The following is a 56,468-nucleotide window of genomic DNA, read 5'->3' as shown; positions in this document are numbered from 1 at the left end:
AAGGCCGGGATCGCGGTGGTCACCGTCCCGGCCCGGGGCACCTCCAAGCTGTGCCCCGGCTGCCTCGGCAAGCTCACCCACCACCCCGCCCCCGACCGGCTTCACGAGCGCGGCTGGAAGTGGGCGCACTGCGCGGGCTGCGGACTGTCCATGGACCGGGATCACGCCGCCGCCCGCCGGATCCTCTCCCGCGGCCTGCTCGCCCAGAGCCACACCACCGCCGAACGCGCCACCGGTGCCCGGAGTATCCGCACCACGGTGGAGGGCACGGTGGCTCTGGTCCGGCGTCCGAAGAAGACCACCCGCCGTCTGCGCCGACAGCGCCGCGCGGAGCAGGCCCCGCCCCGCCCGCGCAGGCCCAAGGCCACCGAGAGCAAGGGACACCCCACCCCCGGCAGGCCGAGCAGCACCCGGCACCGAAGTGCCCGGCGCGCCGCCCCGGCACAGGCCCCGGGCCACAAGACTTCCCGCCGTATGCCCGATGTGCGTACGGTCCCCGCCACCACCCCCACCACGGGGACAGTCCAGCGTCCGGCGGGGCATGACACCACGACACCAGCCGCCGTATCCGGGCCGGTGCCAGGTCATGGAGTACCCGCACCCCACCGACCCGAAGATCTTCTTCCGGCCGGCCGGAGACGGCTCTCACACAGAACCTGCCGGCAGCGCACCCGCGCCGCCAAGCGGACCGGCTTCCACCACCTGCACGCCACCGAGGTCCACCCCCTCACCCCAAGGTTCGGACCACCGGACGGCAACCGCACACGGCCACGCCGCGCCCGAAAAGCCTGGAAACCACAGGCACACACAGAGTTCTAGAGACGCTTCCTATATGACGAGGCTCAGCGCGCCGGCCATGCCGAAGCCGACGACCGACAGCACCGTCTCCAGGACGGTCCAGGTCTTCAAGGTGTCCCGCTCGCTGATGCCGAAGTACTTGGCGACCATCCAGAAGCCCCCGTCGTTGACGTGCGAGGCGAAGATCGATCCGGCCGAGATGGCCATTTGCAACGACGGCGAGAAAGGCAGCCCTATGGACCTGGTCTTCCGCGATGCCCGCGTCATCGACGGCACCGGAGGTGCCTCGTACCGGGCGGATGTCGGCATCGAGGAGGGCAGGATCACCGGGATCCACCGCCCCGGCACCGGGCGGCGTCCGAGCGGCCGCCGGGTCATCGATGCCGAGGGGCTCGCCCTGGCACCCGGGTTCATCGACATGCACGCGCACAGTGACCTCGCGCTGCTCACCGATCCGTCGCACGAGGCGAAGGCCGCCCAGGGCGTGACCCTGGAAGTGATCGGCCAGGACGGCCTGTCGTACGCGCCCGTCGACGACCACACCCTCGGCTCCGTCCGCGCCCAGATCGCCGGCTGGAACGGCGACCCGCCCGGCCTCGTCTGGGACTGGCGGACGGTCGGGGAGTACCTGGACCGCCTGGACCGGGGCATCGCCGTCAACGCCGCGTATCTCGTGCCGCAGGGGACGGTCCGGGCACTGGTGGTCGGCTGGGAGGACCGTCCGGCGACCCCGGCGGAGCTCACGGCCATGCGGCGGCTGGTCGCGGAGGGCATGGAACAGGGCGCCGTGGGCCTCTCCTCCGGGCTGACCTACACACCCGGAATGTATGCATCCGATGGAGAACTGACCGAGCTGTGCCGCGTCGTGGCCGAATACGGCGGGTACTACTGCCCGCACCACCGCTCCTACGGCGCCGGAGCACTCCAGGCGTACGAAGAGATGATCGCGGTCACCCGGCAGGCCGGCTGCGCCCTGCATCTAGCCCACGCCACGATGAACTTCGGCGTGAACGAGAACCGCGCCCCCGAGCTCATCGCGCTGCTGGACGAGGCGCTCGCCGCGGGCGCCGACATCACCCTCGACAGCTATCCCTACCTGCCTGGCTGCACCACCCTCGCCGCGATGCTGCCCAGCTGGGCGGCCGAGGGCGGCCCCGAGGCCACCCTCCACCGCCTCCGGGACGACGCCACGGCGGAGCGCATCCGCCACGCGATGGAGGTCGAGGGTGCCGACGGCCACCACGGCGTCCCGATCGACTGGTCGGCGATCGAGATCTCCGGAGTAGGCGACCCGTCGCTGGCCGGTCACATCGGTCGCAGGCTCGACGGCTTCGCCACCGCCCGGCGCCTGCTGCTCCAGGACCGGCTGCGGCCGGCGATCCTGATGCACGTCGGCCACGAGGCCAATCTGCGTACGATCATGCGCCACCGCGTCCACACCGGCGGCAGCGACGGCCTTCTCACCGGCGCCAAGCCGCACCCCCGCGCGTACGGCACCTTCCCGCACTACCTGGGCCACTACGCCCGTGACCTGGGCGTTCTCAGCCTGGATGAATGCGTGGCCCACCTCACCGGCCGCCCCGCCGCCCGCCTCCGGCTGCCCGACCGGGGCCTGGTGCGCACCGGCTACCGCGCCGATCTCGTCCTCTTCGACCCGGATACGGTCGCGGCGGGCGCCACCTTCGACCAGCCGCGCACGCCGCCGCGGGGCATCCCGCATGTGCTGATCGACGGCCGTTTCGTCATCGAGAACGGCCGCCGTACGGACGTTCTGGCGGGCCGGTCGGTACGTCGCCCGATGGGCGGGCGTGGCCAAGAACACGGAGCGAGGAACGTTACGCCCCCGTAAGCTCAACGACATGCAGGTGATCCAGTCCAGGAAGCTCGCCAATGTCTGCTACGACATCCGGGGGCCGGTGCTCGAGGAGGCCATGCGGCTGGAGGCGGCGGGCCACCGCATCCTGAAGCTGAACACCGGCAATCCGGCGGCGTTCGGCTTCGAGTGCCCGCCGGAGATCCTGGAGGACATGCTGCGCAGCCTCGGCGACGCGCACGGCTATGGCGACTCCAAGGGCATCCTCCCGGCCCGGCGCGCGGTGATGCAGCACTACCAGACCAAGGGCATCGACCTGGATGTCGAGGACATCTTCCTCGGCAACGGCGTGTCCGAGCTGATCCAGATGTCGATGCAGGCCCTCCTGGACGACGGCGACGAGGTGCTGATCCCGTCGCCGGACTACCCGCTGTGGACGGCGTCGGTGTCGCTGTCCGGCGGGACAGCGGTGCACTACCGGTGTGACGAGCAGGCGGACTGGTATCCGGACCTGGCGGACATCGAGCGGAAGATCACCGACCGCACGAAGGCCATCGTCATAATCAACCCGAACAACCCCACGGGTGCGGTCTACGACGACCAGCTGCTGCGCGAGCTCACGGACATCGCGCGCCGCCACAATCTGGTCGTCTGCTCCGACGAGATCTACGACAAGATCCTCTACGACGACGCCACCCACACCCCCACCGCCGCGATCGCGCCGGATCTGCTCACGCTCACCTTCAACGGACTGTCCAAGGCCTACCGGGTGGCCGGTTACCGCAGCGGCTGGCTCGCGGTGTGCGGGCCGAAGGCGCACGCGACCAGTTACCTGGAGGGGCTCACGATCCTCGCCAATATGCGGCTGTGCGCGAATGTGCCGGCGCAGCACGCGGTGGCGACGGCGCTGGGCGGGCGGCAGTCCATCAAGGACCTGGTACTGCCGGGCGGACGGCTGACGGAGCAGCGGGACACCGCATATGAGCTGCTGACGCAGATCCCGGGCGTGTCGTGCGTCCGGCCGAAGGGCGCGCTGTACGCGTTCCCGAAGCTGGACCCGAAGGTGTATCCGATCAAGGACGACCAGCAGATGGTCCTGGACCTGCTGCGGACCGAGCGCATCCTGGTGGTGCAGGGCACCGGTTTCAACTGGCCGGAGCCGGATCACTTCCGGTTGGTGACGCTGCCGCCGAAGGAGGACCTGACGATGGCGGTGGAGCGGATCGCGAAGTTCCTGGACGGCTACACCCAGCCGTAAATCGACCGCGATGCATTCGCTTTTTAGACAGAGTCCAAGATAGGATGTACTCCTGAAGGCCAGAGGAGTGCATCCATGTACGAACCGATTCGCACCAATTCGGTCCATACAGTGGCGGCGCCGACGATCCCACGCCGCACCCGCGACGAAGAGCTGGAATTCCAGCTCGCCGGGCACCTCGCCGCCCTGCTGACCGTCACCGACGAACTGCTCGCTGTCGCACCCAGCAGCGACCTCGGCCACGCGGCCGAACTGCTTTCCGCGCACATCGAGCGTCTCCGGCACGGAAAGGCGCCCCTGCGCATTCAGCCCGCCGCCGTGACCGGCGATACCGCGGAGGACCGCGTCACCGCCCTCCACCGCCGCGCCCACGCCCTCGCCGGACGGGCCCTCGTGGTCGCCGCCTCCCGCCAGGACACCACCGGCGCGGTGCTTTCCGCTCAGCGTATGGACGCCCACCAGGCGGCGCTGACCGCGGCCTGAGAAATCCGCGGCGAACCCCCGGGGGCGGCCGCGGGCGGGCCGGGCCGCTGGGCCCGCCCCGCCCGCGTCGCACAACGCGGGCGGGGCGGGCCCAAGCCTTGCGGCTGGCGGCCGCGGCTGGCTGCGGCGGCGGGAAGGTGCTGCCTCAGCCGAGCCGCGACACCAGCGCGCGGTACTCGTCCCAGAGCTCCTTCGGGGTGTGGTCGCCGAAGGTCTCCAGGTGGGCCGGGATGAGGCCGGCCTCGTCGCGCCATACATCAACGTCGACGGAGAGCAGCAGGTCGAGGTCGGCCTGGCTGATGTCGAGCCCCTCGGTGTCGAGGGCGCCTTCGGCCGGGAGGATGCCGATGGGGGTCTCGACGCCCTTGGCGGTGCCCTCCAGGCGCTCGACGATCCACTTCAGGACGCGGCTGTTCTCGCCGAAGCCGGGCCAGACGAAGCGGCCGGCGGCGTCCTTGCGGAACCAGTTGACGTAGTAGATCTTGGGGAGCTTCTCGGGGTCGTGCTCCTTGCCGAGCTTGACCCAGTGACCGAAGTAGTCGCCCATGTTGTAGCCGCAGAACGGCAGCATGGCGAAGGGGTCGCGGCGCAGCTCGCCGACCTTGCCCTCGGCGGCGGCGGTCTTCTCGCTGGCGACGTTGGCACCGATGAAGACGCCGTGCTGCCAGTCGAAGGACTCGGTCACCAGCGGTACGGCCGAGGCGCGGCGCCCGCCGAAGAGGATGGCGGAGATCGGCACGCCCCGGGGGTCCTCCCACTCGGGCGCGATGATCGGGCACTGGCCCGCCGGGGTGGTGAAGCGGGCGTTGGGGTGGGCGGCCGGGGTGCCGGACTCCGGCGTCCAGTCGTTGCCCTTCCAGTCGGTGAGGTGGGCCGGGGGCTCCTCGGTCAGGCCCTCCCACCACACGTCGCCGTCGTCGGTGAGGGCGACGTTGGTGAAGACGGAGTTGCCCCACAGGGTCTTGATGGCGTTGGCGTTGGTCGCCTCGCCGGTGCCCGGGGCGACGCCGAAGAAGCCGGCCTCGGGGTTGATGGCGTAGAGCCGGCCGTCCTCGCCGAAGCGCATCCAGGCGATGTCGTCGCCGACGGTCTCCACCGTCCAGCCGCGGGTGGTCGGCTCCAGCATCGCCAGGTTGGTCTTGCCGCAGGCGCTGGGGAACGCGGCCGCCACATACTTCGACTCACCGCGCGGCGGGGTGAGCTTGAGGATGAGCATGTGCTCGGCGAGCCAGCCCTCGTCGCGCGCCATGACGGAGGCGATGCGCAGGGCGTAGCACTTCTTGCCCAGGAGGGCGTTGCCGCCGTAGCCGGAGCCGTAGGACCAGATCTCGCGGCTCTCGGGGAAGTGCGAGATGTACTTGGTGGTGCTGCACGGCCACGGGACGTCCGCCTCGCCGTCGGCCAGCGGGGCGCCGACGCTGTGCACGGCGTGCACGAAGCTGCCGTCCTCGCCGAGCTCCTCCAGCACCTCGGTGCCCATCCGGGTCATGGTGCGCATCGAGACGGCGACGTACGCGGAGTCGGTGATCTCGACGCCGAGCGCGGAGAGCGGGGAGCCGATCGGCCCCATGCAGAACGGGACGACGTACATGGTGCGGCCGCGCATGGAGCCGTGGAAGAGGCCCTTCTCGCCTGTGCCCTCCTGTCCCGTGAAGATGGCGCGCATCTCGTCGGGGTGCTTCCAGTGGTTGGTCGGGCCGGCGTCCTCCTCCTTCTCGGAGCAGATGAAGGTCCGGTCCTCTACGCGGGCGACGTCCGTGGGGTCGGAGGCCGCGTAGTAGGAATTGGGGCGCTTGATGGGGTCGAGTTTGGTGAAGGTGCCCTTGGTCACGAGTTCGTCGGCGAGGCGTTGGTACTCGGCCTCGGAGCCGTCGCACCACACGATCTCGTCGGGCTGGGTGAGGCCGGCTATCTCGTCGACCCAGGCGATGAGTTCCTGATGTTTGGTGGGAGCCGAAATTCCCTGCGCCACGATCGCTCCATCCCGCCGGGTGTGCACTCACCCGGCGTCAGAAATTGAGGGTGTGAGGTTCTGCTGTTGGCCCCTTGGGGGCTGCGACCCGGATGCTTCGTGGTTGGGCTCTGCTCATCCGGTATCGACCGCACTCATATGAGTATCAGGACACCACGCCCGATCTGTCCAGGGGACGCCGGGTGAGCAGCACCACTCCGCCCCCGAAATGCTACGCACAGGTAACCTACGGCTACGTAAGTAGTAATTGACGGGCGTGACCACCGTCCACGACACTGCGGAGGTGACCGAGGCCGTTGAAGAACTCATCCCCGCGCCGCTCAAGCCGAAGCTCCGAGGATGGATCCACGCCGGCATGTTCCCAGCGGTCCTGGTCGCCGGGGTCATCCTGACCGCGTTCGCGGAGAGCACCCGGGGCCGGATCGCCTGCGCGGTCTTCACCATCAGCGCGTGCGCGCTCTTCGGGGTCAGCGCGCTCTACCACCGGGGCACCTGGGGCCCGCGCGGCGAGGCGATCCTGCGGCGGCTGGACCACGCCAACATCTTCCTGATCATCGCGGGCTCGTACACACCACTGACAATCCTGCTGCTGCCACACGGCAAGCAGCAGGCACTGCTGTGGTTCGTGTGGGCCGGCGCCCTGGCCGGAATAGCGTTCCGGGTCTTCTGGGTCGGTGCGCCTCGCTGGCTCTACACCCCGTGCTACATCGCCCTGGGCTGGGCGGCGGTCTTCTTCCTGCCGGACTTCATGCGCACCGGCGGCATCGCGGTGCTGGTACTGGTCGTCACCGGCGGCCTGCTCTACAGCGCGGGCGCGGTGATCTACGGGACCAAGCGCCCGAACCCGTGGCCCCGGTGGTTCGGCTTCCACGAGGTGTTCCACTCACTGACGCTGGCGGCGTTCATCGTGCACTACGTCGGGATCTCCCTGGTGGCCTACACGCACTCCTGAGCCCCTCCGAGGGCTACGCCACCCGTGCCGCCCTGCTGGTGACATTCCAGCCCGTCCGGCGTTCGAGGACCTGGGGGTCCAGGGGGCGGCCCCCCACGGCGCCAGCCGCATATCGGACGCAGCCGGGAAGGGGAGGGTCAGAGGAGAGGGCCTGCGGCCACGCCCAACCGCACCGCCAGCCCCGCAGGGTCCGCGGTCGGCGCGTCACAGACGAAGCGCCGGCAGACATACGCCGCCGGGCGCCCGTCGACCAGCGGGCGGTGCGCCAGGATCGCGTACTCCTCACTGTCCGGCTCGCCGACGGCCACCACCGCGCCCGGCGCGGTGCCGAGCAGGGCGGTGCGGTGCAGCTCGCCCGTCGCCGGGTCGTCGGCCGGGCCGGCCACGGCGACCTCGCGCGGGCCGTCCAGGGCCGCCTCGGCCACCGCGAGCCCCCAGCCGATGAAGCGGGGAGCGCGCCCGGCGAGGGCGCCCACGACGCCCAGGGCCTTCTCGGCGGCGTCGCGGTGGACCTCCGAGCCGGTGTAGGCGGCATACGACAGGAGGGCCCCGGCGGCGGCCGTCCAGCCCGAGGGCGCGGCGTTGTCGGTGGGGTCCTGGGGGCGGCGGATAAGCGCTTCCGCGTCGTCCGCGGTGTCGTACAGCATGCCGTCCTGCGCCGTGAAGTGACGCAGTACGGAGTCGAGCAGCAGCCCGGCGAAGTCCACCCAGACCCCCTCCCCCGTCACCGCGCTCAGCGCCAGAAAGCCCTCGGCCACATCCGCGTAGTCCTCCAGCACCCCCACGTGCCCGCCCGTGACACCGTCCCGCGAAGTGCGGGCCAGCCTCCCGGCCTCGTCCATGTGCACCCGCACCAGCAGATCCGCGGCCCCCACCGCCGCCTCCACCAGGTCCGGCCGGCCGAAGTACGCGCCCGTCTCCGCGAGGGCCGCCACAACCAGCCCGTTCCAGGCGGCGACCACCTTGTCGTCCCGTCCCGGGCGCGGCCGCCCTTCGCGTGCGGCCAGCAGCCGTTCCCGTACGGACCCGATCCGCGCGGCATCGGCCACCCCGTCGCCCGGCAGCTGGAGCACCGACGCGCCCTCCTCGAAGGTGCCGGCCTCCGTCACCCCGAAGTATCCGGCCGCGAGCGCCGCGTCCTGCTCCCCCAGCACCGCCCGCAGTTCGTCCGGCGTCCACACATAGAACGCTCCCTCGGCGTGGCCGCCGTCGGGGCGGTCGCTGTCCGCGTCGAGGGCCGAGGCGAAGCCGCCCTCGGCCGTGCGCAGCTCCCGCACCAAGAAGTCGCAGGTCTCCAGGGCGACCCGGCGCGCCAGATCCGAACCCGTGGCCCGCCACAGGTGCGCGTACACCCGGGCCAGCAGCGCATTGTCATAGAGCATCTTCTCGAAGTGCGGCACGGTGAACGTCCGGTCCACCGCATAGCGCGCGAAGCCGCCGCCCAGCTGGTCATAGATACCGCCGCGTGCCATCGACTCGCAGGTGTCCTGCGCCATCTGCAGCGCCGCCTCCGACCCGGTCCGCGCGTGGTGCCGCAGCAGGAACTCCAGCACCATGGACGGCGGGAACTTCGGCGCCCCGCCGAATCCGCCGTGCCGGTCGTCGTACTCCCTGGTCAGCGCGAGCAGCGCGGCATGCAGCTCGTCCTTGCCCGGCGCTGCCGTGCCGCCGAAGTCCATCTGCCGGCCCGCCAGGTCCCGTACGATCCGGGCCGCGGCCTCGCCCACCTCGTCCCGCCTGTCGCGCCACGCCGCCCGTACGCCCTCCAGCACCTGCCGGAAGGACGGCATGCCGTGCCGGGGCGCGGGCGGGAAGTACGTCCCGAAGTAGAACGGCTCGGCGTCCGGCGTGAGAAAGACGGTCATCGGCCAGCCGCCCTGGCCCGTCGCGGCCTGGACCGCCTCCATATAGACGGCGTCGACATCCGGGCGCTCCTCACGGTCCACCTTGACGGACACGAAGTGCTCGTTGAGGTACGCCGCCGTGTCCTCGTCCTCGAAGGACTCATGGGCCATGACGTGGCACCAGTGACACGCCGAGTACCCGACGCTCAGCAGCACCGGCACTCCGCGTTCACGCGCGGCCGCGAAGGCGTCCTCGCCCCAGGGCCACCAGTCGACCGGGTTGTCGGCGTGCTGGCGGAGATAGGGAGAGGTGGAACGGCTGAGTCGGTTTGCCATGTCCCCAGCCTCACACACGGTGCCGCCTCGTGGCGCCGGCCGCTTGCGGGGAAAGGCCCAGGGCAAAGCCGACGACCGTATCGGACGTGAAGGGCGAAAAGCGAATTACGTCCACGGGCGGGTGAAAAGGGCCAACTTGGCTGGCTCAGGGCAGGTCCGGCGGAGCACGCTGCTAGTTCCGGCCTCCCGACCCTCCGACCCGGCCCTCCGACGACAGATGAGTTAGAGCCTTGCTGAATACCCCGACCCTGGACGCCCGCAGGGACTCCCGCAGCGCGGCCGGTCTCGTACGACGGTGGCGCCAGGCCTCGGACCCGCAGGAGCTCGCCGGTGTGTACGACGAGCTGCACGTCGCCGGACCGCTGGTCCCCACCCCCTGGAATGCGCTGCTCGTCACCGGCTACGAGGACTGCCGGCAGGTGTTCGCCGACCGGACCTGGCTCACTCTGAGCGCCCGCTGGCGCGACGCCCACCGCCCCGGCTGGCGGGCCAGCGCGAGCACTGTCGCGCTCTGCGAGACGCCGCTCCAGCAGGACCCGCCCGAGCACACAAAGCGGCGGAGCCCGCTGACAGCGGCCCTGGCACCCCGGGCGGTGCGTGCGGCGGCGGAGCTCGTGGGGCCGCTGGCCGCGGAGCATGTAAGGGCCTTCGCGGACCGGGTCCGCCGGGACGGCGCGGCCGATCTCGTGCCCGCGCTCTGCCACCCGCTCCCCACCGCCGTGCTGGCCGGGCTCCTGGGACTGCCGCCGGAGGTCGACCGGGCGTGGCTCGCCGCCGAGAGCGTCGCCATGGTCCGGGTCGAGGAACTCGGCAGCCCGCCGAGTGTCGTACGCCGCGCCGACGAGGCCGCTGCCGCCCAGCTGGCCTGCTACGACCGGGTGCTGGCCGAACGCGCCGGGCGGCCCGCCGGGGACCTGCTGTCCCGCTGGGCGGCCGAGGACCCTGCCGGGGCGCGCCATCTGCTGCTGACGCTGTTCTCGGCCGGGGTGCCCACCACCGCCGCGCTGCTGGCCAGCCTCGCCCTGGCGCTCTCGACACGCCCGGGACTTGGCGAAAGGACCCGCCAGGAGCCGGATTTCGCCGACCGGCTCACCGACGAGGTGCTGCGCTGGGACCCGCCCGGGCGTGTCGTGACCCGGGTCGCCGCCGCCGACACCGAGCTCGGCGGCCGGGCGCTGCCCGCCGGCCAGGTCGTCCATGCCCTCCTCGGCGCCGCGCACCGCGATCCGCGGTTGTTCAAGGACCCGCACACCTTCGACCCGTACCGCGACCCGCATCGCCTGCTGGCGTTCGGAGCGGGGCTGCACTACTGCCTGGGCGCGCATCTGGCCCGTACCCAGGCAACGGCTTTTCTACGGCTCTTCGCCCGCGAGCTGCCGGGCGCACGGCTCGCCGGCGCACCGGTACGGCAGCCGGGACCGAGCATGACCGACATCACCCGCCTGCCCATCACTCTTTCGTGAAGGGGCGCGCGGGAGGGGACATGAGGAGACAACCAATGGCGGACAGCCCAGTGCCAGCGGCGGACATCTTCGACAAGCATCTGTCGTCGTTCGCCCGGGCCTTGACGGACACCGGCCCACGGCCGTTCTACCGCCCCATGGCGGCCAGCGGCGGGGAGGCGCTGGTCGACGGCGTACGCGTGGTCATGACGGCCTGCAACGACTATCTGGGCCTGTCCGGCGACCCCCGGGTAACGGCGGCTGCCGCAAAGGCGCTGGTCGAGTACGGCGCCTCGTGTTCCGGCAGCCGGCTGGTCTGCGGGACTCTGCCGCTGCACGAGGAGCTGGAGGCCAGGCTGGCCGCCTTCCTCGGCTGCCCGGCGGCGATCGTGACCACCACCGGTTTCCAGGCGAACCTGGCGATCACTCCGCTGCTCGGCAAAGGTGACCTCGTCTTCAGCGACATGGCCAACCACGCCTCTCTGGTGGACGCCATCCGGCTCGGTTCGGCCGACAAGCGTCTGTACCGCCACTCCGACATGGCCGACCTGGAGCGACAGCTCGCCACCGCCGATCCCGGCGCCGCCAAACTGATCGTCACGGACGGGCTGTTCTCCATGGAGGGCGACCTGTGCCGGCTGCCCGAACTCACCGCCCTCGCCCGGCGCCACGGCGCCAGGCTCGTGGTCGACGGCGCCCACGACATCGGGCTGATGGGAGCAGGCGGACACGGCGTGGCCGAGTACTTCGGCCTCCCGGACGCCGTCGACCTCTACACCGGCACCCTCTCGAAGTGCTTCGGCTCCATCGGCGGCGTACTCGCCGGCCCGACCGACATCATCGGCTACCTGCGCTACACCGCACGGCCGGTCATCTTCACCGCGTCGATGCCGCCTGCCGCCGTCGGCGCCGCGCTCGCCGCGCTGGACATCATCGAGTCGGAACCCGAGCGTCGTACGCGGGTGCTCAACCTGGCCGAGCGGCTGGACAGCGGGCTGCGGGCGCTCGGCTACGACACCGGCGGCCCGGCGCCGCGGACAGGACCGGCAACGGTCACCCCGATTGTCCCGGTGCACGTCGGCGACGCCGAGCTGTGCGCGCGGCTGTGGAAGGAGATCCTCGACGAAGGGGTCTTCACCCACGCGGTGGTCGCGCCCGCCGTGCCGGTGGGCCGGGCGCTGATCCGGCTGTCCCTCCAGGCCACCCACACCGACGGCCATCTCGACCGGATCCTCGACGCCTTCACCGCCGCCGGCCGCCGCCTCCGCCTGATCGCCGGAACCGCCGCCACGCCACAGCCCCGGCAGGCGTCGGACGGGGCTACGGCTGCGGCGCCGAGTGCGGGTGCGGCTGTGAGTCAGGGTGCGGCTGTGACGCCGGTTGCGGCTCCGATCCCGGCCCCGGATGCAGTCCCGGCCTCGGTCCCGTCCCTGGTGACGCCCCTGATCCCGGCCCCGGCCCCGGCCCCGGTGAGCGCCCGGTGACCGCCCTCGCCGTCACCCCCGTACGAGGCCGTGCCGATGTCACCGCCTTCATCCGCCTCCCGTACGCCGTCTACCGCGACGACCCGTACTGGGTCGCCCCCCTCGAACGGGAGCGGCGCGCCTTCCTCGACCCGCGCCGCAGCCCCTTCCACGGCATCGGCACGGTCCAGCTCTTCCTCGCCCGGCGCGGCGGCCAGGTCGTCGGCAGGATCGCCGCCATCGTCGACCCCCGCTACAACGAACGGCACGACCCCAAGTGCGGCCAGTTCGGCCTCTTCGAGTGCGCCGACGACCCCGAAGCCGCGGCGGAGCTCTTCGACGCCGCCGCCGACTGGCTCGGCGAGCGGGGCCTCAGCCGGATGCTCGGCCCGTTCAGCTTCTCCACCAACGACGAGTGCGGGGTGCTGGTCGACGGCTTCGACGGGCCGCCCACCATGCTGATGCCGCACAACCCCGCGTACTATCCGGAGCTCTTCACCGGCTGCGGCTTCAGCAAGGCCAAAGACCTGCTGTCCTGGCGGATCCCCATGCCGCCCGACGGCGAGCCCCCCGCCATCGTCCGGCGCGCCGCCGACCGCGCCCTCAGTGCCCCGGGCGTCCGGGTCCGGCCGCTCGACCCGAAGCGTTTCGACGCCGATCTCGCCGCCGTCAAGGACATCTACAACGACGCCTGGGCCGAGAACTACGCCTCTGTCCCCATGACCGACCGCGAATTCGAGCACACGGTAAGGCAGCTGAAGCCGATCATCCGGCCCGAACTGCTCCAGCTCGTCGAGGTGCACGGCGAGCCCGCCGCCTTCAGCCTCTGGCTGCCCGACACCAACCAGGCCCTCCGCGCCGCCCACGGCCGCCTCACCACCTGCGGCGTACCCACCGGCCTCATCCGCATCAGCCGGGCGGGCCGCCGGATCAACCGCACCCGGGCCGTCACCTCCGGCATCAAGAAGGAGCACCGCAACCGCGGCCTCGCCGCCGCCATGTTCACCCAGGCGCAGCGTGCCGCCTTCCGCCTCGGCTACGCCGAGAGCGAGCTCTCCTGGATCCTGGAGGACAACCACCACGCCAACCGCTACGCCAAGGCCGTCGGCGGCATCCTCTTCCGCACCCACCGGCTCTACGAACGCGACCCGGGCGCACTCCGGAGGGCCTTGCCCGCCCAGGCCTCGTCGGCGACAGCGGCTGATGCCGGCCCGGAACCCGCACACGTCACCGCCCACCCCACAACCCCGGCACCACGCCCCGCCGGCACCCTTCCCCGGCCGGAGACCCGCGGCGAGCGCACGGCGACAGAGGCAGCGGACGGTGTCGCGGGCGGTGCCCAGCGCCCGCAGAGCTCGGCCGGAGGCGCCGCCGGGGGCGGCCTCGGCGGCGAGCCGTGAGGTACCTCGTCACCGGGGCCACCGGATTCATCGGGCGGCGGCTGCTGCGCCATCTCGCGGAGGGCGGACATGAGATCACCGCCCTGGTGCGTGACGGCCGGCGAGTGCCCGGGGCGCGGGCGGCACACGGGGACCTCGCCACCGGCGCCGGACTGCTGACGGCCGTGCGGGACGCCGACCGGGTCATCCATCTGGCCGGGGTGACCCGGGCCGCCGACCCGCGCGTGTATGCCGAGATCAACGCCGAGGGCACCCGGCGGCTGCGTGCGGCCGTCGCCGCGCAGCCGGAGCCGCCGCGCCTGGTCTACTGCTCGTCGCTCGCGGCCTCCGGCCCCGGTCGGCAGCGCCGCGAGGAGGACGTACCGGCGCCGGTCTCCGCGTATGGCCGCAGCAAGCTCGGCGGTGAGCTCGCACTGCGTGAGGAAGGCGGTGCCGACGGCGTCGGCAGCCGGGTCCGCGCGGTCGTCGTCCGGCCGCCGATCGTCTACGGCCCCGGGGACCCGGCGTTTCTGCCGGGCCTGGTGGGGGCGGTGCGCATTGGGGTGCTCCCGGCGGTCGGCCGGCCAGGGCCGCGCCATTACTCCCTGATCCATGTGGACGACCTGTGCCGCGCGCTGCTCACGGCGGGGGAGGCCGGGGCGGCGGGCGGGATCTACCACGTCAGCGATGGTGCCGAGCATCTCTGGGACGACATCGGCGCGGCTGTCGCCACGGCGCTGGGGCGGAGGGCACCGCGGGTGGTGCATGTTCCGGGGGCGGTGGCGATGGCGGCGGCGCGCACGGTGGGCCGGGCGTCGCGCCTGGGCCCGGACAAGGTCACGGAGGCCCTGCACCCGGCATGGACGAGCGCCCCGGGCCGGTTGCCGTTCATCCCCCGGATCACGCTGTCCGAGGGCCTGCGCGTCGCGCTCGGCCCGTAACCCGGATCCCCGTATAACCGGTGTGCAAGGCCCGTAGCCCGGGTGCGAGAAGAGCGAGAAGTGACGGAGATCCAGAACGTGCGCCGACGCCTCTCCCCGACCGAACGGTTCATGTGGGCCGCGGGCGAAACGCTCCCCGTCAACTTCACCGCCACCGGCCGGGTCCAGGGCCGCGTTACCCCCGACCGGCTCCGCGTGGCCCTTGCCGCCGTCCGCCGGCGGCACCCTCTGCTGGGGGTCCGTATCGCCGGCCCGGGGCGCTGGCAGGCCTGGCTGACGACGGAGGACGTCCCTGATCCGGAGCTCCGGGTGATCAGGGCCGACTCCCCGGACACCTGGGCCCGGGTCGTCGAGGAAGAGCTCCGGCGGCGCTTCGACACCGCCGCCGGCCCCCTCGTCCGGTTCGTCCTGGTCGACGCGGGCGACTCCTTCGATCTCGTCGGCGTCTACCACCACCTCGTCGCCGACGCCGTCTCCGCCGGCATCGTCCTGCGCGACGTCCTCCAACGGCTCGCCGACCCCCGCCCCGAGCCGAGCCCCGGCACCGGCCCCGTCATCGCCCCGCCCGCCGACGACCTGCTGCCCGGCTGCCGCGTCAACCCCACCGATCTGCTCAAGGTCGCCCGTATGCTCCGGGGCGCCGCCCGCCCACCGCGTCCTGCCGGGCGCCTCGTCTACTCCACCTGGTCCCTCGGCGCCGACGAGACCGCCACCCTGCTCGCCCGCTGCCGCGCCGAAGGGACCACCCTCCAGTCGGCCCTCTGCGCCGCCTTCGCCCGCGCCCTCGCCCACCGCGTCCCGCAGCCGGCCCGCATCGCCGTGGCCGCCGACCTCCGCCGCATCCTGAATCCCGTGGCCCACGAGGCGGTCGGCCTCTACGCCACCAGTTTTCTGCTGCCCGTCGACGGCACCGGCCGAGGTGACGTCTGGGGCCTCGCCCGCGACGTAAGAGCCGACCTCCACAGCCGGCTGGCCCCTGCCGCGCTACGTCCCCTCGTCCGCGCTTTCCGCCTGCTGCCGTTCCTCCCCCGCACGACCATCAGCTCCGCCCTCCGGCGCGGCGAGGAGAAGGGCGCCCGCTTCGACGTCTCGATCAGCAACGCCCGGCTGTCCATCCCCCTCGACTACGGCCCGCTGCGGCTGTCCGCGTGCTACGGCGCCGCTCATACCAGTCTGTCCGGTGCGCCTCTCGTCCTCGTTGCCGGACTCGGCGGCCGGATCTTCTTCGGCGTCACCTCGACCGACGGGGACGGCTGCGAGCAGCTCTGTGAGCGGGCCATGGCCCATCTCATGGGCAGCCCTTCAGGAGGGTCCCGCGATCGCGTGGTTCACTCCAGCGTCCCCGGGACCCCCGAGGTCCACGGCACCCGCCGGACCCGCTGAGCGCGTCCCCGGGCACCGCGCGTCATCCGCAGACGAGGACGTCACTCTCCGGAGTGACTCGTCTTCGCCGCCGCGGGCTCGGGTGCCGGCCCCGTGCCCGGGTCCGCATCTGGGTCGGGAGCCTCTTCGAAGTCGACCTTTCCGAACTGCTTGGTCATGTTTTTCATCAGCAGCCACAGGGCGCTGCCGATAAGGGCGAAGATCACGAAGCCGAGAAGCCCCGGGGTCACCTTGTTCTGGTCCAGCTCTTGGGCGAGCGGAACGAGGTGGGCTGCGGCCATGCTGAATGTCGCGTTCACGGGACCCATTGTCTACCCGGCCTCGCGGACGCCCGCGAAGAGGTCGTCCTCAGGAAGAGACGTGTCGACCAGAGACCGTGCGAGCTCGTAGTCCTCGGTCGGCCAGACCTCTTTCTGGATGTCCATGGGTACGTGGAACCAGGCGCCGTCCGGGTCGATCTGCGTGGCGTGGGCGAGCAGCGCCTTGTCGCGGATCTCGAAGTACTCGGCGCAGGGGACGTGCGTGGTGATGGACCGCTCCGGCCGGTCGAAGGACTTCCAGCGCTCCAGCCATTCGCCGTACGGGGACTCCAGGCCGCGCGACAGCAGGGCCTCGTGCAGGGCGACCGTGCGGGCGCGGTTGAAGCCCTGGTTGTAGTAGAGCTTCAGGGGGGTCCAGGGGGCGCCGGCCCCGGGGTACCGGTCCGGGTCACCGGCCGCCTCGAAGGCGACCATGGAGATCTTGTGGGTCTGGATGTGGTCGGGGTGGGGGTAGCCGCCGTTCTCGTCGTACGTGGTGATGACGTGCGGCCGGAACTCGCGGATGAGTTTCACCAGCGCCCCGGCTGCCTCGTCCACGTCGACGAGGGCGAAGCAGCCCTCGGGGAGCGGGGGCAGCGGGTCGCCCTCCGGGAGGCCGGAGTCGACGAAGCCCAGCCAGGCCTGCTTGACGCCGAGGATCTGACGAGCCTCGTCCATCTCGCGGGACCGGACCTCGTGGATGTGCTCCTCGATGTAGGTGTCCCCCTGGAGCTTGGGGTTGAGGATGGAGCCGCGCTCGCCGCCCGTGCATGTCGCCACCAGCACATCCACCCCCTCGGACACGTACTTGGCCATGGTGGCGGCGCCCTTGCTCGACTCATCGTCGGGGTGCGCGTGGACTGCCATCAGTCGCAACTGCTCGGTCAAGGCTCGATCCTCGGTTAATGGCCGCTGGAGACGACTTCTATAGTGACCGATGCGAGGGGTCGATTATTTCCATAGGCCCCGATCCGGCCCTGATCCGGCGCCGAACCGGAAGGATTGTTCATGACCGCGTTGCGTGAGGAGCTGCCCAAGGGGCGTTACGGCCACAGCGCCGACGCGCGGGCGGACCGGCGGCTGCGGCAGGTTGCGGTCGTGTGCGGGGTGGCACTGGCGGTACTGGTGGGCTGGCTCGGGTGGCACTACCTGGCCGGAGCGCAGGTCAGCGGGCAGTTGGTCACATTCAAGGTCGTCTCTGACCAGGCGGTCGAGGTGCACCTGGAAGTCAACAAGCCCGCCGGCACGGCCGGGGTGTGTACTCTGCGGGCGCTGGACGTGAATCAGAACGAGGTGGGCCGCCGGGATGTGCCTGTCGCGGAGCACCGGGGGCAGGTGGATACGGTGGTGACGGTACGTACCACCAGCCGCGCGACGGCGGCCGAGCTGGTCAGCTGCAAGCAGGCCTAGGCCCGGACCGGACCTGGAGCTGACGGCGGGCGCACAGTAGGACTCACGCGAGGTGAGGGTTTTCTGCTGCCCGGTCTCGTCCGGAATTGTTAGTCTCGTGGTTTCGCCCTGCCGAGCAACGGCAAAGCAAACGTAAGCAAGCGTTGAGTACCGACGAGGAGCACCTGTGACCCAGACCAGCGACAACGTCACCTGGCTCACCCAGGAGGCGTACGACCAGCTCAGGGCAGAGCTGGAGCATCTGTCTGGTCCCGCACGCGCCGAGATCGTCGCCAAGATCGAGGAAGCCCGCCAGGAAGGCGATCTCAAGGAGAACGCCGGCTACCACGCGGCACGCGAGGACCAGGGCAAGCTGGAGCTGCGAGTACGCCAGCTGACCCAGCTGCTGGAGCACGCGAAGGTCGGTGAGGCCCCGGCGGACAATGGCGTGGTCGCACCGGGCATGGTCGTCACCATCGCCTTCGACGGCGACCCGGATGACACCCTGACCTTCCTGTTGGGCTCCCGCGAGTATGTGTCGTCGGTCCTCGACACCTACTCGCCGCAGTCGCCGCTCGGCTCGAGCGTGAACAGCAAGAAGGTCGGGCAGAAGGCGAGCTACGAGCTGCCGAACGGCAAGAAGACATCCGTGACGATCCTTGAGGCGAAGCCCTACCAGGGCTAGGCCCTGTCTGACAAATAGCGGCGGCCGCCCGGAGGGCGGGCCCCGCTTCGGCTGGTGGGTGCGATCGCACTGTGGTGGGGGCTCCCCCGGACGAAGTCCGGGGGAGATCGGCGTCGTCCTCGTAGCCGGGCTACTCGGGCGATCTCTGGGCACCCGCCCGTCGCCGGACGGGCCTGCTGCCGCGGCAGCAGGCCCGTCCGGCGTTTTATGACGCTTCCCTACGCCGCCGCCGAGCGGTACTTCCGCACCGCCAGGGTCCGGAAGACCACGATGATCAGTACGGACCAGAGCAGCGACGCGGCCACCGGGTGCTGCATGGGCCAGGCGTCGGAGACAAGCCCTCTGGGGTTGCCGAACAGCTGGCGGCCGGCCTGGACGGTGGCGCTGAACGGGTTCCAGTCGGCGATGTGCCTCAGGAACGAGGGCATGCTGCTGGACGGCACAAAGGCGTTCGAGACGAATGTCAGCGGGAACAGCCAGATCAGCCCCCCTGATGTGGCCGCCTCCGGGGTGCGGACGGACAGGCCGATGAGCGCCCCGATCCACGAGAAGGCGTAGCCGAGCAGGAGCAGCAGCCCGAAGGCCGCGAGCGCCTTGAATACGCCGTTGTGGATCCGCCAGCCCACGATCACCGCCACGATCGCCAGCACGACGAGAGTCAGCGCGGTCTGGACGAGGTCCGCCAGGGTACGGCCGGTGAGGACGGCCCCGCGGGCCATCGGCAGCGACCGGAAGCGGTCGATGAGGCCCTTGTGCATGTCGTCGGCGATGCCGGCCCCCGCGCCGGCCGTGGCGAAGGTCACGGTCTGGGCGAAGATGCCCGCCATCAGGAAGCTCCGGTATGTGACCGGATCGCCGCTGCTCTGGCCGGGGACAGGGATGGCCCCGCCGAAGACGTACGAGAAGAGGACCACGAACATGATCGGCTGAATCAGCCCGAAAATCACCATCTCGGGGATGCGCGACATCCGGATCAGATTTCGCCTGGCAACGACGAGCGAGTCGCGTACGGACTGGGTGGTGGCGGTGATGACAGTGGTCGTCACTTGGTGTCCTCCGCGGCGTGGCCGGTCAGCGAGATGAACACGTCATCCAGGGTCGGGCGGCGCAGTCCTATGTCGTCGATCTCGATGCCTTGGGCGTCCAGTTCCCGGATCACCTCCGCGAGCAGCTTGGCCCCGCCGGTCACCGGGACAGTGATCTTGCGGGTGTGCTCTTCGACCTTGACATCCGCGCCTTTGCCGAAGCCGCGCAGTATCTCCGTCGCCGTGGCGAGATGGTCGCGCTCATGGACCACGACCTCCACCCGCTCGCCGCCGATCTGGGCCTTGAGCTGGTCGGAGGTGCCGCGGGCGATGACCTTGCCATGGTCGATGACGCAGATGTCGTGCGCGAGGCGATCGGCCTCCTCCAGATACTGGGTGGTCAGCAGCAGCGTCGTCCCCCCTGCCACCAGGTCCTGGATCACCTCCCAGAGCGCCAGCCGGTTTCGCGGGTCGAGTCCTGTGGTCGGCTCGTCCATGAACATCACCGGTGGCCGCACCACCAGCGCCGCCGCCAGGTCGAGGCGCCGCCGCATTCCCCCCGAGTACGTCTTCGCCGTCCGGTCCGCCGCGTCCCCCAGGCCGAAGCGTTCCAACAGCTCGGCCGCCCGGGCCTTGGCGTCCTTGGCGCTCATCTGGTAGAGCTGGCCGACCATCTGCAGGTTCTCCCGGCCGGTGAGATATTCGTCCACCGCCGCGAACTGCCCCGACAGGCCGATATGACGGCGCACCTCATTCGGATGCTTCAGCACATCGATGCCGGCCACCAGCGCCTTTCCGCTGTCCGGCTTCAGCAGGGTCGTCAGTACGCGTACCGCTGTGGTCTTTCCGGCGCCGTTGGGGCCGAGCAGGCCCAGCACTGTGCCTTCCGGAACGTCGAGGTCCACTCCGTCCAGCGCGCGGACTTTTCCAAAGGTCTTCACTAGACCCTCGGCATGGATGGCGCCTGGCATGTGATGCATCCCCTTCATCAATGGTGTCCACGATGCAATGCAGCGCGAGCATCCCAGACGCGATATATCGCGTCAACCCGTTTTGGCCGACACGAGGAACCGTTGGCCGGCCTCCACGGCAGCCACTCGACTCCACTACTTGGAGAATAGGGGTGGCCACTGACAGTGCCCGTTGACCTGCGCGCCCGCCCCATGACAAAGGGCGGCAGCCGGGCGAACCCGGCTGCCGCCCCGGCCATGACGACGAGGTCAGAGCAGTGGCACAGCCATGTCGGAGAAGTGTCAGAGGATCGCGTACCCCGCGCCCCGGAGCGCCGCCGCAACGGCTTCGCAGTGTTCGGGGCCCTTGGTTTCGAGGTGCAGCTCGACCTCCGCCTCCGTCAGCCCGAGCCTGGCGTCGGTGCGTACGTGGCGTACGTCCAGCACATTGGCGTCCGCCTCCGACAGTAGGCCGAGCAGGGCCGCCAGCGCGCCCGGGCGGTCGGTCAGCCGGAGCCGGAGCGAGAGATAGCGGCCGGCGGCGGCCATGCCGTGGCGCAGGAGCCGCTGCATGAGCAGCGGGTCGACGTTGCCGCCGGACAGGACCGCGACGACCGGCCCGGTGAAGGCGCCCGGGTCGGCGAGGAGCGCCGCCACCGGGCTGGCGCCCGCCGGCTCGACGACGAGCTTGGCACGCTCCAGGCAGAGCAGCAGCGCGCTGGACAGGTCGTCCTCCGAGACCGTGAGGACCTCGTCGACAAGATCGCTGATGATTTTGAACGGTACGTCCCCGGGCCGGCCGACCATGATGCCGTCAGCCATCGTCGCCACCGAGTCCAGCGCCACCGGACGCCCTGCTGCCAGCGACGGCGGGTAGGAGGCAGCGCCTTCCGCCTGCACCCCGACGATCCGCACGTCCGGGCGCACCGACTTCACCGCCAGGGCGATTCCGGCCGCGAGCCCGCCGCCGCCGATGCCGACGACGATCGTCCGCACCTCGGGGCACTGCTCCAGGATCTCCAGGCCGACGGTGCCCTGCCCGGCGATGACGTCGGGGTGGTCGAAGGGGTGGATGAGGACCGCGCCGGTCTCCTCGGCGTACTTCTGGGCCGCACGCAGCGTCTCGTCCACCACCTGCCCGTGGAGCCGCACCTCGGCGCCGTAGTCGCGGGTCGCCGCGACCTTCGGCAGCGGGGCGGCGACCGGCATGAAGACGGTGGAACGCACCCCCAGCAGCGATGCCGCGAGCGCGACACCCTGTGCGTGGTTTCCGGCGCTCGCCGCGACGACACCGGCCGCGCGTTCCTCCTGGGTGAGCCCGGCGATCCGCACATATGCGCCGCGGATCTTGAACGAGCCCGTACGTTGGAGGTTCTCGCATTTCAGGTGCACCGGCCCGCCGACCAGCCCGGAGAGGTACCGGCTGCCCTCCACGGGAGTGACCCGGGCGACGCCGGAGAGCATTTTGTGCGCACCGCGCACATCGTCGAGCGTGACGGCGTGTCCGGCAGCGTGCGCGGCGGAAGCCACGGGGTGTTCCATACGCTCAATTCTCGCAGTTCGCAGCAGTATCACGCGCCAGCCCGTGATTTCCCTTGGTGGGCCACCGCGTACCCGGTCTCCGCGTACTCTTCTCCCAACCTCCGCAGGACCGACAGAACGCGAGTTTCCGGCCATGCCGATTTCCCAGGAGACAACGACCGACCTCCTTGAGCGAATGCAGCACCAGGTTGCGCTCTTCGCCCGCCGAGCGGAGCAGACCCGTCTGGGCGGCGTGGGCAAGGCGCGCAACTCAATGGACCGGGCCGCCTACCTGTTGCTGAACCGTCTCGACAACGAGGGTCCGATGGGCGTCAAGGCGCTCGCCGAAGGGATGGGAATCGACTCCTCCACCGTCACCCGGCAGGTCGCCCCGCTTGTCGACTCCGGCCTCGTCAAACGCACCTCCCATCCCGAGGACGGCCGCGCGGTGGTCCTCGCGCTCTCCCCGCGGGGCCGGGGGCGGCTGGACGAGGTGCGCACTTCCAGGCGGCAGTTGATGTCGGTGGTCACCGAGGGGTGGACCGAGACGGAGCGCGAGATCTTCTGCGAGCTGCTCGGGCGCTTCAACGTCGCGCTCTCCGATTATCACTCGGCCGTCGGCCAGCGCCCGGAGGACACCCCCTAAGGCCGGCCCGGTGCCCCTGGCGGTACGTCCTCTTGACCCGCGCCCGGCCGTGCCATCCCATAGGTGCATGGGTCGGCTCAGGACTGCCGCAGACCGGCGGCGCGACGCCGAGTTCGAGGCCTTCACGGCGGGTGCCGCCGGACGGCTGCTGCATGTGGCCACTCTGCTCGCCGGTGAGCCCCGGGCCGCCGCCCGGCTGCTGGACGCTGCCCTGGCCCGTACGTACGCCGACTGGTACCGGATGCGCGGGGAGGACCCGTACGCGTACACCCGGGCCGAGCTCGTACGCCGCTTCGCCCACCGCCCCTGGCGGCACCGGCCGCGCTGCGGCCCGCTTGCCCGGCTGGGCACCCAGGAGCGGCTCGTGGTCGTACTGGGGCTCTACGAATGCGTCGCCGAGGAACAGACCGCCGCCCAACTCGGCCTCCCCGTCGACCGGGTGCACGCTCTCTGCCTGCGGGCAGTGGCCAGACTGCGCAGTCCGCCGCCGGGCAAGGCGGCTTCGCACAGCGGATACAGAACCTCTGTCGGTTAACACAACGCCACACATCTATGTCGATTACGTTTCGACAAAGGCCCACAGGAAACCTTGACGCATGACATGACATGCCGCTCTCATAGCCCCACGCTGTTCGGTCACGTTGGTTTCTGATCGCTTCGACCCCCCCTCGACGCGCCTTGACGTGGCCGGCGTTCCCCTTCAGGAGCCGCCATGCGCACTTCCCCGTCCGGCCTCTCCATCCCGTCCCCGAGCCGCCGCACCCTCGTACGCGGGTTGGGCGGAGCGGCAGCCCTCGGCGCCGGCATCCCCCTGCTGAGCGCCTGCGGCGGCAGCAGCAGCTCGTCATCCGACTCCAAGACCGTCACACTCGGCTCCAACTCCTCCGACGCGGTGCCGAAGAAGGCCTTCGCCGGGGTCTACACAGCTTTCACGAAGTCCTCCGGGATCGCCGTAAAGGTCAACACCAAGGACCACAACACCTTCCAGGAGCAGATCAACTCCTATCTCCAGGGCACGCCCGACGACGTGTTCACCTGGTTCGCGGGCTACCGGATGCAGTTCTTCGCGGGCAAGGGACTGGCCACCGCGATCGACGACGTGTGGAAGACCATCAGCGGCAACTTCCCCTCCGCCATGCAGGACCTGAGCAAGGGCGCGGACGGCAAGTACTACTTCGTCCCCCTGTACACATACCCCTGGGCGATCTTCTACCGGAAGAGCGTCTTCAAGGCGCACGGCTACTCGGTGCCGACCACCTGGTCGCAATTCATCGCGCTCTGCAAGCAGATGAAGACGGACGGCCTGGTCCCGATCGGCTTCGGCGACAAGGACCTGTGGCCCGCCATGGGCACCTTCGACCAGATCAACACACGCACCAACGGCTACGACTTCCACATCTCGCTGATGCAGGGCAAGGCGGCCTGGACCGACGCCAAGACGCGGGCCACCTTCGACAACTGGGCCGAGATCCTCCCGTACCACCAGGACGGCGCCTCCGGCCGCACCTGGGAGGACGCCGCGCAGGGCGTGGTCTCCAAGAAGACCGGCATGTACCTGCTGGGCATGTTCGTCGCCCAGCAGTTCACCAAGCCCGCCGACCTGGCCGACCTCGACTTCTTCGCCTTCCCCGAGATCGACCCCTCGTACGGCCAGGAAACCGTCGAGGCGCCCACCGACGGCTACATGCTCAGCAAGAGCCCCAAGAACCACGCGGGCGCCGTCAAGCTCCTGGAGTTCCTCGGCAGCCCCACGGCCGAGGAGACCTATCTCAAGGGCGACCCCAGTGTTGTCGCAGCCTCCACCAAGGCCTCCACATCGAGCTACAGCGCTCTGCAGAAGCGCGGCTACGACATGATCGCGAACGCCAAGCACCTCACCCAGTTCATGGACCGCGACAGCCGGCCGGACTTCACCTCGACCGTGATGCAGCCCGCCCTGCAGAACTTCATCCGTAATCCCAAGGGCATCGACAGTCTCCTGTCCTCGATCGAGCGCCAGAAGAAGACAATCTTCGCGTCCTCATGACCTCCCCGATCACCGGGACCGGGACCGGATCCACCAGCACCCCGGGGGCGGCCGCCGTGCCGCCTCCGGGCTCCCCCGGAGCGACCAACGGCACCACCACCGGCAAGCGCCGCGTACCGCGGGGCCACCGCCGCCTGCTCACCCGCCGCGACCGGATCACGCTGGGCCTGATGGCCGGCGTGCCGACCCTCCTGCACATCGCCCTGGTATGGCTCACCGCGCTGGCCTCGATCGTGCTCGCCTTCACCTCCTGGGACGGCATCGGCTTCAGCTCCATCAAGTGGGTCGGGCTGCAGAACTTCCGCGAACTGTTCACCATCAACCCGCAGTTCTGGCCCGCGGTGGAGCACAACGTCATCTGGCTCGTCGTGCTGCTGCTCATCCCGACCCCGCTGGGCCTGTTCCTGGCCACCCAGCTGGACAAGAGGATCCGCTTCAGCCGGATCTACCAGACGGCCTTCTTCCTGCCCGTGGTGGTCTCGTTCGCCGTCATCGGCTTCGTCTGGCAGCTCGTCTACAACCCCGACACCGGGCTCATCAACAGTCTCATCGGGGCCAACAAGCCCGGCCACTACATCGACTGGATCGGCGACCCCAAGCTCAACCTCTGGGCCATCCTGGTCGCCGCCTGCTGGCGGCACACCGGCTACATGATGATCCTCTACCTGGCCGGACTGAAGAGCGTCGACAGCTCGCTGCGCGAGGCCGCCGCGCTGGACGGCGCCAACGAGTGGCAGACCTTCAAGCAGGTCATCTTCCCGGTGCTCAGGCCGATCAACACCATCGTGCTGGTCGTCACCATCATCGAGTCACTGCGCGCCTTCGACCTGGTCTTCGTCTTCAACGGCGGCAGCCAGGGCACCGAACTGCTCTCGATCCTGGTCACCAACAACATCATCGGCGAGTCCAGCCGCATCGGATACGGATCCGCCATCGCCGTCGTCCTGCTGCTCATCTCGCTCGGCGTGATCATCCCCTACCTGGTGAGCACCTTCCGGAAGGAGCGGCGAGCATGAACGCGCCCACTGCCGTGCTGCCCCGCACCGGCCCCCGGATCCGCCCCGCCCGGCTGGTCCTGCACCTCTTCCTCGCCGGAACCGCCCTCGCCTGGCTCGCGCCCCTTCTCTGGGCGCTCTACGCCGCCCTGCGGCCGTACAGCGAGACCAGCGCCAAGGGCTACGTCTCGCTGCCCGACAAACTGAGCCTGGACAACTTCACCAACGCCTTCACCCAGTCCGGCATGACGCACTACTTCATGAACACGCTCGTGATCGCCGTCCCGGCGGTCCTGCTGACGCTGTTCCTGTCGTCCTGCGTCGCCTTCTACGTCAGCCGCTTCGACTTCCGGATCAACCTGTCGCTGCTGCTGGTCTTCACCGCCGGCAACCTGCTCCCCCAGCAGGTCATCATCACCCCGCTCTACCGGCTCTACCTGCTGGTCAACCTGCCCGGGATCACCGCCTCCGGCAAGCTGTACGACTCCGCGCTCGGCCTGGTCCTCATCCACGTGGCCTTCCAGTCCGGCTTCTGCGCCTTCGTACTCAGCAACTACATGCGCTCCCTGCCCCACGAGCTGACCGAAGCGGCGCTCGTCGACGGCGCCTCGGTCTGGCGCCTGTACTGGCAGATCGTGCTCCCCCTGTGCCGCCCCGCCATGGCGGCGCTGGCCACCCTGCTCTCCATCTGGATCTACAACGACTTCTTCTGGGCCGTCGTCCTCATCTCCACCGGCGAGAACATGCCGATCACCTCGGCCCTGAAGAACCTCTCGGGGCAGTACTTCACCGACCCCAACCTGGTCGCCGCCGGCGCCCTGCTCACCGCGATCCCGACGCTCATCGTCTACTTCGCGCTGCAGCGCCAATTCGTCAGCGGCCTGACGCTCGGCGCCAACAAGGGCTGACGCCGGGCACGGTACGGAGGCCCGGGCCGGGCACAGGAGGCCCGGGCCGGGCACAGTACCGCCCGGCGGTACCGCTGTCGTACGGGAATCGCAAAACTCTTGACCGCCTGCCCGGGACGGCAGTCCCATGAGGACATGACGCCCCGGGACCGCGACGAGGACCAGGTCCGCCGGCTGCTCGGCGGCCCGCGCTCCGTCGTCCCCGCCGACCTCTCGGAACGCGCCGCCGACCACGGCCGCCGCATCCTGCGCAGACGCCGTGCCGTGCACACCGTGCTGTGGCTGCTGCTCCTGGCTGCCGTGATCGCGGCAGCGGTACTGCTGACGCTGTGGTGGCCGTCCCCGGCGCCGCTGGAAACAACCCCGTGAGGGCTGTGCCCGGCGGCCCCGGCACCCCGGCCCCGGCTACGCGCCCAGCGCCTGCTGGAGGTCCGCCAGGAGGTCGTCCACCGACTCGATGCCGACCGACAGCCGGACCAGATCCGCCGGGACCTCCAGCGCGGAGCCCGCCACCGAGGCGTGTGTCATCCGCCCCGGGTGCTCGATCAGCGACTCGACGCCGCCGAGGGACTCGCCGAGGGTGAACAGCCGGGCCCGGTTGCAGACCTCGACCGCCGCCGCCTCGCCGCCGGCGACCCGGAAGGAGACCATCCCGCCGAATGCCTTCATCTGCTTCGCGGCGATCTCGTGCCCCGCGTGCTCCGGCAGCCCCGGATAGTAGACCTGCGTGACCCTGGGGTGCCGGGCGAGCAGCTCGGCGACCCGGGTGGCGTTCTCGCTGTGGCGGTCCATGCGGACGGCGAGGGTCTTCACGCCGCGCATCACCAGCCACGCGTCGAACGGCCCGGCGACCGCGCCCATCGCGTTCTGGTGGTACGCCAGCTCCTCGCCGAGCGTGGCGTCCGCCGCGACCAGCGCACCCCCGACAACGTCCGAGTGGCCGCCCATGTACTTGGTCGTCGAGTGCACGACCACATCCGCGCCGAGCGCGAGCGGCTGCTGGAGATACGGACTGGCGAAGGTGTTGTCGACGACCAGCAGCGCCTCCGCCTCCCGGGCGACCTGCGCCAGCGCCGCGATGTCCGTGATGCCGAGCAGCGGGTTGCTGGGCGTCTCCACCCAGATCACCTTCGTGTTCGGCCGCAGCACCGCCCGCACCGCCGCCAGGTCCGAGGTGTCCGCCACGGACCACTGGACGCCCCACTTCTCGGCGACCTTGCTGAAGAGCCGGAAGGTGCCGCCGTACGCGTCGTTCGGGATCACCACATGATCACCGGGCACCAGCACCGTACGCAGCAGGCAGTCCTCGGCCGCCAGGCCGGACGCGAACGCGATACCGCGCGCGCCGCCCTCCAGCGCGGCCAGGTTCTCCTCCAGCGCGGTGCGGGTCGGGTTCGCGGAACGGCTGTACTCATAGCCGCCGCGCAGCCCTCCCACGCCGTCCTGCTTGTACGTGGAGACCTGGTAGATCGGCGTCACAACCGCGCCGGTCTGCGGGTCGGCCGCCTGGCCGGCGTGGATCGCGAGGGTCTCGAAGCTCTGGTGTTGCTGCTGGGGACTGTCACTCATGCCGCCGAGCGTAGTGCGCTTCGTACGGGGTCGCCGCACCGACCGGTCCGCCGGAATTCCACACTCGCCCGCCGCGTTACAGAGGCACACCATCGACCGTCCCCGGGGAGCCCGACAATGCTGTTCGACCACCACAAGACCCGCCTCCCATCCCCCGAGGAAGCCCTCGCGGGCCGCCCCACCCCGGAATTCCGCGTCCCCGACCGCCACACCGTCCTCGGCAACCCCCTCCTCGGCCCCTACCCCGCCGACCTCCAGGTCGCCGACTTCGCCCTCGGCTGCTTCTGGGGCGCCGAGCGCAAGTTCTGGCAGACCCCCGGCGTCTGGACCACCCTCGTCGGCTACCAGGGCGGCCACACGCCGAACCCGTCCTACGAAGAGGTCTGCAGCGGCCTCACCGGCCACACCGAAGCCGTCCGCGTCGTCTTCGACCCCGCCCTCGTCACGTACGAGGAGCTGCTGAAGCTCTTCTGGGAGTCCCACAACCCCACCCAGGGCTTCCGCCAGGGCAACGACACCGGCACCCAGTACCGCTCCGCCATCTACACCCACTCCCCCGCCCAGGCCTCCGCCGCCGAAGCCTCCCGCGCCACCTACCAGCCCGTCCTCACCAAGGCCGGCTACGGCGACATCACGACCGAGATCCTGCCCGCGGCGACCTTCTACCCGGCCGAGGGATATCACCAGCAATATCTCGACCGCAACGTTAACGGGTACTGCGGGATCGGCGGGACGGGCGTTTCTTGCCCGATCGGCGTCGCGAAGGCCGAGGGGTGAGCTCCGGCTTCACCCCCGAACTGCTGGCGGGACTGTGGCGGGAACGGCGGCCGTCGGGCCCGCCCATCGCCCACGGGTTCCGGAGTACGTACGCGGACCGATGGGTGCGCTTCCACAGCCTCCCCGGTTCGAAGCGCTACCCGGAGTCCGAGGACGAGTACGCAATCGTCCTCGACCGGTACAACACGGTCCTCGACGAACTGTTCGCAGGCATGGACGTGCTCGTGGTGACCATGGATTGGTCGACGACACTGACCGGGCCCGCCGGCTACCCGACACCCCGAGAGGCACTCCACCCCGGCAGCACCCACTGGTGGACCGAGTCGGACCAGGAGGACCCCGACCCGGAGTTCCACACCCACATCCGTCTGTACGCCGACCGACGCCCGTGGGAACGCGGCTGCGTCGATGAGCTGCTGCGCGCCGTCGCGGACGAGGTGCTCGTCGAAGCGTTCTTCACCGATACGGGACTTCGCTACATCCACCACCCGTACGACGGGGGCACTGACATCATCATGGCGACACGAGAACAACACGACCGACTGCGTGACCGCCACTCTGGGTGGCTCTCCAGCCACCCAGCGGGGCTCTAGCATCCCGCCCGCTACAGACGTCCGTCTTCTCCTGCGACCGAGAACTCGCACGTCTCACCGAGAATCAGCAGAATCTGGCGGATCTCCCACGGTGTCCCCGCCTCTCCGCATCGCTCGCACACGCTCTCGCTGCTCGTGCTGAGCTCATCCACTAGGAAGGCGAGCCTGGCCGCCTCGGCATCATTCCAGTTTCGACCATGCCTCCAAGGCCGTGGGAAAGCCTGAAAGGCCAAGGGCCCCCACGTTTCGATTCGCCTTGTCAATCCCGCCATTTCGGAACCAAGAGATCAGGATTGAAGGGGCGCCGGCCTCCGCCACCCACCGGGAGCACGATTACTGCGTGCAACGCTTCCCTGGTCAACGCACGCTTCTGCGCCAGGTCCAGTTGGCCGGAGTTCCAGCGCTCTCGTACGTCACCAGTCACTTCAGCCGCCCGCTGTTGCCTCAAGGCGTGACGTGTCCTGTCCGCACGGAGCTCCTTGACGCGCGCTTCCATCTTCTGGTTTTCGGGGAAGAAGAGCTCATCCGAAATCTGGTCCGCTTGCCAGGCCTGCAATATCTTGCGCTGCTTGGACATGAGATGGTTCAGCTCGCCCTCCCCTCCCCAACTCGCATCCTCAAGCGTTGTTTTGGCTGCCCGTTCTTCAAGCTTCGCAAGGACAACTTCCGTAACGAATTCATCGATCTTGGCGCCGTTACGTCCCGTACCCCCACACCCGCCCATCTCTTTGCTGGGGCACTGGTAGAGATAGCCACCGGAGAGGTCGGGGCGCGCAGATGCCCGCAACGGAGCGTTACAGATTTGCCCATCCCCGCGAGGCTTTCCACACCTGAGGATTCCTGTCAGCAGATACGACGGGGTGCGGTAGTCGGTGACCGTTCCGTCGGCCTTGATGTTGGGGCCGAGGCGCGCCGAGAAGACGGCGTCAATCGCCATCCATTCCTTTGGGGTGACGATGGGCTCCCACAGCCCCACCACGGGAATACCATTGGCGTCCCGGACCAACTCCCCGTTATGCTTCCGCCACCCGCAGAGGCGCGGATTCCACAACGCGAGCTTGAGCGAACGGCTCGCCCACTCTTTGTCGTTGATGGTACGGACGCCAGCCTCCTGCCACTCCCTCAGGATCGAGTGGAGGGACTTGCCCCCAATAACTTCGCGGGCGGCCTTCGCCAGCCACGCGGCTTCCTCGGGTTCAAGGGCCAGCTTGTCGGCCTTCCAGCCGAACGGACGCTTCCCGCCCACCGGGATGCCACGTTCCGCACGGGAGCGGTGTGAGCGCCGCGCACGCCTCTGCATCTTGCGCACCTCCATCTTGGAGATGACGACCCCGAACAGCCCCATGGACTCCACGTCTTCGCTGTAGAGATTCTTGGGACCCTTCGCGTCGGCGTAGACACGTCCCTCGTCGTACGTGAGCGCGTCCACGAACCGCTCGTAGTCGCCTGCCCGGCGCGTAAGCCTGTCGTCCGCGACCACGATGACGCCGTGCACTGGCTGACCGTCCGGCATGTGCCCCGACTTGAGCGCCTTCACCATGGCCTCGAAGTCCGGGCGCACCACACGTGCCTTGGCCGCTGACAGGTCGTTGTCCGTATAGCGATGAGCGATCGTCCAGCCGAGACGGGCCGCTGTCTCGGCATTCACCTTGTGCTGGTCTTCGACGCCGTGGCCGTCCCGGGCCGTATCGGCGGAGATGCGGGCGTACGAGACAACCAGGATCACCGGTGCCACTTCGTTCACTTCCCTCCCCTTTCACGCAAAGCAGTTAATTCCACGCGAAGAGAGATGCTATCACCAGCAGTACCTTGACAAAAACCCCACCGGCTACTGCGGCATCGGCGGCACGGGCGTCAAGCTGAGTACCCCGTTCGAAACCAACTGGGGCGCCTCCTGCCCGACCGGCATCGCCCCGATGGAGAGCTGACCGAGCTGCCCCAGCATTGAAGCCCCGCCCGGTGCCAGTTCCAGGCGGGGCGGGGTCGTAGCTCGGCGCTCGGAGGCTCTCCCGTCCCGCTAAGCGGGGCATGGCGCGGGGCCAAAGCTCTTCGGCGTGCCCTGCGAAGCGGTCCAACGGGCCGCCCTCGCGCCACGTACGTAGCGGCGGGTCAGAGAGTCATACCCGCCCTCTTGACAATCTTGGTCAAACGCGGATTGCTGCGCTTGTGCAGGGACGCCAGCACGCGCACGAGCTCCATGCTTGTGGGGTGAACGGCGGCCATCTCAGGCGCCCGTTCCCAAGCCTCTTCGAGTGATTCAAGAGCGCTCCCTCGGTCCCCAATGGCCAGCTGAGAACGGCCCAGGTTCATGTACAGCGGCCCCATCCGAGTGGCGGGGAGCGATACGCCACCCCGGATCAGATCGTCTGCCGTATTGAGAGCTTCACGGTGCTGCTCCATGTCGGAGCATGCAGAGATGACATGCGTGGCTGTGTTCTCCCGTCCAAAGTGGATGCCATGCTCGTCAACGTCCTCGACAAAGTCCTCTGCCATGCGCCACGCCTCGGCGATGTGCCGGTTTGTGGTCTGCTTGTCCTTGAGACGCCCGGCCAAGGTCAGCCCACGTAGATGGAGGATTCCGAGCCCCAACATACGATCATGGCCCTGAAGTACGGATTCCGCCTGTACAACGGCGCGATCAATAATTGCGAGCCCTCCGGCGAAGTCTCCGGAGTTCAGGAAGGTTCCAGCTTCGTCCCTCGCCGCGACGATCGCGGCAATCGGATCGGCCCTCTCTGCGGCTAGTACTCCAGCCGTAGATCGTGACTGCGCTGGAAACGCCTCATCCTCAGGCTCTCCTCGGCTTGCGAGGCTTGGTCCAGTTGCCGTGCGGCCGGTTTCGTTTCTGGGTCAGCGTCGCCGCGTCGAACTCGGCCTTGCTTGTCACTGCTCGTGGTTCAAGTTCGCGCACGGCCGCAGTCGATCTCCACGGGACAGCCGAGGCCCAGCCAACGAGAGGCAGGGTCTCGTTGTAGTGGGGGGCGAACTGTGCGGTGATGAGGGCCGGCATCTGATAGTTCAGGCCCCGCACGTGCTCGATGAACGCCTCGGGGAGCCGGACGTGATGCGTTTCGAGGTAGTGCGAGAAGTCCTGGCGCCAGAGCCACGTGCCGTCGGCGACGAGCGATGAGCAGCCCAAGGAGTGGCGGTGCGCGCTTCTGGTGATGACGTCGTGGAGCGCCTCCATGACATCGATCAATACGTGGCCGCGTCCAGGTAGGCCACCAGGTCCGCCTCATCCGGCTCGCCGGCGGGTCGGACGGCATCGAGTATGGATCCGTTCGGCTGGCCAGAGTGATTGTCGAGTTCGTCGTAGAACCCCAGCAATCCCAGCACCGCATCTCCTTCGACGGTGGGCTTTCCACCCTGCTGGCACGAGTGGGCGCGGCCACCATTGATCATCGGTGTGTGAAGACAGAAGATCACGCGGTGGCCGCAGGTCACAGGGTAGACCCTGCCCGTTGACAGGAGGAGTTCGAGAGCCTTAGGGGGCGGATTGCGGGGCGGTTCCCTCGCGTCGAGCCCCGGCGTCGGGTAGGGAAGTTGGTGCTCGGGCTGCTGTCGGGCCTGCCGCGCAAGAATTGCTGGACCATCGCCGAGTGGGCCGGGGAGAGGACCCCGGACGGCATGCGGCACCTGCTCGGGCGGGCCAAGTGGGACCCGACCAGGTCCGCGACGACGTGCGTGACTACGTGGTGGAGCATCTGCACGACGACCAGGCGGTTCTGGTAGTCGACGAGACCGGTGACGTGAAGAAAGGCACCTAATGCCGATATCGGCATTAGGTGCCTTATGACGTCTGATCAGTAATGCTGCGGCGAGGTCGGCATGCTGCCGTTTCTTTCGAGTGGTCTCGTCATAATTTGGGCCTGTCTGGTCTGGCCCTGGGCATCTCGTCGTCGGGGAGCGATCGAGGGAGGGCTGGCGATGACCAGGATTGTCGTGGTGGGGCCGTTGTCGGGTCACGAGGACGGCCTGCGGCGCAGGCTGACCGAGGATGGCTATGCGCTGGATACCGTGCGTGAGCATGTGCGCCTGCTGTCGGAACTGAGCGACTGGCTGGACGGGCACGAGCTGGGCACGGCCGATCTGTCCGAAGTCACGGTCAGGCAGTTCGTTGCGGATCGTCGTGGGGCGGGACTGCGGACCGGGCGATCAGCCAGGGCGTTGGCGCCGATCCTGAGCCATCTGGCGGCGCAACAGGTGCTTTCGCCGTCGGTGACAACGGATCCGTCGACGTGGCAGGAGGTGTTGCTCGCGGAGTACAGCGCGTTCCTGGAAGGCGAGCGGGCCGTGTCCGCCGGGACGTTGAAGCACTACCGCCGCTGCGCCCGAGTATTCCTTGACTGGGCGAGTGATACAGAAGACTGCGTATGGCGGCTGGAAGCCGGCCAGGTCACGGCCTATGTGATGGACTGGGCTCGGCGGCGTGAGGGTGGCCGTCCGGACATGGTGACGTTGCCGGCGCTGCGTTCGTTCCTGCGGTTCCTGCACGTCGCCGGACATGTTCAGGATCTGCTGGTCGGCGCGGTGCCGGCCGGCCGCGGCCATCCGGGTCGGCACGAAGTTCCGCGGGCCGCGGCGGCCCACGACATCCAAACCGTGCTCGACTCCTGCGATCGCCAGACCGCGATCGGCCGCCGAGACTACGCGATCGTGCTGTCGCTGACCCGACTGGCGCTGCGCGGCGGGGAAGTCGCGAAGATCCGGCTGGAGGACATCGACTGGCACGCCGGCCAGGTCGCCGTCCACGGCAAGGGCAGCCGCCGCGACATGCTGCCGCTGCCGGCCGACGTCGGACAGGCCTGGGCCGAATACCTGCTGACCGCCCGACCGAAAACCGCCGCAGCGACGCTGTTCGTCACGGCCAAGGCCCCGTTCACCGCTCTGGCGGTGTCCTCGGTCACGTTGGTGCTGGCCCGGGCCTGCACCCGCGCGGGCGTCGCCCGGTTCGGCCCGCACCGCGTCCGCCACGCCGCAGCCTGCGGGCTACTACAGGCCGGCGCGTCGATGGAGGAGATCGGACAGCTGCTGCGACATGCCCAGCAGCGCACCACCGCGATCTACGCGAAAGTCGACCAGCAACGACTATCGCCACTGGCCAGGGCGTGCCCGGAAGCAGTCGCGCGATGACCGTAATCACGATCCGCCAGCGCGTCGAGGACTACCTGGCGATGCGCCACGCCCTGGGATTCGCCCTGGTCACCGAAGGGCGGCTGCTGCTGGACTTCGCCGACCGGCTCGACCAGGACGGCCAGGACACGGTCACGGTCACAGCGGCACTGGCCTGGGCGGCGGCATCGCAGGCATCGGCGAACCAGCAGGCACGCCGGCTGGGCATCGTCCGCGTCTTCGCCCGGCATCTGCACGCCCTGGACCCGGCCTGCCAGATCCCGGCACCCGGCCTGCTGCCGGCCCGTGCGCACCGGCCGACGCCGTTCATCTACTCAGAGGCCGACGTCGCTGCCCTGGTCCACGCCGCCGGAACCATCGCCGCGCCGTTGCCGTCGGCGACAGTGAAGGCCCTGATCAGGCTGATCGCCTCGACTGGGCTGCGAATCGGCGAGGCGCTGGGGCTGGACCGCACCGATGTCGAGACCGACACCGCGATGCTGACGGTGACCGGCAAAGGCGGCAGGACCCGGCTGGTGCCGATGCACCCGACGACCTCGGCGATGCTCGCCCAGTACGCCCGGCACCGCGACCGGTTGTGCCGGCTGGTCCGCGCCGACAGCTTCTTCCTCACTGCCGGCGGCCGACGCCCGCTGCAACGCGGTGTCCAGGACACCTTCGCCCGGCTACTCACCCACGCCGACATCGCCGCCCCTGCGGGCCGTCGCCGACCACGGATCCACGACCTCCGCCACTCGTTCGCCGTCAATACCCTGACCGACTGGCAGCGCGAAGGGGTCGACATCGCCGCGCAACTGCCGGTGCTCTCGACCTATCTCGGACACTCCGGCCCGGAGGCTACCTACTGGTATCTGCAGGCCACCGGGGAACTGCTCGGCCTGGCCGCCGACCGCCTCGAACCCGTTCAGCAGAAGCGGTCATGACGGCCCTGGCCCCGATCATGGAAGGGTTCTTCACCGTCCGGCTGATGAACCAGCAGGATGCCAGCCCGCACACGATCGCCACCTACCGTGACACGTTCAAACTCCTGCTGACCTACCTGCACCGGCGCACCGGCAAACTGCCGAACCGGCTGGACCTCACCGACCTGGACGCAACCGTGATCGGCGAGTTCCTCCAGCATCTGGAGAACGTCCGCGGCAACAGCGCCGCCAGCCGCAACACCCGCCTGGCCGCCATCCACTCCCTGTTCGGCTACGCCAGCCTGCAAGCCCCCGAGCACGCGCAACTGATCAGCAGAGTCCTGGCGATCCAGACCAAGCGCATGGCCAAGACCACCGTCGACTTCCTGTCCCACGTCGAACTCGACGCGCCCCTAGCGGCTCCGGACCGCACCACCTGGCACGGGAGGCGCGACCACGCCCTGCTCGTGCTTGCCGCCCAGACCGGACTGCGAGTCTCCGAACTGACCGCCCTGACCGTCGGCGACCTGCGCCTGGGCACTGGCTCGCACATCAGCTGCCACGGAAAAGGACGCAAAGACCGCTGCACGCCGCTGACGGCCCACACCCAGCAGACCATGGCCGTCTGGCTCGCCGAACGCTGTGCCGCCACCGATACCGCGCCGCTGTTCTGCACCCGAGCCGGCACCCCGCTCTCCCGCGACGCCGTCGGACGGTTGGTCGGCAAGCACACCACCCGCGCCTCACAGGACCATCCCGCCCTGCACAGCAAGACGATCACGCCGCACACGCTCCGTCACACCGCAGCCATGACCCTCCTGCACGCCGGTGTCGACATCACCGTCATCGCACTCTGGCTCGGCCACGAAAGCCCGACCACCACCCGGATCTACCTCCACGCGGACATGGCACTGAAGGAGCAGGCGATCGCGAGAACAACCCCGCCGGACACGGTCGCCGGTCGCTACCAGCCGACCGACGCTCTCCTGGCCTTCCTCGACCAGCTCTGACAATCCCGACACCGCAACGGCATCGCCACAGCTCAGCAGGCATCCCGCAGCATTACTGACCAAACGTCATAAGGCACCTAATGCCGATATCGGCATTAGGTGCCCTTCTTCACGTCGCCGGTCTCGTCGACCACCAGCACCGCCTGGTCGTCGTGGAGATGCTCGACCACGTATCCGCGCACGTCGTCGCGGACCCGGTCCGTGTCCCATGAGGCCCGGCCCAGCAGGTGCTGCATGCCGCTCGGGGTGGACTCCCCGGCCCATTCGGCGATGGTCCAGCAGTTCTTGCGTGGCAGATCCGACAGCAGCCCGAGCACCAACTTCCCGACCCGCCGCCGGGGTTCGACCCGTGCGAACCTACCGGCGATCCGGGCCATCAGGCCCTCGAACGCCTCCTGCCAATGGCCAGGGTCTACGCTGTGACCCGCGGCCACCGCATGATCGTTTGTCTTCACACACTGATGATCAACGGTGGCCGCACCCACCTTCCCACCGGCCCCCACCGATGACCGAGCCACTCGGTTGCCGGATGGGGCACGGTCGTCGGCAGCTCGATCAAGCCGCTCGCGCAGCGCTCCAACCGGTCTCGGCGGCCCATCGTTCGGCCGCGCCCATCAGTACCTCTGTGGCGGGGGCCTTGATCTGCCCGTACTCCAACAGGTCCGGCACGCTCAAGGCCAACCGCTGCTTAAACGCTCCCCACGCCCGGCGGGCGTCCTCGTCCGTGCGCAGGTAGTCCCGGAACAGCAGCGCAAAGCGGGCATTGGGCCCGCTGCCCTCCCGAAGGTGGACGTTGCACCAGCGTGCGCCGATCGGTGGCGCGAAGACGAGCTTGCGGCACTGCCGGCCGCCGGAGACCTCGACGCGGTTCCACGGCTCGGGGCGACACCGGAAGCCGATCGCTGCGAGCAGCGGTGCATCTCGCGCCTCGTCGATCGACCTCATCCGCACCTGTACATCGATGCAGTCCTTAGCCGGCAGGCCCGGCACCGACGTGGATCCCACGTGGTCGACCCCGAACGCGAGGTCCCCCAGTGCATCTCGCAACCCCCCGGCAAGCAGCTCGAACTCCGCCGGCCACTGAGGACGGTACTCAACTACGGCAACCTGACCGCGCTCATCGTGAAACGGCATATCGCCACACGCTACATCCCGGGTGAGCGACTCGACCGATGGCTGGAGCGATACGAACAAGATCACGATCTACGACTGGAGTACTAGACGTTGCTTCATCGTGGCCAGCTCGGCGAGGTGCATCCAACGGTGTCGGGCAGCCAGCCAGTAGACCACGCTGTAGACGTCGGCGACGAGAGTCCACGCGGCGGGTGATCCGGTCACGGTCCGGGTGGGCGACATCGTCACTGTCGAGGGCCGCGATCACAGCGTGCCGAACGTGTTCAGCCTGCACAGCGGCGGCAAGCTGTTGCTCTTCACCGACGGAACCTGTTCCGCGCTCATCCGCGCCGAGCCCCTTTCCGCGTGCCGGTCCCCACTTCCGCCGCTTGCCCCCTGCCCGGCCGGTGTCCTGTGGCTGACGATCGGAGCCTTCCGCTGCCTGCACCTGGTTCCTTCCCGGTTTCGGCTGGTGCGCCTGATGGTGGGTGGCGCTCTTCTGGGCACGCCGCCGGCCGTAGCACACGGGAAATGAGTTGACCGGCGACGGGCCGAACCGATTGCATCGTCATCGCGGTTACGTCGTCGGTCCAGTTCAGGGGTGGCAATGGGCGCTGGCAAGATGCATGCCGACGAGGTCGTCACCGACGTGTCTCTCGTGCGGCGGCTGCTGACCGGCCAGTTTCCGCAGTGGGCAGGCCTGCCGATCGAGTTGGTCGACTCCGCAGGGACGGTGAACGCTGTTTACCGGCTCGGTGAGGACATGGCCGTACGACTTCCGCGCATCGAAGGCGGCGCCAAGGATGTGGAAAAGGAACAGCGATGGCTGCCGCGCCTTGCCCCGCTGCTTCCGGTTGCCATTCCTGTCCCGATCGGGAGGGGAAGGCCCGCCGAGGGCTACCCATGGCCTTGGTCCGTCTACTCGTGGCTCGACGGCGGGAACCCGGCCCTCGGCCGCATCGCTGACCCCGGCGTGCTCGCGAAGGATCTCGCGGCGTTCATCGCCGCATTGCACCGTATCGATCCCACGGACGGGCCGCCCGCGTATCGCGACGAGCCCTTGGTGACGCGCGACGCCGCGACGCGCGACGCGATTGCGAAGCTGCGCGGAATCGTCGACACCGACTTGGCGACCGCCGTGTGGGAGGCGGCCCTGCTGGCGCCCGAGTGGCCGGGCCCGGCCGTATGGGTTCACGCAGATCTGTCACCGGGGAATGTGCTGCTCAGCGGTGGCCGGCTCACGGCAGTCATCGACTTCGGGTGCGTTGGCATTGGCGAACCCGCCGTCGACCTGATCGCCGCGTGGAGCCTGCTGACCGCCGACGCGAGGAACGTCTTCCGAGCCACGCTGGGGGTCGATGACGCGACCTGGGCGCGAGGCCGCGGCTGGGCACTGTCGATCGCGCTCATCGAGCTTTCGTACTACCGGATCACCAACCCTGTGATGGCGGCCACCGCGCGACACGTGATCCAGGAAGTCCTCACCGATCACGGGGGACGGGGGCGCTGACCAGTCCGGATCGAACGCGTACACCCGCAGCGGATAGATGACGTGGGATCTGTGCCGACTGCGGAACATCGTCCTCAGGCGGTCCGCATTTCACGGGTTGACAACCTACACAAATCTCTAGATAGCTTCAGCTATGACGATACTGCGGGATGTACACGAACTCACTGTCGGAGAAGCGGCGCAACGCGGTGTGGCCAAGCTCGTCTCGGAAGCCGAGCAGGGTTCGGAATTGATCGTGACCCGTCGTCATCGTCCTGTGGCGGTCGTCGTTGGCATCGATCGCCTTGCCGCGCTCGAAGAGGCTGCGGCGGATCTTCATGACCTGGCGCTCGTACTTGCTCGCACGGCGACGGACACGGGCCGCCGCACCTCGATCGACGAAGTACTCAGGGCCTTTGGGCACACCCGCGAGTCCGTAGCCGCACTGCCGGAAGACGAGTGACCGACAGCAGAGATCACCTTCACCGACTCGGCACTTGACGATCTCCGGGCCCCGAGGCAGTGCGCAAGCGCTTCCCTGCCGTCGGCCGGCGGCTTTCCGGCCAGCCCGATGTGACCGGTTTCCCAGATGCTGGCGCGGAGGGCGGAAACCAGGGAACCCGCAGCGTATGCCAACGGGGGAGCCGTCATCGCGCAGGTCCCGGCGGAGCTGAGTGCTCCGGGACCGAACGGGTTTATGGCCGTTGAGCTGCCGCACACTATGGCAATCCAATTGTTAAATTGGCCCCCAGGGCGGAGAACGAACCAGTAGGACCCGGTATCGGCGAAGGCCCGGCCAAGGCCATAAACGTGTCTCTCCCCGAAGGGACAGTGCGGGCGCTGCGCGAGATGGCCGGGCCGCGGGGCGTGTCCGCGCTGATCGCCACAGCTGTCGAGGAGCATCTCCGTCATCAGGCGACCGCCACCTACCTGGCCGAGTACGAGGACAAACACGGCGCTTTCACCGACGACGAGAAGCGCGCCGCCGCCGTCTGGGCTGGTCGAAGCAAGCCGCCCACCTGCTGACCAGCACAGGGCTGCACGGTCACAAGTACGCCATTGACGCGATGGTGGCGGTGACTGCCATGCACCAGCCCGGACCCGTCGTGATGCTGACCTCCGACATCGACGACATGGCGAAGCTGTGCGGGGAACGGATCACCCTGGTCGGCCTTTAGTGCCTGTCCGGTGATCGAGTTGCCGGTCTTCGCGCGGAGGTGTGCCCTGGGTATGGGGAGAGGGTGACGGAGAGGAGCGCTGTCATGCAGGCGCAGACCACGGTTCCGGCGCGGCACCACGGTAGGAGCGAGTGGAGGGTTCCCGTGTGGCTCGGCATGCTGTTCGGCCTGTGGGCGGCGGGGATCGACCGTACGCATGGGGCGTCGGAGGTCGGGGCGACGGTGCTGGGGCTGGTGGGGGCGGCGGTCGTGGCGGTGCTCTGCTATGTGCTGCACAGGGAGCAGCCAAGGCTGGAGCGGGAGGCACGGGCGGGGGCGTACGGGGTGCTGTTCGGGGCGGCGATGGGGTATCTGCTCAGCCTGAGCGGGTCGACACTGCTGAAGGCGTCGCTGTGGGGGTTGATGTTCGCCGGGATCATGGCTGCGGTGAGCTTCTACGTCTTTTACACCCGGGAGGTGTGAGGACTCAGTCCTCGACGCCCAGGTCCTCGCGCATGAGGTTGCGCAGCGCCGCCAGTCCGGGCTCTGCGGCCTTGAGGGCGAGGATGGCCGCCTCTGCGGTCTCGCCCTCGCGGGGGACGCCGCGGTCCAGGCGCTTGGCGAGCGCGTCGATGGCGGCCAGTACGGCGTTGACCTCGCGCGAGGCGGCGAGGATGCGCTGGGGGACGATCATCTGGGCCGTGGCGTACTGGTCGCGGTAGTCGCGGCGGCTGTCCTCGACGAGGGCGCGGTCTTCGGGGGTGTAGACGCCGTCGCGGATGCGGTGGAGGGCGTCTTTGAGGAGGGTGTGGAACTGCCGGGAGGCGCGGTTCATGGCGGTGTAGGCCTCGCGGCGCTCTTCGAAGTTCCGGCGCCGCTCGGCGGTTTCGGATTCGGCCGCGCGCTGGCGGGAGGTGATGCGCTGGGCCAGCAGCGGGGCGAAGAGGGTGCCGAGGACGCCTACGACGGCGGTGATCATGGCACTGACTGCGGCGGTCACGGCATCGACCTTATGGCCTGGGAAGGCATTCGGCGACGTAACAGTTCGGACGCCCAGCTGCGAACAACCGGTGTCCAGGATGTGCTCGGGACGGGGAAGTGCCCGCGAGGGCAAGCGGTTTGCCCTGTAGTCAATGTCGGCTGTTACTGGTGGGACGTAAGGTCCTTGTAGTTCGACGCCTGCGCTATATGCGCCGACGCCAGAGACGCAAGGAACCAGAAGGTCATTCCCTATGCCTAATTCGTCCACACCGCCCTCCTCTACTCCGCCCTCCTCCACGCCGGCCGCTCCGAATGCGCATCGCCGGAAGTCGAAGTTCTCCCGTCGCGGCATGATCGGCGCCGCTGGAGCGGTGGCGGCCGGGGCCGCCCTGACGCCAGTGGTCTTCGCGGCCACGGACTCCGCCGCCCAGGACAGTGGCAGCAGCACTTCGGGTACGACGACCGAGAGCTTCCCGGAGACCCGGTCGGCTGCCGCCACCGGCACGGATGCGGTGAGCGGCTCGTTCCCGATCGGCTATGTCGGCGTGCGGTGGAGCGGCGCGGAGGCGGGGGCGGCGATCCGCGTCCAGCAGGCGGACGGGACGGCCGGCGAGTGGCAGTCACTGAGCAGTGGCTGCGCGACGTTGGGCAGCGGTGGCACCGCGCTGGTGCCGGTCGGCAGCGTGAGCGGGTACGAGCTGAAGGCGCCCGGGACGGTGGAATCGCTGGCGATCGACACGAAGCACGGCCCGAAGCGCGAGGCGAAGGTGCCGGCGGACGCGACACGGGTGCGCGGAGTGGCGTATTTGTCGCGGGCGGCCTGGGGGGCGGACGAGTCGAAGCGGTTCAAGGCGGACGGTACGGAGAACTCGCCGACGAAGTACTACCCGGCGCAGACGATCACGGTCCATCACACGGATACGCAGAACGACGACCCGGACCCGGCGGCGACGGTGCGGGCGATCTACGAGTACCACGCGGTCACCCTTGACTGGGGCGACATCGGCTACCACTTCCTGATCGACGAGGCGGGCCGCGTATATGAGGGCCGTTACTCGGGCGACGACGGCATCCCGGCCCACGACAAGGACGGCAATGTGGTGACCGCCTTTCATGTGGGCGGCTACAACTCCGGCAACCTGGGCATCGCCCTGTTGGGCACCCTCGTCGACCAGGGGCCGACGCACGCGGCGCAGGCGTCGCTGACGGCGCTGATCCGGGTGCTGGACCGGTACCACGGTTTCGACCCGCAGGCGAAGGTGACGTACACGAATCCGGTCAACGCAGTGACGAAGGATGTCACGACCGTCAGCGGGCACCGCGACTGGCTGCAGACCGACTGCCCGGGCAGCACGATGTACGCGCTCCTGGACGCGGTACGGGCGGATGCCGCCACGAGCGGCAAGAGCTGAGCTCAGCTGAGAGCTGCGTTCCGGGGCCTGCCCGGCGGACCCCCTCCACCAGGGAGATCCGACGGACAGGCCCTGAGCCATACTTGGCCGCGTGCCTTCCCTTACGAATACTCAGGTTGCCGTGATCGGCGCCGGACCGGCGGGACTCGCGCTCGCCAATGTGCTGCGGCAGCGCGGCATCGGTTGCGTGCTTCTGGAGGCGAAAACCAGGGAGTTCATAGAGGGCCGGCCGCGCGCGGGCTTCATCGAGGAGTGGGCCGTACGTGCTCTGGAAGGACACGGACTGGCCGAGCGGCTGCTGCGGGAGGCGCAGCGGCACACGGCCTTCGAGTTCCGCTTCGAGGGTGCGCGGCACCTCATCGGCTACGGGGAGCTGACGGGGAATCACCACTACGTGTACCCGCAGACAGAGCTGGTGAAGGACATGCTCCTGGCGTACGTCGACAAGGGGGGCGGTGACGTCCGCTTCGGGGTGCGTGATGTGCGGCTGCACGGCCTGGAGTCGGCGCGGCCGTCTGTCACGTACACCGATCCGGTGACCGGCGAACGGCAGTTGATCGACTGCGACTTCGTGGCGGGGTGCGACGGCGCCCGGGGTGTGTCGCGCGCATATGTGACGGAAAACGGCGGGACCTTCGCCGGGCACGACTACGGGGTCGGGTGGCTGGCGCTGCTGGCGCAGGCGCCACCATCGGCGGAGACGGTGGTGTTCGGGATCCATGAGCGTGGTTTCGCCGCACATATGGCGCGGAGTGCGAAGGTGACCCGGTACTACCTGCAGTGCACGCCGGGCGATGACATCGAGGGCTGGACGGACACGAGGGTCTGGTGGGAGCTCCAGGCCAGGCTCGCGCTGCCCGGCGGGGAGTTGACCGAGGGGCCGCTGATCGAGAAGCGGATCCTGGGGATGCACAACTATGTCGTGGCACCGATGTCGTACGGCCGGCTGCACCTGGCGGGTGAGTCCGCGCATCTCATCGCGCCCATCGGGGCAAAGGGTATGAATCTTGCCCTTTATGACGCCTTCTTGCTCGCTGACGCCTATGCGTCGCATTACGTCCATGGTGACGCGTCCGCACTGAGTGGCTACTCGGAGACCTGCCTGCGCCGGGTCTGGCAGTACCAGGAGTTCTCCCAGTGGATGTCCGACGTGCTGCACGGCCCGTCAGCGGAGCCCTTCCTGGCGGGGCTCGCGAAGGCGCGGCTGCGCCGGCTGCTCACGTCCCGGACCGCGCGGACGGCTTTCGCGGAGCTGTATATCGGCAAGGACACCGGTTTCTGAGGCGGTTGGAGCGCTCGGCCGCCGTCACCGTCACCGTCGTCACCGTCGTCACTGCCGCCACCGCCGCCATTTCGGCCGTTCCGCCACTACCACGGTTACTGCTGTGACCTGACGCCGCCATGTCACAGAACTGTCATAGGACCGCTCCTCACGGAGGCCGCCACCATCACAACTGCGAGGATATGAGCCTCTAATCGTATCCACGTGACTGATGGAGCATTCCTTGAGACACGGGCTCACACGGATCCACCGATTCAGCGCGGCCGCTGTCGCCTCCAGCGCCGTACTCATAGCCACCGCGGCAGCGGCGCCCGCCCAGGCGGCCAGCGCCCCCGCGGTCACCGCCAAGGGCGCCATCGTGTTCGACAGCACGGCGCTTTCCGGCAAGGGCAAGACGCTGTACGGCAAGACCGCCGACACCAAGCGGCAGATGGCCAGCACCACCAAGCTGATGACCGCGGTCGTCGTCCTGGGCGAGAAGAACCTGAGCCTCACGAAGAAGGTCACGGTCAAGCAGGCCTACCGGGACTACGTCGCCAAGAACGGAGCCAGCAACGCTGACCTGAAGACGGGCGACAAACTCACCGTCGGGCAGCTGCTTTACGCGATGCTGCTGCCGTCCGGCTGCGACGCGGCCATGGCACTCGCCGACACCTACGGCACAGGCACCACGATCGCCGCCCGTACCAAGTCGTTCATCAAGCAGATGAACGCCAAGGCTGTCAGCCTGAAGATGACCAACACCACGTACGACTCGTTCGACGGCATCTCAACGAGCAGCAAAAACCTTTCGACTCCGCGCGACATGGCCAAGCTCGCCGTCAAGGGGATGTCGTACACGACACTGCGTACGGTCGTGAAGGCGAAGAGCTCGGTACAGAAGGCCACCGCCTCCAACGGCCACACGCGCACGTACACCTGGACCAACACCAATACGCTGCTCGGCTCCTACAGCGGCGCTGTCGGCATCAAGACCGGCACCGGGTCGGTTGCCGGGCCGTGCATGATCTTCGCGGCGACGCGCAGCGGCCGCACGATCATTGTGGTGCTGCTGCACAGCTCCAGCGTCAGCACGCGCTTCAAGGAGGCCGCCAAGCTGGCGGACTGGGCCTTCGGCACCAGCACCTCCAGCTCACTGAAGCTGCGGACACTGCCGAGCGGCATGCAGCAGGACTGAGAGGCCGCGCAAATAGGTGGGGCGGCGGCCGGCCGGGACGGACGAATTCCGTCCCGGCCGGCCGCCGCCGTGTGTGGTGCCTGTGCGGTGCCTGCTACTTGGTCAGGTAGGCGTTGTAGATCACCTGGGAGAGGGTGTTGCCCTTCTTGTCGGTGACCAGGGCCTTGAAGGAGACGCCCTTACCGGCCTTGGGGTTCGTCACCGTCACCTTGCCCTTCTTGACGGTGAGTTTGGTCCACTTCTTGCCGCCGTCGAAGGAGACGTACACCCTCAGCGACTTCAGGTTCTTGCCCGCCGCAGAGCCCTGGACGGAGACCGGAACGCTGAGCTTGGCCTTCGCCTTGGCGGTGCTGGAGGTCGACAGCGCCGGGGTGAAGCGGACGACGGAGGCCGGCAGCTGGGCGGTGCCCTTCTTGGACGAGAAGGTCCAGGCGGCGGTCACTCTGGTGGAGACCGCGGAGAGCTTGCTGCTTCGGGTGATCCAAGTGCTGAGCTTGTAGCTCGCGTTGCCGGACGGCACGGTGAAGGGCTCACCGGTCACGGGGTCGGTGTTGGAGCCGACCAGCTTGCCGTTGCGGTAGAGGCTGGTCTTCGCCGCGGTGTAGGCGGAGGCGCCGGTGCGGTTCTGGCCGTCGGCGAGCAGCGGCAGGTACCCGTAGATCTGGTTGCCATTGCGGAAGAGACCGAAAGGCTTGCTGAGCTTCGGGCCGAAGACGCCGACGTTGAAGACCCGGTCGTAGGTACGGCCCGCGACGTAGGTGGCGGAGGAGGTGGAGTAGTCGGCCTCGAAGTCGAAGGTGTCAGCGGCGGCCTGCTCGAAATCGAACGACCACTTGGTGCCGGAGCCGCCCAGATACACCTTGCCTGTGTACGGCAGCGTGCGCTGGAAGGCGATGGAGGAAGAGCCGCCGCTGCCGGTGTCCGGGGTGGCGAAGAGGTAGCCGAGCTTGTTCTTCGCCGGGGCACCCTCCTTCACATTGACCTTGGAGAGCTCCTTCGCCTGGGTGTGCTTGGTGTAGCCGGTGAGGAGCTTGGTGCTCTTGAAGCCGTACGCCAGGTCGTACTCGGTCCCGCTGCCGTGCGACCAGGTGCTCTGGACCGTCTCGGTCAGCTCACCGGCGGCCGTGGCGGGGCCGAGGTGCGCGGTGCGGAAGTTCTGGTACGAGTCCAGCCACCAGCCGACCCCGACACCGGAGTGGCCGGTGATGACGCTGAAGTCGATGGAGGCGAACTGCGAGGTGGCGGATTTGTCGGGGACGGTGAGATCGACCGGCTTGGCGGTACGGGCGTCGACCGTCACGGTGGTGTTCTTGGTGGCGTCCAGCCTGGGCTGGGCGATCCAGTCCGCGCCCTGCCAGGTCTGGCCGTCGCCGACGTAGACATTGCTGGCCAGGACGTAACGGCCCTTGGGGACGCGGATGGTGGCGGTGCCGCTCGCGTCGTACGGAGAGAAGTACAGGCCCGCGGCGGAGCCGGTCAGACCGTAGAGCTCGGTGTCGTAGACCTTGGTCGGCTGGCCGTCGCGCCCTATGTGCTTGACGGTGATGTCGTACGACTCGACCTCACGGTTGACGGCGGCGGCGGTGCGGACGGCCTGGCTGCCGTCCGTCGCGGTAGCCGTCACATATGCGCTGTACGAGCCGTCGACGCTGCCGCCGAGGGTTGAGTCGGCGGTGACGGTCGCCTCGGCGGTGCCGCCGGCCGGGACGGTGACCTGGGTCTGGTCCAGGGTGAAGAAGCCGGTCGGAGCGGCGTTGCCCTTGGGGTCGGTGGCCGCGAGGGAGAGATCGAGGGTGACGTCCGTCGTACCGAGGTTGCGGTAGGTGACCTTCTTGTCGATCTTCGGGTCGTCGTTGTGCGGCCACTGGGCGGTGCCGAAGCTCAGCGAGACCTGGTCGGCGACGACGGTCTGCTTGATCGCCGTGGTGAGGTCGACACGCCCGGATCCCTGCTGGAACGCGTTATATGCGAAGCCCTTGGCGGAGCCGACCAGCGCTTCCTTGATCTGCTGGCCGGTCCAGTCCGGGTGCTCCTCGGCGAGGATCGCCGCGGCGCCCGAGACATGCGGGGTCGCCATGGAGGTGCCGGAGATGGTGAGGTAACCCGGCGCGGGGTGCGGAACGCTCGGGTCGGTGTCAATGACGCTGCCCGGGGCCGCGGCGGCGGTGATGTCGACGCCGGGGGCGGTCAGATCGGGCTTGATGGCGCCGTCGCCGACACGGGGGCCCCGGGAGGAGAAGTCCGCGAGTACGTTGCTCTTGTCGACGGCGCCGACGGTCAGCGCCGCGTCCGCGCTGCCGGGCGAGCCGACACTGCCCGCTTCCGGACCCGAGTTGCCGGCCGCGATGACGAAGAGCGTGCCGGTGCTGGCGGACAGCGTGTTGACGGCCGCCTCGATCGGGTCGACACCCGGGGTGTCGGTGCCGCCGAGGCTGAGGTTGGCGACCTTGGCACCCGACGCGGCGGCCCACTCCAGGCCCGCGATGATGCCGGCGTCGTCGCCGTAGCCGTCGTCGTCCAGGACCTTGCCGCTGATGATCTGCGCGCCCGGTGCGACGCCCTTGTACTTGCCGCCCGACTTCGCACCCGTACCGGCGGCGATCGAGGCGACATGGGTGCCGTGGCCGAAGTGGTCCACGACAGTGGCGGCCGTCGAGAAGTTCTTCTCGTCGACGACCTGCGTGGCGAGGTCCGGGTGGGTCTTGTCGACGCCCGTGTCCAGGACGGCGATCTTCACGCCCTTGCCGTCGTATCCGGCGGCCCAGGCGGTCGGGGCGCCGATCTGCGGCACGCTCTTGTCGAGGGCCGCCTTCTGGACCGCGTCCAGCCACACCGTCTTCAGGCCCGACTCGGCCGTCGCGAAGGGGCTGCCGCTGGGCTGGTTGGTCAGCGCCGCCCACACATCGGCGGCGTCCTGCTTCTTGGTGGTGACGGCCTCGCCGCCGAGGTGCTTGAAGGTGTGCGTCACCACGGTGCCGTCAGCGGCGTGCAGCTCCGCCTTGGCGGCAGGCGAGGCGCCCTTATAGGTGACGATGAAGCCGAGACCGTTGCGCTGCGCCTTGCGGTACTCTGCGCGGCTCAGCGTGGTGATGTCGAAGAGCCTGCGGTCGACCTGGCCCTTGCGGATGAGCTGTGCGGCGTCCTGCGGTATCAGATATGTGTGCCCGGCCAGACGTTCCACCTGGATGGGTATGTGCTCGCGGCCCTTGGCGTGCCGAAGGCCGACCGGCTTGCCCTTGGCGTCGACCGCGACCTGGTCACCCGTGATGAGGGTGATCCAGGTCTTTCCCTGACCGGTCAGCGTTGTCCCCGCGGTCGTTCCGGCGGCGGTCGCTGCGCCGGTGATGTGCCCCGGAACGGCTCCGGCCGGCGCGGTCGATCCGGCGGTGAGTGCGGCCGCGATCCCCGTGGCGAGCACTAACGTGCCCGTTTTTCTCCATCGAGCGTGCAACTTTTCCCCCCTGTGTTGGTGTCTGGACAAACAGGGGCCCGGTCTTCGATCCCCCTGCATTGCATACTGAGTATGCACTAATGACATGAGCACATCAAGAGAAAAGCTGTGAAAACCCAATGAAACGGCCCGCCGGGACGGATGATCCGTCCCGACGGGCCGTACTCGTGGGTCTACCGGGCTACTTCGTCCGGTAAGCGTTGATGATCGACTCGCTGAGCGTGTTACCGCTCCTGTCGGTGACCAGGGCCTTGAGCGAAACGCTCCTGCCTGCCTTGGGGTTCGTCACCGTCACCTTGCCTTTCGTGACGGTGAGCTTGGTCCACTTCTTGCCGCCGTCGAAGGAGACGTACACCCTCAGCGACTTCAGCTTCTTGCCCGCAGCGGCGCCCTCGACGGTGACCGGGACACTGAGCTTGGCCTTCGCCTTGGCGGTGCTGGAGGTCGACAGCGCCGGCTTGAAGCGGACCACCGAGACGGGCAGATTCGTCTCACTGGACGTCTTCGCGGAGGAGAAGGTCCAGGTAGTGACGATCTTGGTCGAGACGGTCGCCTGCTTGGCGCGGCTGATCGTGGTGGTCACCTTGTAGTTGGCCTTGCCGGCCGGCACGGTGACCGGCACGTTGTAGACCGGGTCCACGCCGGATACGAGCTTGACGCCGTTGCGGTACACCGTGACGTTGGCCGAGTCGATCACAGCGTCGCCGTCGTGCCCCTGACCGTCGGAGAGGAACGGGAGGTAGCCGTAGATGTCGTTGCCGTCACGCCAGACGCCGTAGTACGAGCCCAGCTTCGGGCCGAAGACACCGACGTTGAAAGTGCGGCTGTAGCTCTTGCCCGCCACGTACGTCTTGTCCTCGGCGAAGTAGACCGCCGTCGTAGTGCTCAGGTCCTTCGAGCCCTGCACGAAGTACTGGAGCCACGAGGCGGTTTTCGCGGAGACGTAGACCGTGGCCGTGAACGGCAGCTTGTGGATGGTGATGGCGCCACCGTTCCCCGTGCCGGTGAGCACAGCGCCGTAGGAGTTCGCCTTGGTGGATCCGGCCTTCGCCGTGATCTTGGCGAAGTCGGACGCGGGGTAGGTGTGGCTGTAGCCGGTGTAGAAGGAGCCGGTCCGGCTGTTGGAGACGTCGTACTCCTTGGTGCCGTGCGCCGTCCCGGCGACCAGCCAGGCCTGGAACTGCGAGGCGCTCAGCGCCGCGCCGCTGTTCGCGGTGCGGAGGGTGTCGAAGCTGGCGACATCCAGACCGATGCCGATGCCCCCGTCACCGTTGATGACCTGCCACGTGACCGAGCCACCGACCGACTTGGCGGCGGTGTCCGGCACCTTGACCTTGACGGCCTTGGCGGTGCGGGCGTCGAAGGTCAGCGTGGTGTCGGCCGTGACCTTGACGAGCGGGCGGACGATCAGATCGGTCCCGGTCACCTTGGTGCCGCTGACCTGGTCGATGAGGGTGGCCAGGGAGTACGAGCCCTTGGGGACCCGCACGACGACCGTGCCGTCCGCCTCGAAGACCTCCTGCTCGAACGTGCCGTCGAGGCCCTCGACGATCGTGTCGTACGCCGACGACGCCGAGCCGTTCCGCGCGATGTGCTTCAGCGTCAGGTTGTAGGCCTCCGCCTCGCGGTTCACACCCGCCGCCGTACGGATGGTCTGGCTGCCGTCGGTCGCGGTGGCCACGATGACGCCGCTGTAACCGCCGTAGACGGTCCCGCCGAGGGTGGTGTCGGCGGTCAGGGTCGCCTCGGCGGTGCCGCCGGCCGGGACGGTGACCTGGGTCTGGTCGAGGGTGAAGAAGCCGGCCGGGGCGGCCTCACCGTTCGGGCCGGTGCCCGCGAAAGAGAGGTCGAGGGTGACGTCCGCCTTACCGAGGTTACGGTAGGTGACGACCCGAGGGATCTTCGGGTCGTCGGCGTGCGGCCACAGGGCGGTGCCGAAGCTCAGCGAGGCCTTCTCTGCGACCACGGACTGCGTGATCGCCTTGGCCACATCGACCCGGCCGGAACCCTGCTCGAAGGCGGTGTACCCGCCCGTGACAGTGGAGCCGACCAGGGCTTCCTTGAGCTGCTGGCCGGTCCAGTCCGGGTGCTCCTCGGCGAGGATCGCCGCGGCGCCCGACACGTGCGGAGTGGCCATGGAGGTGCCGGAGATGGTGAGGTAACCCGGCGCGGGGTGCGGAACGGTCGGGTCGGAGTCGATGACGCTGCCCGCGGCCGCGGCGGCGGTGATGTCGACGCCGGGGGCGGTCAGATCGGGCTTGACCGAGCCGTCGGTGACCGTCGGGCCACGCGAGGAGAAGTCCGCGAGCACGTCACTCTTGTCGACGGCGCCGACCGTCAGCGCGGCTTCCGCGCTGCCCGGCGAGCCGATGGTGCCCGGGCCCGAGCCCTCATTGCCGGCCGCGATGACGAAGAGCGTGCCGGTGCTGGCGGAGAGCGTGTTGACGGCCTCCTCGAGGGGGTCGATACCCGGGGTGTCGGTGCCGCCCAGGCTCAGGTTGGCGATCTTGGCGCCGGAGGCCGCGGCCCACTCCATGCCCGCGATGATGCCGGCGTCGTCACCGTAGCCGGCGTCGTCGAGCACCTTGCCGTTGAGGAGCGTCGCCTTCGGCGCGACACCCGTGTACTTGCCGCCCGACTTCGCGCCCGTGCCGGCCACGATGGAGGCGACATGGGTGCCGTGGCCGAACTTGTCGGCGGTGGTCTTGGCGTCGGAGAAGTTCTTCGCGGCGGCGACCTTGCCCCCGCTCAGATCCGGGTGGGACGTGTCGATGCCCGTGTCCAGGATCGCGACCTTGACGCCCTTGCCGTCCCAGCCGGCCGCCCACGCGGTCGGCGCGCCGATCTGCGGCACGCTCTTGTCGAGGGCCGCCTTCTGAATGGCGTTCAGCCACACCGTCTTCAGGCCCGACTCGGCCGTCGCGGCGACGGCGCCGCTCTTCGGCTCGTTCGTCAGCGCGCTCCACACATCGGTGGCGTCCTGCACCGGGGCGGTGACCGCCTCCGCGTTGAGCTTCTTGAAGGTGCGCGTCACCTCGGTGCCGTACGCCGCGTGCAGCTCAGCCTTCGCGGCGGGCGCGGTGCCCTTGTACGACACGATCAGCCCGAGGCCGTTGGCCTTCTCCGCCTTGCGGTACTCGGCGCGGCTCAGCGTCGTGATGTCGAAGAGCCTGCGGTCCACCTTCCCGGTGGCGATCAGCCGCAGCGCGTCCTCGGGGATCACATATGTGTGCCCGTTCGCCTTACGGGTGAACACGGCCACGTCCTCGCGGCCCTTCGCCCGCTGGATGCCGACCACCTTGCCCTTGCCGTCCACGGCGACCTTGTCACCCGTGATCAGCGTGATCCAGCTGACGCTGGACCTGGCCGCCCCCTGCTGCGCCTGCGTCCGTGCGACCCCCGTGCCCGCGACCGCCGGAGCGGTGCTCCCCGCGACGAGGGCCGCGGCAACCGCGGTGCCCACGGCAACCGCGGGTATTCTCTTCGCACTTCTCAGGTATGGATGCAACTGTCCCCCTGCTCTTTGTCGTCCCCAGACAAGAGCCCCGTCAGGTGCGCGCTGTGTTGTGTCCCCCGCGTGCGAATCCCCCCGAAGCCCCCTTGGGTAGGCAGTATGAGGTCATTTTCGAACCCGTTCAATAGCTGCGCCATGAACCGCACATAACAATTGGGCCAGTTGAAGCGCTTCGACAGTCCTCTGGACACCCGCCCCCGCCCGGTCTACGGTCTGGTGTCGAAGCGCTTCACTCGCGCCGGGACCCCCGGCTGGACGGAGTTTCTGGATGGTCACGCTCGCCGAGGTCGCCCGGCACGCCGGAGTCTCCGCCAGCACCGTGTCGTACGTCCTCAGCGGCAAACGGTCGATCTCCGAAACCACCCGCCGACGGGTCGAGCAGAGCATCCAGGAGCTCGGCTACCACCCGCACGCCGGCGCACGCGCACTGGCCAGCAGCCGCTCGAACATCATCGCGCTCATGGTGCCACTCCGCACCGACATGTACGTACCGGTGATGATGGAAATCGCGATCGCTGTCGCCACCACCGCCCGGCAGTACGGGTACGACGTGCTGCTGCTCACCGGCGAAGAGGGCCCGACCGCCGTACGACGCGTCGCCGCCAGCGGGCTCACCGATGCCATGATCGTCATGGATGTGGAGCTGGAGGACGAGCGCATCCCCCTCCTCCAGGCCTCCGAACGGCCGTCCGTCCTCATCGGCCTGCCCGCCGACACCACCGGACTGACCTGCGTCGACCTCGACTTCGAAGCCACCGGCGCGATCTGCGTGGACCACCTCGCCGACCTCGGCCACCAGGCCGTGGCCGTCCTCGGCGAGGCCCCCGCCGTCTACCAGCGCCACACCGGCTTCGCCGAGCGAACGCTTCAGGGACTGCGCACCCAGGCCGCCAAGCGCGGCCTCCGGCTCATCCACCGCCCCTGCGAGGGCAGTTACGAGTCCACGGCGGGCACCCTGTCGCGGATATTCGAGGAACGGCCCGACACCACGGCCCTCGTCGTCCAGAACGAATCCGCCATAGGGCCCCTGCTCGCCCTCCTGCGCCAGCAGGGCCGGGCCGTGCCCGAGGACGTCTCGGTCGTCGCCATCTGCCCCGAGCTGGTCGCCACCCAGTCCGCGCCCCAGCTCACCTCCGTCGCCATCCCGGCCCACCAGATGGGGCGCAGCGCCGTCGAACTCGTCATCGCCAAGCTGGCCGGCCGGCTGGAGCGGGAGGTCAGGCTGCTGGAGCCCGAACTCACCGTAAGGGCCAGCAGCGGCCCGCCCCCTGTGGTGTAGTGATCCGTCGCCGCGCGGCGGCCGACGGACGAAGGGGATCCAGGACATGGCCGAGCTCTACCCGCCGATCGAGCCGTACGAGCACGGGATGCTCGACACCGGCGACGGCAATCTCGTCTGCTGGGAGGCCTGCGGCAACCCGGACGGCAAGCCCGCCCTCGTCGTCCACGGCGGCCCGGGCTCAGGATGCTCGGCCCGTGTCCGCCGGACCTTCGACCCGGACCGCTACCGGATCGTCCTGTTCGACCAGCGCGGATGCGGCCGGAGTACCCCGCACGCGAGCGATCCCACGACGGACATGACCCTCTCTGGCCCCCGACGCGTCCGACGTGCTGCTGAGTCTGAACCAGTCGGTCATGCAGATCGCCATCGCCGCCGGGGCGGGAGGGGGTGGCCTCGTGGTAGCGCGGAGCCTGCCACTGCTGCCGCTGATCGGTGCCACGGGCGTCGCCGCTTCCCTCGTCCTCCTGCTTGTCACGCATCAACGTGGTCGAACAGCACCCAACTCACCGATACGGCCTGCTGAGTGTCCGCAGCCATGACGTGGTGACACCCGCACTGGGCCGACCCGGTGTGGTCGTCACGACCACACCGGGGCCGTTCGCTGCGTCATAAGCGGCGTCATAAGCGGCGTCATAAGCGGCGTCAAAGCCGGCCAGTTCGAGGTCTGGACCCCGGGAGTGCGCGGTATTACGCCGCGGCGCGGTCGGTGACGGTGACGCGGCCCTGCTTGATGGTGGCGACGCGCGGCGCGCGGTTGGCGATCACGGAGTCGTGGGTGACGATGATGAACGTCAGGCCGTGCTCCTTCCAGAGCTGGTCGAGCAGGGCCATGATGTCGTCGCGGGTGCCCTCGTCGAGGTTGCCGGTGGGCTCGTCGGCGAGGAGCACCTTCGGCTTCTTGACCAGGGCGCGGGCGATGGCGACGCGCTGCTGCTGACCGCCGGAGAGCTCGCTGGGGAGGTGGTTCGCCCTGTCGCCCAGGCCTACGGAGGCGAGGGCCTCGGCGGCCTGCTGGCGGCGGTCGGCGACCTTGGTGCCGAGGGGGACGAGAGCGGTCTCGACGTTCTCCTGGGCGGTGAGGGTGGGGATGAGGTTGAAGCTCTGGAAGATGATGCCGATGTTCTGGCTGCGCACCTTGGTGAGCTTGGCCTCGCTGAGCCGTGCCAGGTCGACGCCGTCCAGTTCGACGGAGCCGGAGGTGGGCCGGTCGAGGCCGCCGAGCATCTGCAGCAGGGTGGACTTGCCGCCGCCGGTGGGGCCCTTGATGACGAGCTGGTCGCCGTCCTCGATGACGAGGTCGATGCCGCGCAGCGCCTCCACGGTTTCCTTGCCTCTGGCGTAGTTCTTGGTGACGCCGTTCAATGTGTACATGGGTCAGCTCCTGTGGGCCTGGGACGGGGACTATTCGACGCGGCGCAGGGCGTCGGCCGGGCGGAGCCGGGAGGCACGCCAGCCGCCGAAGGTGCCGGCGATCAGACCGCCGGCGATGGCGAGGACCACTGCGAGAACGATGGTGCTGACGCTCACCGGCGCGGAGAGCGCGATGTCGATCGCCTTGGCGGCCGACTGCCGGCCGCCGAAGCCGCCACCGGGGCCGCCGAAGCCGCCACCGCCGGTGCTGCCGAGGGAGGCGGTGAGGGTGGGACTGATGGCGGTGACGACATAAGCGCCACCGAGGCCGACGGCGATGCCGAGGACTCCGCCGATGAGACCGTTGACCAGGGCCTCGCCCATGACCTGGCGGGTGACCCGGCCACTGGACCAGCCGAGCGCCTTCAGGGTGCCGAATTCGCGCACGCGGCGGCTGACGGCGGAGGAGGTGAGGAGTCCGGCGACGAGGAAGGCCGCGAGGAGGACGGCGATGGACAGCCACTTGCCGACACTCGTGGCGAGGTTGGAGGCCGTGGAGAGCGAGCCGGAAACCGTTGACGCCAGGTCGGCGGAGGTGGTGACCGTCGTGCCGGAGATGTTCTTCTGGATCGTCGTCTTGACGGCCGAGATCTGCTTGGAGTCCGCGGCCTGAACGTAGATCGTGGTGACCTTGTTCTTGGAGGCCGAGAGGGTCTGGGCCTGCGTCAGCGGGATGTAGGCGTTCGCCGCGGAGTCGCCGCTGTCGGCGGTCGCGATGCCGATGACCGTGAACTTCGTACCGCTGATGGTGAGGGTCTTGCCGACCGTCAGCTTCTTCGTCTTGGCGTAGGCGCTGTCGAGGACCACGACCTTGGCGTTCGTCTGCGCGCTGGTGAAGGTCTTGCCGCTGGTGATCTTCGACGAGGTCAGCGGGCCGAGGCCGAGCTTGCTGACGTCGACGCCGTAGACGGTGAACTGATTGAGGCTGAAGTTCGCGCCGCCGCCCTGCACCTCGCCCTGGGGCTGGCCGGCGGAGCCGCCGCCCTGGCCGCCGCCGGAACCGCCCGGCTTGCCGCTGCTGCCACTGTTCTGGTTCGGCTTGAACGTACCCCGGTTGAACTGACCGCTGATCTTCACCACCGACAGGCTCAGGCCGCCGACCGCGTCCTTGACGCCGCTCTGGGACGCGACCTTGGTGACGGTGGACGACGCCAGCGTCTGGAAGCCCTGGACCTGGACACGGTCACTGCTCTGGGTCTTGCTGTCGCCCCGGGCGCCGAAATTGAAGCGCGGCTGGCCGTTGCTGCTGCCGGACGGCGGAGCCGCCGCCTTGGATACGGTCATGTCCGTACCGAGACCGTAGAGCGACTGGAGCACCTTGTCCTGCGCCTGCGTCATACCGGCCGAGACCGAATTGACGGTGATGACCAGCGCGATGCCGAGGGCCAGGCCCGCGGAAATGACGAGCGCGGCCTTTCTGCGTCGGCGGAGTTCGCGCCTGAGATACGTGAAGAACATCGATTCCTCGCCGTTGCCAACCCCGTTGCGGGGCCTGGAGATCAGGAAATGGGCATGGGAGGGAGGAGCCGTTGCAGGCTCCTCCCTCCCGCTGCGGCGAAACGTAGGAATCAGCTGTGATGATCGTGTGAGTGCGTTGTGGCAAAGGGAGTCCCTGTTCGATGAGCAGGGGCTTCTTCGTGTGCGGGGCATGATCGCGGAGAGGTAGGGGCAGGCAGCGGACGGCTTGTTGTTGACCGAGGAGGTTGAG

The 56,468-nt window shown here is 69.0% G+C and carries 53 protein-coding genes and 5 pseudogenes; 37 read left to right on the top strand and 21 right to left on the bottom strand.

The features are described from left to right. Window positions 1-819, top strand: an 819-nt coding sequence (locus FCI23_RS36850; protein WP_169317092.1) for a zinc ribbon domain-containing protein, incomplete at its 5' end; no start/stop codon positions are given. 9 nt (window positions 820-828) lie between these two features. On the opposite strand, the pseudogene FCI23_RS36845 reads toward FCI23_RS36850, so the two are convergent. Next, a pseudogene (locus FCI23_RS36845) lies at window positions 829-1,005 on the bottom strand (GntT/GntP/DsdX family permease); the annotation flags it as partial. A gap of 28 nt (window positions 1,006-1,033) precedes the next feature. On the opposite strand from FCI23_RS36845, the gene FCI23_RS36840 reads away from it, so the two are divergent. The 3 genes from FCI23_RS36840 (at window position 1,034) to FCI23_RS36830 (ending at window position 4,352) form a co-directional block, all read left to right on the top strand. Next, complete coding sequence (locus FCI23_RS36840) at window positions 1,034-2,647, top strand: N-acyl-D-amino-acid deacylase family protein (RefSeq protein ID WP_136728532.1); 1,614 nt, start codon at window positions 1,034-1,036, stop codon at window positions 2,645-2,647. Window positions 2,648-2,657: 10 nt separating this feature from the next. Continuing rightward, window positions 2,658-3,869, top strand: coding sequence for a pyridoxal phosphate-dependent aminotransferase (locus tag FCI23_RS36835; protein ID WP_136728526.1), 1,212 nt, complete (start codon window positions 2,658-2,660; stop codon window positions 3,867-3,869). A 75-nt stretch (window positions 3,870-3,944) separates the two neighbouring features. Beyond that, window positions 3,945-4,352: an SCO4983 family protein gene (locus FCI23_RS36830; RefSeq protein WP_136728525.1), complete on the top strand. Its 408-nt coding sequence runs from the start codon at window positions 3,945-3,947 to the stop codon at window positions 4,350-4,352. Window positions 4,353-4,497: 145 nt separating this feature from the next. Here the strand turns inward: FCI23_RS36830 and FCI23_RS36825 are convergent, their stop codons facing one another. Beyond that, a complete protein-coding gene (locus FCI23_RS36825; protein WP_407646078.1) occupies window positions 4,498-6,327 on the bottom strand; it encodes a phosphoenolpyruvate carboxykinase (GTP) in 1,830 nt (609 codons plus the stop codon). Between the two features lie 280 nt (window positions 6,328-6,607). Between FCI23_RS36825 and trhA the strand changes: the two genes are divergently transcribed. Beyond that, complete coding sequence (gene trhA, locus FCI23_RS36820; RefSeq protein ID WP_265737793.1) at window positions 6,608-7,276, top strand: PAQR family membrane homeostasis protein TrhA; 669 nt, start codon at window positions 6,608-6,610, stop codon at window positions 7,274-7,276. Between the two features lie 137 nt (window positions 7,277-7,413). Here trhA and FCI23_RS36815 read toward each other — a convergent pair whose 3' ends face one another. After that, window positions 7,414-9,456, bottom strand: coding sequence for a thioredoxin domain-containing protein (locus FCI23_RS36815; RefSeq protein ID WP_136728523.1), 2,043 nt, complete (start codon window positions 9,454-9,456; stop codon window positions 7,414-7,416). A gap of 230 nt (window positions 9,457-9,686) precedes the next feature. Here FCI23_RS36815 and FCI23_RS36810 point away from each other — a divergent pair, with 230 nt between their 5' ends. Genes FCI23_RS36810 through FCI23_RS36790 form a run of 5 tightly spaced genes read left to right on the top strand, consistent with a single transcriptional unit; the run spans window position 9,687 to window position 16,064 of the window. After that, entirely contained in the window at window positions 9,687-10,919 is a 1,233-nt protein-coding gene (locus FCI23_RS36810) for a cytochrome P450 (RefSeq protein ID WP_136728522.1), read from the top strand. 35 nt (window positions 10,920-10,954) lie between these two features. Further along, on the top strand, window positions 10,955-12,382 hold the full coding sequence (locus tag FCI23_RS36805) for an aminotransferase class I/II-fold pyridoxal phosphate-dependent enzyme (protein ID WP_136728521.1): 1,428 nt from the start codon (window positions 10,955-10,957) through the stop codon (window positions 12,380-12,382). Beyond that, window positions 12,379-13,761 carry a GNAT family N-acetyltransferase gene (locus FCI23_RS36800; RefSeq protein ID WP_211265602.1) on the top strand — a complete coding sequence of 461 codons (1,383 nt, stop codon included), beginning with the start codon at window positions 12,379-12,381 and terminating at the stop codon, window positions 13,759-13,761. Before FCI23_RS36805 ends, FCI23_RS36800 begins: the two co-directional genes overlap by 4 nt. After that, window positions 13,758-14,681 carry an NAD-dependent epimerase/dehydratase family protein gene (locus FCI23_RS36795; protein ID WP_136728520.1) on the top strand — a complete coding sequence of 308 codons (924 nt, stop codon included), beginning with the start codon at window positions 13,758-13,760 and terminating at the stop codon, window positions 14,679-14,681. Before FCI23_RS36800 ends, FCI23_RS36795 begins: the two co-directional genes overlap by 4 nt. A 60-nt stretch (window positions 14,682-14,741) precedes the next feature. Next, window positions 14,742-16,064, top strand: a complete 1,323-nt coding sequence (locus FCI23_RS36790) for a condensation domain-containing protein (protein ID WP_136728519.1) — start codon at window positions 14,742-14,744, stop codon at window positions 16,062-16,064. Window positions 16,065-16,105: 41 nt separating this feature from the next. Here FCI23_RS36790 and FCI23_RS36785 read toward each other — a convergent pair whose 3' ends face one another. Together FCI23_RS36785 and mca are read right to left on the bottom strand one after the other, a co-directional pair. After that, on the bottom strand, window positions 16,106-16,372 hold the full coding sequence (locus FCI23_RS36785; RefSeq protein ID WP_136728518.1) for a hypothetical protein: 267 nt from the start codon (window positions 16,370-16,372) through the stop codon (window positions 16,106-16,108). A 3-nt stretch (window positions 16,373-16,375) separates the two neighbouring features. Further along, window positions 16,376-17,251 carry a mycothiol conjugate amidase Mca gene (gene mca, locus FCI23_RS36780; RefSeq protein WP_136728517.1) on the bottom strand — a complete coding sequence of 292 codons (876 nt, stop codon included), beginning with the start codon at window positions 17,249-17,251 and terminating at the stop codon, window positions 16,376-16,378. Between the two features lie 120 nt (window positions 17,252-17,371). On the opposite strand from mca, the gene FCI23_RS36775 reads away from it, so the two are divergent. After that, window positions 17,372-17,773, top strand: a complete 402-nt coding sequence (locus FCI23_RS36775) for a DUF4307 domain-containing protein (RefSeq protein WP_136728516.1) — start codon at window positions 17,372-17,374, stop codon at window positions 17,771-17,773. A 166-nt stretch (window positions 17,774-17,939) separates the two neighbouring features. Next, the gene (gene greA, locus FCI23_RS36770) at window positions 17,940-18,437 is read left to right on the top strand and encodes a transcription elongation factor GreA (protein ID WP_136728515.1); all 498 of its coding nucleotides are present in this window, start codon (window positions 17,940-17,942) and stop codon (window positions 18,435-18,437) included. 218 nt (window positions 18,438-18,655) lie between these two features. On the opposite strand, the gene FCI23_RS36765 is transcribed toward greA, so the two are convergent. From FCI23_RS36765 to ilvA, 3 genes are all read right to left on the bottom strand, one after another. Continuing rightward, entirely contained in the window at window positions 18,656-19,483 is an 828-nt protein-coding gene (locus FCI23_RS36765; RefSeq protein ID WP_136728514.1) for an ABC transporter permease, read from the bottom strand. Further along, window positions 19,480-20,433, bottom strand: coding sequence for an ATP-binding cassette domain-containing protein (locus FCI23_RS36760; RefSeq protein ID WP_136728513.1), 954 nt, complete (start codon window positions 20,431-20,433; stop codon window positions 19,480-19,482). The genes FCI23_RS36765 and FCI23_RS36760 overlap by 4 nt, the downstream gene beginning before the upstream one ends. Before the next feature lie 282 nt (window positions 20,434-20,715). Then, window positions 20,716-21,954 (bottom strand): threonine ammonia-lyase, encoded by a 1,239-nt coding sequence (ilvA, locus tag FCI23_RS36755; protein ID WP_136728512.1) that lies wholly within the window; start codon window positions 21,952-21,954, stop codon window positions 20,716-20,718. 133 nt (window positions 21,955-22,087) lie between these two features. Here ilvA and FCI23_RS36750 point away from each other — a divergent pair, with 133 nt between their 5' ends. The 6 genes from FCI23_RS36750 (at window position 22,088) to FCI23_RS36725 (ending at window position 26,877) form a co-directional block, all read left to right on the top strand. Beyond that, window positions 22,088-22,579: a MarR family winged helix-turn-helix transcriptional regulator gene (locus FCI23_RS36750; protein WP_136728511.1), complete on the top strand. Its 492-nt coding sequence runs from the start codon at window positions 22,088-22,090 to the stop codon at window positions 22,577-22,579. A 67-nt stretch (window positions 22,580-22,646) separates the two neighbouring features. Continuing rightward, window positions 22,647-23,114 (top strand): SigE family RNA polymerase sigma factor, encoded by a 468-nt coding sequence (locus FCI23_RS36745; protein WP_136728510.1) that lies wholly within the window; start codon window positions 22,647-22,649, stop codon window positions 23,112-23,114. Between the two features lie 177 nt (window positions 23,115-23,291). After that, complete coding sequence (locus FCI23_RS36740; protein ID WP_136728509.1) at window positions 23,292-24,605, top strand: ABC transporter substrate-binding protein; 1,314 nt, start codon at window positions 23,292-23,294, stop codon at window positions 24,603-24,605. Then, complete coding sequence (locus FCI23_RS36735) at window positions 24,602-25,621, top strand: carbohydrate ABC transporter permease (protein WP_136728508.1); 1,020 nt, start codon at window positions 24,602-24,604, stop codon at window positions 25,619-25,621. The genes FCI23_RS36740 and FCI23_RS36735 overlap by 4 nt, the downstream gene beginning before the upstream one ends. Continuing rightward, on the top strand, window positions 25,618-26,508 hold the full coding sequence (locus tag FCI23_RS36730; RefSeq protein WP_136728507.1) for a carbohydrate ABC transporter permease: 891 nt from the start codon (window positions 25,618-25,620) through the stop codon (window positions 26,506-26,508). Before FCI23_RS36735 ends, FCI23_RS36730 begins: the two co-directional genes overlap by 4 nt. A 135-nt stretch (window positions 26,509-26,643) precedes the next feature. Further along, window positions 26,644-26,877: a hypothetical protein gene (locus FCI23_RS36725; protein ID WP_136728506.1), complete on the top strand. Its 234-nt coding sequence runs from the start codon at window positions 26,644-26,646 to the stop codon at window positions 26,875-26,877. Between the two features lie 36 nt (window positions 26,878-26,913). Here the strand turns inward: FCI23_RS36725 and FCI23_RS36720 are convergent, their stop codons facing one another. Then, window positions 26,914-28,077 (bottom strand): cystathionine gamma-synthase, encoded by a 1,164-nt coding sequence (locus FCI23_RS36720; protein WP_136728505.1) that lies wholly within the window; start codon window positions 28,075-28,077, stop codon window positions 26,914-26,916. A gap of 117 nt (window positions 28,078-28,194) precedes the next feature. Here FCI23_RS36720 and msrA point away from each other — a divergent pair, with 117 nt between their 5' ends. Both msrA and FCI23_RS36710 read left to right on the top strand, forming a co-directional pair. Next, window positions 28,195-28,854 (top strand): peptide-methionine (S)-S-oxide reductase MsrA, encoded by a 660-nt coding sequence (msrA, locus tag FCI23_RS36715; RefSeq protein WP_136728504.1) that lies wholly within the window; start codon window positions 28,195-28,197, stop codon window positions 28,852-28,854. Continuing rightward, window positions 28,851-29,447 (top strand): DUF3885 domain-containing protein, encoded by a 597-nt coding sequence (locus tag FCI23_RS36710; protein WP_246144432.1) that lies wholly within the window; start codon window positions 28,851-28,853, stop codon window positions 29,445-29,447. The genes msrA and FCI23_RS36710 overlap by 4 nt, the downstream gene beginning before the upstream one ends. Before the next feature lie 259 nt (window positions 29,448-29,706). Here FCI23_RS36710 and FCI23_RS36705 read toward each other — a convergent pair whose 3' ends face one another. Beyond that, the gene (locus FCI23_RS36705) at window positions 29,707-31,191 is read right to left on the bottom strand and encodes a recombinase family protein (protein ID WP_136728503.1); all 1,485 of its coding nucleotides are present in this window, start codon (window positions 31,189-31,191) and stop codon (window positions 29,707-29,709) included. A gap of 46 nt (window positions 31,192-31,237) precedes the next feature. Here FCI23_RS36705 and FCI23_RS60605 point away from each other — a divergent pair. Then, window positions 31,238-31,375 (top strand): annotated as a pseudogene (locus FCI23_RS60605) (peptide-methionine (S)-S-oxide reductase MsrA); the annotation flags it as partial. Window positions 31,376-31,556: 181 nt separating this feature from the next. Here the strand turns inward: FCI23_RS60605 and FCI23_RS36695 are convergent. Next, complete coding sequence (locus FCI23_RS36695) at window positions 31,557-32,039, bottom strand: hypothetical protein (RefSeq protein WP_246144431.1); 483 nt, start codon at window positions 32,037-32,039, stop codon at window positions 31,557-31,559. Window positions 32,040-32,045: 6 nt separating this feature from the next. Here FCI23_RS36695 and FCI23_RS60600 point away from each other — a divergent pair, with 6 nt between their 5' ends. Beyond that, window positions 32,046-32,192, top strand: a complete 147-nt coding sequence (locus FCI23_RS60600) for a hypothetical protein (RefSeq protein WP_246144430.1) — start codon at window positions 32,046-32,048, stop codon at window positions 32,190-32,192. A gap of 43 nt (window positions 32,193-32,235) precedes the next feature. On the opposite strand, the gene FCI23_RS36690 is transcribed toward FCI23_RS60600, so the two are convergent. After that, complete coding sequence (locus FCI23_RS36690) at window positions 32,236-32,634, bottom strand: hypothetical protein (protein WP_246144429.1); 399 nt, start codon at window positions 32,632-32,634, stop codon at window positions 32,236-32,238. A gap of 8 nt (window positions 32,635-32,642) precedes the next feature. Continuing rightward, complete coding sequence (locus tag FCI23_RS60595) at window positions 32,643-32,783, bottom strand: hypothetical protein (protein WP_246144427.1); 141 nt, start codon at window positions 32,781-32,783, stop codon at window positions 32,643-32,645. A gap of 159 nt (window positions 32,784-32,942) precedes the next feature. Here FCI23_RS60595 and FCI23_RS36685 point away from each other — a divergent pair. The 4 genes and pseudogenes from FCI23_RS36685 to FCI23_RS36670 all read left to right on the top strand — a co-directional run. Further along, window positions 32,943-33,211 (top strand): annotated as a pseudogene (locus FCI23_RS36685) (transposase); the annotation flags it as partial. Between the two features lie 163 nt (window positions 33,212-33,374). Continuing rightward, a complete protein-coding gene (locus FCI23_RS36680) occupies window positions 33,375-34,580 on the top strand; it encodes a tyrosine-type recombinase/integrase (protein ID WP_169317089.1) in 1,206 nt (401 codons plus the stop codon). Beyond that, a complete protein-coding gene (locus tag FCI23_RS36675; protein WP_136728501.1) occupies window positions 34,577-35,503 on the top strand; it encodes a tyrosine-type recombinase/integrase in 927 nt (308 codons plus the stop codon). The genes FCI23_RS36680 and FCI23_RS36675 overlap by 4 nt, the downstream gene beginning before the upstream one ends. Continuing rightward, complete coding sequence (locus FCI23_RS36670) at window positions 35,500-36,492, top strand: tyrosine-type recombinase/integrase (RefSeq protein ID WP_136728500.1); 993 nt, start codon at window positions 35,500-35,502, stop codon at window positions 36,490-36,492. The genes FCI23_RS36675 and FCI23_RS36670 overlap by 4 nt, the downstream gene beginning before the upstream one ends. A gap of 98 nt (window positions 36,493-36,590) precedes the next feature. On the opposite strand, the pseudogene FCI23_RS36665 reads toward FCI23_RS36670, so the two are convergent. Continuing rightward, window positions 36,591-36,869 (bottom strand): annotated as a pseudogene (locus FCI23_RS36665) (transposase); the annotation flags it as partial. 178 nt (window positions 36,870-37,047) lie between these two features. Then, entirely contained in the window at window positions 37,048-37,554 is a 507-nt protein-coding gene (locus FCI23_RS36660) for a GrpB family protein (RefSeq protein WP_322973938.1), read from the bottom strand. Between FCI23_RS36660 and FCI23_RS60590 the strand changes: the two genes are divergently transcribed. Then, on the top strand, window positions 37,498-37,713 hold the full coding sequence (locus tag FCI23_RS60590) for a hypothetical protein (RefSeq protein WP_246144434.1): 216 nt from the start codon (window positions 37,498-37,500) through the stop codon (window positions 37,711-37,713). The two genes, FCI23_RS36660 and FCI23_RS60590, sit on opposite strands and share 57 nt — an antisense overlap. Here the strand turns inward: FCI23_RS60590 and FCI23_RS62570 are convergent. After that, window positions 37,696-37,830 carry a hypothetical protein gene (locus FCI23_RS62570; RefSeq protein ID WP_265737792.1) on the bottom strand — a complete coding sequence of 45 codons (135 nt, stop codon included), beginning with the start codon at window positions 37,828-37,830 and terminating at the stop codon, window positions 37,696-37,698. The genes FCI23_RS60590 and FCI23_RS62570 overlap by 18 nt on opposite strands. A 7-nt stretch (window positions 37,831-37,837) precedes the next feature. Between FCI23_RS62570 and FCI23_RS36655 the strand changes: the two genes are divergently transcribed. From FCI23_RS36655 to FCI23_RS36630, 5 genes are all read left to right on the top strand, one after another. Further along, on the top strand, window positions 37,838-38,140 hold the full coding sequence (locus FCI23_RS36655; protein ID WP_136728499.1) for a hypothetical protein: 303 nt from the start codon (window positions 37,838-37,840) through the stop codon (window positions 38,138-38,140). 87 nt (window positions 38,141-38,227) lie between these two features. Further along, window positions 38,228-39,115 carry an aminoglycoside phosphotransferase family protein gene (locus FCI23_RS36650; protein WP_136728528.1) on the top strand — a complete coding sequence of 296 codons (888 nt, stop codon included), beginning with the start codon at window positions 38,228-38,230 and terminating at the stop codon, window positions 39,113-39,115. Window positions 39,116-39,248: 133 nt separating this feature from the next. Continuing rightward, on the top strand, window positions 39,249-39,557 hold the full coding sequence (locus FCI23_RS36645) for a type II toxin-antitoxin system prevent-host-death family antitoxin (protein WP_136728498.1): 309 nt from the start codon (window positions 39,249-39,251) through the stop codon (window positions 39,555-39,557). A gap of 347 nt (window positions 39,558-39,904) precedes the next feature. Continuing rightward, window positions 39,905-40,120, top strand: coding sequence for a hypothetical protein (locus tag FCI23_RS36640; RefSeq protein ID WP_211265601.1), 216 nt, complete (start codon window positions 39,905-39,907; stop codon window positions 40,118-40,120). 236 nt (window positions 40,121-40,356) lie between these two features. Beyond that, window positions 40,357-40,734 (top strand): hypothetical protein, encoded by a 378-nt coding sequence (locus tag FCI23_RS36630; RefSeq protein WP_136728496.1) that lies wholly within the window; start codon window positions 40,357-40,359, stop codon window positions 40,732-40,734. Between the two features lie 4 nt (window positions 40,735-40,738). Here the strand turns inward: FCI23_RS36630 and FCI23_RS36625 are convergent, their stop codons facing one another. Beyond that, window positions 40,739-41,251 (bottom strand): hypothetical protein, encoded by a 513-nt coding sequence (locus tag FCI23_RS36625; protein WP_136728495.1) that lies wholly within the window; start codon window positions 41,249-41,251, stop codon window positions 40,739-40,741. Between the two features lie 331 nt (window positions 41,252-41,582). On the opposite strand from FCI23_RS36625, the gene FCI23_RS36620 reads away from it, so the two are divergent. The 3 genes from FCI23_RS36620 (at window position 41,583) to FCI23_RS36610 (ending at window position 45,103) form a co-directional block, all read left to right on the top strand. Further along, window positions 41,583-42,644, top strand: a complete 1,062-nt coding sequence (locus FCI23_RS36620; RefSeq protein ID WP_136728494.1) for a peptidoglycan recognition protein family protein — start codon at window positions 41,583-41,585, stop codon at window positions 42,642-42,644. Between the two features lie 91 nt (window positions 42,645-42,735). Continuing rightward, a complete protein-coding gene (locus tag FCI23_RS36615) occupies window positions 42,736-43,926 on the top strand; it encodes a 4-hydroxybenzoate 3-monooxygenase (protein WP_136728493.1) in 1,191 nt (396 codons plus the stop codon). 223 nt (window positions 43,927-44,149) lie between these two features. Continuing rightward, complete coding sequence (locus FCI23_RS36610; RefSeq protein ID WP_246144426.1) at window positions 44,150-45,103, top strand: D-alanyl-D-alanine carboxypeptidase family protein; 954 nt, start codon at window positions 44,150-44,152, stop codon at window positions 45,101-45,103. Between the two features lie 94 nt (window positions 45,104-45,197). On the opposite strand, the gene FCI23_RS36605 is transcribed toward FCI23_RS36610, so the two are convergent. Both FCI23_RS36605 and FCI23_RS36600 read right to left on the bottom strand, forming a co-directional pair. Continuing rightward, on the bottom strand, window positions 45,198-48,614 hold the full coding sequence (locus FCI23_RS36605) for a S8 family peptidase (RefSeq protein ID WP_136728491.1): 3,417 nt from the start codon (window positions 48,612-48,614) through the stop codon (window positions 45,198-45,200). Between the two features lie 121 nt (window positions 48,615-48,735). Beyond that, on the bottom strand, window positions 48,736-52,017 hold the full coding sequence (locus tag FCI23_RS36600) for a S8 family peptidase (RefSeq protein ID WP_246144423.1): 3,282 nt from the start codon (window positions 52,015-52,017) through the stop codon (window positions 48,736-48,738). A 319-nt stretch (window positions 52,018-52,336) separates the two neighbouring features. On the opposite strand from FCI23_RS36600, the gene FCI23_RS36595 reads away from it, so the two are divergent. After that, entirely contained in the window at window positions 52,337-53,347 is a 1,011-nt protein-coding gene (locus FCI23_RS36595) for a LacI family DNA-binding transcriptional regulator (protein ID WP_136728490.1), read from the top strand. Window positions 53,348-53,393: 46 nt separating this feature from the next. Next, window positions 53,394-53,648: pseudogene (locus FCI23_RS36590) on the top strand (alpha/beta fold hydrolase); the annotation flags it as partial. 389 nt (window positions 53,649-54,037) lie between these two features. Here the strand turns inward: FCI23_RS36590 and FCI23_RS36585 are convergent. Together FCI23_RS36585 and FCI23_RS36580 are read right to left on the bottom strand one after the other, a co-directional pair. Continuing rightward, window positions 54,038-54,721, bottom strand: coding sequence for an ABC transporter ATP-binding protein (locus FCI23_RS36585; protein ID WP_136728489.1), 684 nt, complete (start codon window positions 54,719-54,721; stop codon window positions 54,038-54,040). A 30-nt stretch (window positions 54,722-54,751) separates the two neighbouring features. Beyond that, entirely contained in the window at window positions 54,752-56,218 is a 1,467-nt protein-coding gene (locus FCI23_RS36580) for an ABC transporter permease (RefSeq protein ID WP_136728488.1), read from the bottom strand. Window positions 56,219-56,468 lie beyond the last annotated feature (250 nt).

Origin of the sequence: Actinacidiphila oryziradicis, assembly GCF_005047355.1 — a bacterium.
Classification (GTDB): domain Bacteria; phylum Actinomycetota; class Actinomycetes; order Streptomycetales; family Streptomycetaceae; genus Actinacidiphila; species Actinacidiphila oryziradicis.
Note: the sequence above shows the minus strand (reverse complement) of the source record. Positions and strands in the feature narration are given on the sequence as shown.

Excerpts from the sequence above, each read along its gene's own strand:
- FCI23_RS36730 (WP_136728507.1), top strand. The coding sequence starts at position 25,618 with ATGAACGCGCCCACTGCCGTGCTGCCCCGCACCGGCCCCCGGATCCGC.
- FCI23_RS36680 (WP_169317089.1), top strand. The coding sequence starts at position 33,375 with ATGACCAGGATTGTCGTGGTGGGGCCGTTGTCGGGTCACGAGGACGGC.
- FCI23_RS36630 (WP_136728496.1), top strand. The coding sequence starts at position 40,357 with ATGCAGGCGCAGACCACGGTTCCGGCGCGGCACCACGGTAGGAGCGAG.
- FCI23_RS36675 (WP_136728501.1), top strand. The coding sequence starts at position 34,577 with ATGACCGTAATCACGATCCGCCAGCGCGTCGAGGACTACCTGGCGATG.
- FCI23_RS36605 (WP_136728491.1), bottom strand. The coding sequence starts at position 48,614 with ATGCAGGGGGATCGAAGACCGGGCCCCTGTTTGTCCAGACACCAACAC.
- FCI23_RS36745 (WP_136728510.1), top strand. The coding sequence starts at position 22,647 with ATGGGTCGGCTCAGGACTGCCGCAGACCGGCGGCGCGACGCCGAGTTC.
- FCI23_RS36740 (WP_136728509.1), top strand. The coding sequence starts at position 23,292 with ATGCGCACTTCCCCGTCCGGCCTCTCCATCCCGTCCCCGAGCCGCCGC.
- FCI23_RS60600 (WP_246144430.1), top strand. The coding sequence starts at position 32,046 with ATGGCCCTGAAGTACGGATTCCGCCTGTACAACGGCGCGATCAATAAT.
- ilvA (WP_136728512.1), bottom strand. The coding sequence starts at position 21,954 with ATGGAACACCCCGTGGCTTCCGCCGCGCACGCTGCCGGACACGCCGTC.
- FCI23_RS36595 (WP_136728490.1), top strand. The coding sequence starts at position 52,337 with ATGGTCACGCTCGCCGAGGTCGCCCGGCACGCCGGAGTCTCCGCCAGC.
- FCI23_RS36670 (WP_136728500.1), top strand. The coding sequence starts at position 35,500 with ATGACGGCCCTGGCCCCGATCATGGAAGGGTTCTTCACCGTCCGGCTG.
- FCI23_RS36585 (WP_136728489.1), bottom strand. The coding sequence starts at position 54,721 with ATGTACACATTGAACGGCGTCACCAAGAACTACGCCAGAGGCAAGGAA.
- FCI23_RS36750 (WP_136728511.1), top strand. The coding sequence starts at position 22,088 with ATGCCGATTTCCCAGGAGACAACGACCGACCTCCTTGAGCGAATGCAG.
- FCI23_RS36620 (WP_136728494.1), top strand. The coding sequence starts at position 41,583 with ATGATCGGCGCCGCTGGAGCGGTGGCGGCCGGGGCCGCCCTGACGCCA.
- msrA (WP_136728504.1), top strand. The coding sequence starts at position 28,195 with ATGCTGTTCGACCACCACAAGACCCGCCTCCCATCCCCCGAGGAAGCC.
- FCI23_RS36650 (WP_136728528.1), top strand. The coding sequence starts at position 38,228 with ATGCATGCCGACGAGGTCGTCACCGACGTGTCTCTCGTGCGGCGGCTG.
- FCI23_RS36775 (WP_136728516.1), top strand. The coding sequence starts at position 17,372 with ATGACCGCGTTGCGTGAGGAGCTGCCCAAGGGGCGTTACGGCCACAGC.
- FCI23_RS36785 (WP_136728518.1), bottom strand. The coding sequence starts at position 16,372 with ATGGGTCCCGTGAACGCGACATTCAGCATGGCCGCAGCCCACCTCGTT.
- FCI23_RS36645 (WP_136728498.1), top strand. The coding sequence starts at position 39,249 with ATGACGATACTGCGGGATGTACACGAACTCACTGTCGGAGAAGCGGCG.
- FCI23_RS36690 (WP_246144429.1), bottom strand. The coding sequence starts at position 32,634 with ATGGAGGCGCTCCACGACGTCATCACCAGAAGCGCGCACCGCCACTCC.
- FCI23_RS36725 (WP_136728506.1), top strand. The coding sequence starts at position 26,644 with ATGACGCCCCGGGACCGCGACGAGGACCAGGTCCGCCGGCTGCTCGGC.
- FCI23_RS36580 (WP_136728488.1), bottom strand. The coding sequence starts at position 56,218 with ATGTTCTTCACGTATCTCAGGCGCGAACTCCGCCGACGCAGAAAGGCC.
- FCI23_RS36835 (WP_136728526.1), top strand. The coding sequence starts at position 2,658 with ATGCAGGTGATCCAGTCCAGGAAGCTCGCCAATGTCTGCTACGACATC.
- FCI23_RS36815 (WP_136728523.1), bottom strand. The coding sequence starts at position 9,456 with ATGGCAAACCGACTCAGCCGTTCCACCTCTCCCTATCTCCGCCAGCAC.
- FCI23_RS36805 (WP_136728521.1), top strand. The coding sequence starts at position 10,955 with ATGGCGGACAGCCCAGTGCCAGCGGCGGACATCTTCGACAAGCATCTG.
- FCI23_RS36830 (WP_136728525.1), top strand. The coding sequence starts at position 3,945 with ATGTACGAACCGATTCGCACCAATTCGGTCCATACAGTGGCGGCGCCG.
- FCI23_RS36735 (WP_136728508.1), top strand. The coding sequence starts at position 24,602 with ATGACCTCCCCGATCACCGGGACCGGGACCGGATCCACCAGCACCCCG.
- FCI23_RS36720 (WP_136728505.1), bottom strand. The coding sequence starts at position 28,077 with ATGAGTGACAGTCCCCAGCAGCAACACCAGAGCTTCGAGACCCTCGCG.
- FCI23_RS36695 (WP_246144431.1), bottom strand. The coding sequence starts at position 32,039 with ATGTTGGGGCTCGGAATCCTCCATCTACGTGGGCTGACCTTGGCCGGG.
- FCI23_RS36840 (WP_136728532.1), top strand. The coding sequence starts at position 1,034 with ATGGACCTGGTCTTCCGCGATGCCCGCGTCATCGACGGCACCGGAGGT.
- FCI23_RS36760 (WP_136728513.1), bottom strand. The coding sequence starts at position 20,433 with ATGCCAGGCGCCATCCATGCCGAGGGTCTAGTGAAGACCTTTGGAAAA.